Genomic DNA, 57,671 nt, shown 5'->3' on the forward strand with positions numbered 1-57,671 from the left:
TTGGTGCGGAGGAAAAATCGAAAGCGTTGGCAAAATTTTATGCATTGCGTGCCGATGAATTGAAGTGTGCTTTTTTTGATGCAGGCTTTGTTGTTGAGTCCTGTCCGATTGAAGGTATTCACTGGCAGGTTGAGCAGCATAAAAATATGGCTTCAGCTGTCTCGATTAAAATTCTTTCATTATTTAGCTAACTCTTCTGCACCGTTGATCCATTCTTTATCAGCCATTCCAAACTCATTAAAAAGCCCCATTACCATTAGGTAACGGGGCTTGATGGGGACAGTCTTTTCAACTTATACGCAGCGGTTCATATGCTCCATAAAACCGGCTGCCTGCATTTTTGCAACGACATCTTCTTTCTGTTCTGCAGTCAGCGCACGAATTGGCTGACGTGGGTCACCCACATCAATGCCATGCAACGCCATGGCGGCTTTACCTGCTGCAACACCACCGTATTGAACCAGAACACGAATCAGCGCGATAACCTTGTTCATCAAAGTGCTGACTGTTTCCTGATCACCACGGTTAAAGGCATCAATAATATCGAGATACAAAGGAGCAGCGTAATTGTAAGTACTGCCAACAGCGCCAATGGCACCAACAGCCAGACCACCTGGCAGGAACTCATCAACACCAAAAGGAATATCAAATTTGCCTTCGCACACACGAACACAACGCTGGAATTCATAAAGGTCAACATGGTTGAACTTGATACCCGCCAGATTTGGAATCACCTTATCGGCTTTTTCAAGGAACTGTTCCATGTCGTGCATTACACCAGACATACCGGAATGGTAGTAATAGAAGGCCTTGCTCGGTGCGGCAGCAGCAATCTTGGCACAGTAATCTACCAGGTCATCGACAGAGCCTGGCTTGAAAAAACACGGAGCGATAACCGATGTAGCAAAAATATCCAGAGTTTCTGCATGGCGTGTTAATTCAAGCGTATCTGCAATAGACAAAGCACCGGTATGAAGAGTAATGCTCAGTTGTCCTTTTGACGCAGCTACCCAGCGTTCAGCAACCGCTTTACGCTCTTCAACAGAGCAGTTAACCCCTTCTCCAGTGGTACCGCAGACATAAACACCACGGACGCCCTGCTTAATCAGAAGTGTAGCAATCTGATCAATCACAGGCAGGTTCACATCACCATTGGCATCAAAAGGGGTATGAGGTGCGGCAATCAGGCCTTCAAGCTTATTCATTATGGTTTCCATTTCTCTTTACAGCATTGAAATGTTCAACATCAATTAAACGACGTTGAATTAATATTTATAAAGACGCTAGTCGACCAGCAACTTTGGCTACAATCTTTTTCACGGGAACGCTGTCATCACCACACTGCAGACCCACCAGGTGAGGTTCCCCGGGAAGAAATACAGCAAACCAGCCAGCCTTTAATACAAACTGAGTCTGAATATTTCCCTGATACAGAATCGCATCACCTTCGGCATCATATGCCTTGGTTACTTCCAGCAGGCTTTCTTCATTATGTCCAATGACCTCTTCACCAGAGATCATCAAATGAACGTCAATGTACTCTTTATGGGATTCAAAGAAGCAATCCGACTCCAGTTTGCTGTTGTATGCATTGCAATTGAGGAATAACGTCTTCTCATCAATCACAATCTGGCCAGGTTCAAAGGTTTCAGAAGTAACAGGTGCCATTGCTTCCAGCGCGCCATAGAGCCAGGGTAAACCGCGGTACTTCTCTTTATTGCTGATATGATCAAAAATCATGAAATCACTCTCCAACGGTCGATATAAAAAACTCGTAATTCTTTTTTATTGAGCGGCACATTCTTGAGAAGCCTGTTCTTGCTCGGCCCAGAGTGCCGCACCTTTCAGGCCCGCTTCATGGCCCAGTTGAGCCAGCTGGAGATCAACCTGAAACAAGGGTGGTTGCTGCTCCATAAAATGATGAACTCTTTCCAGATAACCTTCAGCAAGACCAACACTGCCACCAATCACGGCAACTTCTATATCCAATAGCGCTCTCAAATTCCCCAGAAGCTCTGCTATGGCTTGAGCGGAACGATCAATAACCATCCGGGCATCCTGCTCACCCTGGTGGTAACGTTCAAAAACGGCTTTTGCATCCAGGTCGGTTTTATAAAGATCACTGGCTAACTGGCCAATTGCGGTGCCTGAGGCTAATGCTTCAACACACCCTGAACGCCCACACCCGCACGTCGGGCCATTAACATCCAGCGTCATATGTCCAGCATGCCCCGCCAGACCACTCATACCTGTCAGTAATTCCCCATTAATGATCAGACCTGCCCCAACCCCAGTAGAAACGGTGATGAACGCCATATTTCTGCAATTCTTTTCAGCTAACTGGCAATATTCTCCCCAGGCTGCTGCCTGGGCATCATTCAAGAGTTTGACCGGTAGACCACTGATATTTTCGAGAACAGATTGCAGAGGAAAGTCATTCAGCCCTCCCAGATTGTCAGGATTAACGGCAGTTAACCGCCCCTGATTGATAATGCCGGTAGATGCCACAACAATGGAGGTAGCCTTTGAAAGTAACGGAGTGATCAACTGCTCAAGAGCAACAATGAGATCACTGGCTGCTCCACTTTTTGGAGTACTGGCTCGCCGCCCATCGATAAGATTACTGTCGCTTATTAAGGATGCAGAAAGCTTGGTGCCACCAATATCAATCGCAATAATCATGACTACCCTTCACTACTTTTCTACAATCAGAGAGGCTTCATCAATGGCATCGCAGAACCATTGGCAAATATGCTCAACACGAGTAATGGCTGAACCCACGGTAACGCAGTAGGCACCTTCACTGATTGCCTTGCTGGCTAGCTCTGGCTGATTAAAACGACCTTCAGCGACCACTTGATAACCACGCTCAGCCAGATCACGAATCAATTGATAATCAGGTTCTTTGGGAACAGGACCACCGGTATACCCGGACATCGTTGTTCCAATCAGCTCCACTCCCATTTCGGCAGCCAGAATTCCATCTTCGAGCGTGGCGCAGTCAGCCATGGCTATACATCCGGAGCGATGGATGGCTGCTACCAACTCTGATGTAGCAACCGGACGCTTTCTTTGAGTCGCGTCATAGGCAATAACCTTTGCTCCGGCCTCAGCCAGCGCATAAACATCCTCCAGAAATGGCGTAATCCGAACTTCACTGTCTGGTAAGTCACGCTTCACAATACCTACAACAGGAATATCAAGTACTTTGGCAACCTCTGCTACATTGATAACACCCTGTATCCTTACCGCAGCGGCTCCTCCCTCTCGACAAGCCAGAGCCATTCGGGTAATGGCTTCAGGCGTGTCCATAGGACCGTTATCAACGGGCTGGCATGAAGCGATCAATTGATGATCCAGCTGCTTCAGAATGTATTTTTTATCCATTTTGGTTACCAATGCACAATACTTGCTACTAACTCAGAGACTGAAAAATGGTCTTCAAGGCACAGTTATCTTTAAGAAAATGAACATGAAGTAATATTTCGCTCTAAATATATCCATGAAGTAATACTACAGCAAGCAATTTTATTGTGCATGATTTTTTCAACGATTTTTCTGTATTTTTACAAAGGTAAGTCACCTTCAAGTCATAGCAATTTATCTGAAAAATATGTTATCTGGTTCACAAAAAAGTAGGAATGACTGACCGCTTTACGTTACATTCTGCAATATTATTTCAGGCCATTGAGGTGCCGTTGACAGGATTCTGTCAACGGCACCTCAATTCACTCCATGATCCGGGAACTACTGTCCACTGGGTGTTGCTTACTGCCTCTCTGGTAATTCCGAGTCTGTGTGATGTGTCGCAAAAACTTTGTTTACTATGGATAGGGAGAATTTTGATGTCTTCACCCACAATAAAAGCTTCAGCGGGAGAGAACGTGCTCGCCAAGCTGCGTGGCCGAAAAATGCACTTATCCCCTGCCCTGATGAAAGTGGCTGAATATGTGATCAATGAGCCCCATAAAGTCATCCACCAGACACTGGTCGATCTGGCAGATAACTCCGGGTCCAGTGAAGCCAGTGTCGTGCGCTTTTGCCGTGATGCCGGTTATAGCAGCTTTGCCGCGTTTAAAATTGATCTGTCCATCAGCCTGTTGAAAGAGTCGCCACAAGTTGATGATAACGAAGATGACTGCGTGAAAAGCAGTCTGGCAAGAACCGTTAGCTCCCTTAATGATACCGCGACACTACTGGACAGGGAGTTACTCGATAAAACGGTAGAGTTAATCGGTCAGGCAGATAACATCTACTTTTTTGGTGTTGGAGCATCAGCAACCATCGCCACCTATGGTGAATACCGCATGATGCGCCTTGGCATGAAAACCCGGGCTCTGAATGATATGCACAGCGCTGTCATGACAGCATCCTGTATGAGAAAGAATGATGCTGTTGTCCTGATTTCCGGCAGCGGTAACACTCAGGATGTCATCCATACAGCCTACAAAGCCAAAAAGCAGGGGAGTGCCATTATTGCCATTACCGGCAATACTCGTAGTGAACTCGCCAATATAGCCACACTCACCTTACATACTGCCGTCCCGGAGTCAGCATTCAGTGCTGGAGCTTTTTACTCCAAAGCGGCTCAAATGTTTGTGATTGACCTGATCGCCAACGGTATCCTGGGTAAATATCCAAAACTGAAAGAAGCTGTATCTCGAACTGCAGAGTCCATTGTATTTAGTCAGTAGTACTGAAACTTAAGTTAATTCCCTCCCCCTTTATTCAGGCAGCCTGACCGACCAGGCTGTCTCCTTTCATGCTCATGACACCCCGCTAGAAAGACGTAACCCCTTGTTTATGTATAGCTTTTACTTTCATCATGTAAATATAAGTTAAAGACAACCACACTGAACTGACAACAAATCCACACTTAAGAAAAAAATCTACAATATGACAAAGATCAATGAAATTAAACTTCACTCAATGTCTAATGCCTCCACGAACTAACAAGACCCTGAGGGGAAATGGCAATGAAACAGGATTCAGATTACGGGTTACTGGCCCGACTGCGAAGCCGGTTTGATCACCTTTCTCCTGCATTGGCGAAAATTAATCGGTTTGTAACAGAACATCCGGATACCGTTATTCACCAGACCTTGATTGAGCTGGCAGAAACCTCCGGAGCCAGTGAAGCCAGTGTTGTACGTTTTTGCAGGGATTCCGGCTTTAAAAGTTTCTCTGAGTTTCGAATAGCATTATCAACCAGTCTTGTAATGGACCAGCATGAGCATGCTCTTAATAAGAGTTCTGAAGAACATATCGAGTTTGATATTGCTTCTCTCGACAATGTAGAACTCGGTCTTAAGAAAACCATGGATGCACTGAATGATACTTGCACATTACTGGATATTGACGCATTAACCAAAGCTTCAAATTCAATAATTAATGCAGGTAACCTTTACTTCTTTGGAGTTGGGGCTTCAGCAGTGATAGCCCAATACGGTCAATACCGTCTAATGAGACTTGGTTTTAATACTACCGGACTGACTAATATGCACAGCGCCATTATGACAGTGGCCTGTATGAAAAAAGATGACGTTATTTTATTGATTTCAGGTAGCGGCAATACCCGGGACTTGTTAACGACTGCACAAAAGGCATTAATACAACAAGGGGTTGTCATCGCTATTACAGGCAACCCAAAGAGTGAACTTGCGAAACTTTCCCAGGTTTGTCTCCATACCTCAGTAACAGAAAGTTTTCACAGTGCTGGAGCCTTTTCATCAAAGCTGGCACAGCTCTTTGTAATGGACGCATTGGTTAATAAAATTGTAGAGCAGAGGCCGGAATTAAGGCGAAACTTTGCGCAGACAGCAGAATCAATTGTTTTCAGCCAATGAAAAATATCAAGACTGATTGTAAAAACAATCAATCTGTTTAGAGAACATAAACCTGTTTTGAAGCTACCGTGTTTCAAAAACATTTCGAAAACATTTTGTCTGTGAAGGGGGAATTCACTGACAAAAAATCGGAATGTAAAAACCATGCTGAAACTTTTAAAAAGTTCCGCATAAAAACTGTAGAAAACACACTGAACACACCTGGAGTGAACCAAAATGAAATTCACCAAACTTGCAATGGGTATTGCTCTGGCCATGGCCGCCTCTACTTCTTTTGCAGCCAACTATATTGATGTGGGTGTTGAAGAAAACGAAATCACAATGGATGACGCCCCAGGCCAGAATGGTGATTTTTACCAGACATATGTCGGTTTTAATTTTGAGCCAATCGAAGGATCTCCTTTCCATATCATGGGAACCATGAGCAACCTTCAAGCTGATGCATCTAAAAACCGTGAAGGCTGGAACCGCCTGCGCCGTCAGCTCTATGTAGGTTATAAGTGGAACTTTGGCAACCTGACTTTTGCGCCAATGGCAGGTATTCGTCACCATACCTATGATCATGAAGCCAAAAGACGCGATACTGAAGTGCGTTTCTTCCCAGGCCTGAACTATAAGGTGAGTGACACTACTGATATCTTCTTCGGTGGTTACACATCCCTTATCCCTACACGAAACGTCGATCGTAGTGGTGAAACCTCCGACTACAAAGAATACACCGACTACAAACACGAACTGGAAGTGGGCGTTAAGCAGAAGCTGAGCTGGGGCGACTACTTTAAAGTGGGCGTATTCAATGAATTGGATACGTTTGAAGATCGTATCGGTGCTGGTAAAACAGAAATGGATCAGTGGATGATTCGTCTGGCCTACGGTAGCCAGGTAACTGACGCTCTGTTCCTGGAAGGTATTGCCCGATTCGACGTTCAACGCGATAACGAATATGCAGACGGTATCGTTCGTGATGAGAAGCGGAACCGTTACGGCGTAAACTTTAACTACAAGCTGGATCAGGACTGGAATATCCACGGTATGGCGTATTACCAGACTGAAGACAATAAGGACAGGTTGACAGGTGCTGATGCGCAATACACCAATGAGAAATTTGTTTACTCACTGATGGTACGTCGCAGCTTCTGATAGCAATTCGTTAATCTGATGAAAATCAAGGATGCCTTTAAGCCTTGCTTTAAACAAAAGGCATTCTTGATCCTCCTCTGAAAGGTTAAACACTATTTTTCTTCTATTACAGTGTAAAGGTTCTTGTGAACATCATGAAAAAATCATCACTGGCTAAAGTAACAGCGCTGGCTGCACTGGTGTCTGCATCATCCATGGCAATGGCTTCACAACAATGGCCAGACCTGCCTGAAGGCATTAAAAATGGTGTTGGCGTTCAAGTTGGTAGTGTCGTTTATGTTGGACTTGGCTCTGCTGGTGACTCTTTCTATTCGCTGGATGTAGAAGCGAAAAACCCTCAATGGAAACAGCTGGCCAACTTCAAAGGCTCTGTTCCTGACCAGGCAGCTGCCGCTGCTGCAGACGGCAAAATTTATGTATTGGGTGGCTCCGGCAAGGTTCAGGCTTCAGATAAAGCACCCGTCGTTCTCGATACCGTTCATGCTTATGACATCAAGAAAAACCAATGGTCTGAAGTCAAAACCAAAACCCCTGTTGGAATGCTCGGAGCCTCTGCTTACGCTCTGAATGATCAGGAAATTGTGATCCTCGGAGGTTACAACAAGAACAAGTTTGATACTTATCTATCCGATATTTTAAGCATCGACCAGAAGAAAGACCCAGAGAAGTGGCAAAAAGTCGTTGATGACTTCATGGGCATGACACCTGAAGAGTATCAGTGGAACAAGAAAATCCAGGTGTATAACGTTGCTAAAAACAGCTGGAGCGTGAGAGGTGAAAGCCCATATCTTCCTAACTGTGGCGCTGCTCTGGTTGGTGAAGGCAATGAAATTACCCTGGTCAGCGGTGAAGTAAAACCCGGCCTGCGCACCCCAATGGTGAAGTCGGTCACCATCGAAGGCAAGAGCGCTCAATGGGAAGAGCTCGCACAGCTGCCGACCCCTATTGGAGCAGAACTTCAGGAAGGTGTTGCCGGAGCCTATGCGGGTAACAGCAACGGTGCCCTTCTGGTTGCCGGAGGAGCCAACTTCCACGGCGCTCGTGCCCAGTCTATTCGTGGCCAATGGTTTGCACACGAAGGCTTCCCAAAAGCATGGAACTCTGAAATCTATGCTTATGAAGATGGCGGCTGGAAACAGACGAATACCAAACTACCTGAAGGTTTAGCTTATGGAGCATCCTTTACGACCAGTAAAGGTGTACTAATGGTCGGCGGTGAAGGCTCTGATGGTCAAGGCCGCAGTGATGTTTATATGCTCAGCTACAATGGCTCTGATGTAAAAATCACTAACTGATGACAACATGCCCGGTGCGTTAGCCGGGCATACAACCTGTTTTTAATTGAGAGGAGTTTGCATGGAAAAAAATGGTAACTGAAAATGTTACCCCCCTGAATTGTTCTGGTTTGTGTTAATCAATATTCTGTGTGTTTGGTTTTTTAAAAGACCAAACTTATGGGCTAATTTTTAATTAGCCCTTTTTTTATTTAAAGCTAGGCTTCCTTATTTTATCGCATTAATTATTGTCGATAGGTTTGACCAACCACCAAAATTAAAGAAAAAAATCAAAACCAACTGTTAAAGTTTATGAATCCGCAATAGTAATTATCGTGATAAACTGTACAAAAAATCACACCATAACAATTAAAGCAATTTAATTATTCAATTAATTAAAAAATACAGGCTTAAAAGCGAGAACCAATAACCAGTTTTAATTAAATGTCCGAACACCCCACCTATTGCAGTATTTTTTTGACAATAATCAAATATACGAAAAAAAATTTCATTAAAATAACCCCGAATGAAATTTCCGGATTCATTGGTAATGAGCCACTGAACCAGTGCTAATAAATAGGGGCATAGTCGTGTACAAAAAAGCAATACTGGCGGTTTGTGTGGCGGCAGTTCTGCCGCTAATGGTCGGCTGCGACAACGATGATGACAACACTGCCGTTCAACCACCAAAGCCCCCCATTGACGTGCCTTTACCACCCACGGGCACACCTGGTGAAGTAGGCCCCAGTGATGCACTGCAGACTTTCACCAGCATCGAACTATCTGAACAAAACAATACAATTGCCGATCATGATGAACTCGATCCAGGTGCCGGCTCCATGAGCTTGTCATTTTTCTTTAAAGCACCTGCAACCATGGGGGTTAATCAGGTTGTCCACAAAGGAAACGATATCGGATCTAATCTCGGTTATAACGTCTTTATTCAAGACGATATTATTTACTTCCGCAGTAATATTGCTGGAGCAAGGTCCGATAAAAAGCTGGCACTTGCCGATGTAAACTTTGACCGCAAAGGTTGGAACCATCTGGTTGGCGTGATTAATCAGGAAGGTGACCGTGGAGAGATGGAACTCTGGGTTAACGGGGTAAAGGCAACCCTTCACCATGAAGGTGCTGATTTTGCTAAAGGTACGCTGAATACGACCAGTTCGGTTAACGTGGTACAAAATTCTCGCGGGCAGCAGGTGGATGACCTACGCTTCTTTAACCGGGTGCTGACGGAAGCTGAAGTTCAATCTTTCGTAAATGAAGCCAACCAGCCGCCTACTGCCGGTATTGTTTCTGCATCACTGGGTGGTAAGAAGCACCTGTTTTACGCAGATGTCAGCGACCCTGAAGGCGAGGAACTGAGCTATCGCTGGGAGATGGGTGACGGCACGGTTTATAACGATTTCAGTTTTGAGCATGAATACCAGTACGGTGGCCGGTATACCGTTAAACTGACCGTTACTGACCCGTGGCGGGCACAAGCCGTTTCAGAACGGTTCTATGACATTGAGGGAGAGCCTTCTCCTTATCAGAAGAATATCGTGTTTAACCATGGTGAAGGAGCCTACGCCTGCTACCGTATCCCGATGATTATCAAGTCCGGTAATGGTGATCTACTAGCATTTGTGGAAGGACGTACCAACAGTTGCTACGACTATGGCAACATTGATGTTGTCATGAAACGAAGTTCCGATAACGGAAAAACCTGGGGAGAAACACAGCAGATTGCTGACTTTGGCGATCAGGCGGCCCAAAACATGTCGGCCGTTTATGATGAGTTCTATCCACAGGTGGATGCTGATGGAAATCCGATTCTGGATGAGCATGGCAATCAGAAAATGGGACAGATTGTTCTGGTCTGGAACAATGCCAATGGTAACGAGCACGATGTAGCTTCAGAAAATGCAGAGCGCCGTGCCATGGTCATCACCAGTCTGGATCATGGTAAAACATGGTCTGCAGAAAGGGATATTACCGACGCAGTGCGGGTACCGGATCAAAACATGCATATTCCACCAACAGGACATGCAATCCAATTAACCACACCAGCGGCCGAGACTGATGGAGTTCATGGTCGCCTGTTCTTTGCCGGACAGTACAGTCCTGAAAACCAGTCTTCTGGTGTTTATAACCAGAATTATGCGTTCTGGAGTGATGATCACGGCGAAACCTGGACTCGTGGCACACAAATTCTGGGAGAAAACCTGAACGAAGTGCAAGCCGTTGAGTTGGCTAATGGACACATTATGTTCAACAGCCGTAACTACCGCCCTACTGCCAATCATCGTCGCGCGGTCACCATTACGGAAGACTATGGCATCAGCTATGGCCCAACAATAGACGACGATGAACTTATTACTCCAACCGTGGCCTCTACCATCCTACGTTATACACGGGAAGACACTCACGATAAGAACCGCCTGTTATTCGCCAATCCAGCCAGTATAACCGCACGTGAGCACATGACCGTTCGAATGAGTTATGACGAAGGTGACACCTGGACGGTCTCCAAACAGATCACCGATGGCTTCTCCGCCTATTCAGATCTGGTAATTCAGGAAAATATGGATATCGGCCTGCTCTGGGAAGAAAACAATGGAAGCATCTACGATATCTATTATTCCAGCTTCACTCTGGACTGGCTGACCGATGGTGCAGATACCCTGAAGAAATAACCTTCTGACACCTACCGCAACATGACAGCAGCTTCCTATTCAGGAAGCTGCTCCTTCCAATCCCTCATATTAATCATCCAATACAACTGAAAACCCAGCATCAAAATGTGAACTACACGACATTTTTAATCATCAGACAGACACTACCCACTCATGCAGTAAATTTTTGACACTAATCAAAATAAGGAAGAAATATTTCATTAAAATACCTTCAATATGAAATCTCAGTGTTCACTGACCATGAACTGCTGAATAATTAATAATCATGAGGGGCGCAAACGTGTATAAAAAGACAATACTGGCGGCGTGTATTGCAGCAGTTCTGCCTTTAATGGTCGGTTGTGACAATGATGATGATAATGTAACCAACCCACCGACACCCATCCCACCTCCAGTCGAGAGTGTTGACCTTGCCTTTAATGCAGAGTCGGATAGCTCGCCTATTGCCCAGGGCTGGTCAGGCAATCTCAGTGGCCCGGCTTATGGCGAGCTGGTAGAAGAAACTCTTGCAGACGGCACAACTGTTTTAGCCTGGTATGTAAACGGCCTTGAAGGCATTGCCGAATGGAAAGCAACGCCTGAAGGTGAATTTAATGCCATGGCCAGCCAGAATGGCTGGACAATGGCTTTCACCATGAGAGTGGAGTCCGGTAGTTATCTTACTAACTATTATGGTAATGGCGTAAAACGGTTCCTGCCCGTACTCAAACTTGATGGCAACAACCTGGTGGTTGAGCTGGAAGGGGACCAAGCCTATACACTGGTAGAAGGCGACCTCGAAGCCGCGATGGGCTATCACAATTATGTGATCAGCTTTGACCCTGCAACTGGCAAGGCAACTTACCAGTTTGATGACAAGATTATCACCTCTGACTGGCAGGGATCTGAGAGTGCACATAATGTTGTAGCCTGGGGTAATGGCTCAAGCAGCACATCCGGAGCCAGTGAGGCCTTCTACCAGAGCTTTACTTTCGACATTCCCGGTTACGAATTCACACCAAGCTTCAAGTTATTTAAAGCGGGCAGCGAACAGGGTGAAGACGCCACCAATGCCTACCGGATTCCAGCACTGCAATCCGCAGTGGGAGACTATGTCTTTGCTTTTGCTGAAGGACGCCCTGGCGGTGCAGATCCTGGCCAGGCAGGTGAAATCGTTATGTCCGCCAAATTCTCCACTGACGGTGGTGAGAACTGGTCAGAGGTTGAAAATATTTCAAAGAGCCTCGAACCTGGAGAAATGTACGACTTCTCTGACCCCCGCCCCATTTACAACGAGCAAACCGGTGAACTGACCATTGTTTACACCCAGTGGCCAACACATTGTGCCCAGAACGGCGACTGCATTCAGCCCGACGGTGAAAACAAGCTGTTCTTCCAGAAATTTAATATGAACAGCAAGACCTGGGAGGCTCCTGTCGATATTACTGCGCAGGTTCGTGAGCGGGCCTGGGATGCCAGAGGCTGGAGTGGCAAAGCGGCCTGGTCTTTTGACATAACGGATGCGCTCCAAACCCCAGCCGCCGGAAACTGGTCACTGGTTACCGATCGTAAAGCCATTCAGGGTCAGATTACCGATTACCTGGTGACTGGCGAGGCAATACTTCTACCTACGGTTACCGTCACCGAAGCTAACAACCTTGTAGTCAATCTTAATGGTACTGGTGGGGGAGATTTTACACTGCTGGAAGACGTAGGTCCGGCGGAATTCCACACCTCTGAGATCCGATATGACCCTGTCACAAAAACCGCCAGTTATCTTTTCGATGGAGAGGTCATTGCCAGCAACTGGAGTGGTGCGCCAAATAGTGCCAAAAAAGTTGTCTTTGGTAACGATCTAACTAACGACGAAGGACGTGCAACTTATAAATCGGCTAATTTCACAATTGGTGAAACAACAGTTATTGATTACTCTGCAAGCGCTACACCTGCGGCTGAAGCGACTCCTGTAGCACAGGGGTGGACTGCTGAACTCGCTGAGAAAGGCAGGGGTATCCTTGGCTGGAAGAGCACCAACGCTGGCCCGGGTAACGGCATTCAGCTGAAATGGCAAACCATCGACCAGGGCAATCACAATGGCCGTATGATTCTTCCTTCGATTATTCTGGATGGCTTCGGCGAACTCGATGTGCAGTCAGTGTACTCTGACGACAACGGCGAAACCTGGAAGTCTGGTGCCCGTGCCCTGATGCCTTACGACATGAGCGGCAACAATATCCAACAGGTTCAGCCTTCCGAAAGTGACCTTGTAGAGTTGACCGATGGACGACTGTTGCTTACTACCCGTAATGACGGTCATGGTAACTATGGTGGTGTATTTTATGGACCCCGCATTCAGTTTATCAGTAATAATGGCGGTGAAACCTGGGTCTATGATGCCAACTCTACGCTGCCTAAAAACATTGATGAAGTGGATGCCAGCCTGATTCGTTACAGCGGTTCACCAACTGACGATAACACCATGCTGCTCTTCTCTGCTCCCATTGGTAATACTCCCGGAGACAAGAAGAGAACCAACCTGGGTATCTGGAGCAGTACGGATGAAGGTGCAACCTGGAATGGACCTAAACAGGTTTGGACCGGTGATTCCTGGTACTCCGATATGACCATGATGCCAGATGGCAAAGTGGGTATTCTGGTGGAAACCGGTGGTTACTCAATCAGCCTGTTGAAAAAGGATATCAGTGAACTGCTTCCTGAAGCCCAGCCTCAGCCATAAACGTCGTTAATTGTCCCGAAACGGGCAGAGCCAAGGCTCTGCCCGGCTATAAAGAGTGTCCCCCTGCCTCCCTACACCATTTTTCGCAGTTATATGGCCTGACTCCCACCGTATTCGTGGGAACGCATAGATGCACCGGCACAATATAAGGCAAGAAAACTGTGAACTGCACAACACATTTCAACATCAAACGAGCATCACCAACCTTTGTAGTAAATTTTTGACACCAATCAAAGATTAGAAGTTTTTTTTCACTATCATGTCTCCAATATGAAATATCAGGGTTCACTGACCATGAACTGCTGAATTATTGATAATCATGAGGGATGTAAACGTGTATAAAAAGACAATACTGGCGGTTTGTGTAGCAGCGGTTCTGCCTTTAATGGTGGGTTGCGATAACGATGATGATAATACCGTTGTTCAGCCTCCCATTGAGCTACCAAAGCCACCAACAGGTACACCCGGTGAAGTTGGCCCTGGGGACGCACTGCATTCATTCACCAGCGCCGTATTGTTTGAGCAGGATAATCAGATTGCTGATCATGACGATCTGGATCCTGGTACAGGCTCTATGTCACTCTCATTTTTCTTCAAAGCACCTGCTACCAGTGGTACCCATCAGGTTGTTCGTAAAGGCAATCTTACAGGGGGAGATACTGGTTATAACGTATTTATTGCAAATGACTTTATCTACTTCCGCAGCAACATTGCTGGAGTAAAATCTGATGCAAAACTCAGTATCAGCGATTTGAGCCCTGATAGTTGGCATCATTTTGTGGGTGTCATCAATCAGGATAGCGACACTGGCAAGATGGAACTCTGGGTTGATGGTGTGAAAGCTACCGAACACCACGAAGGTCCGAGCTTCACTCCCGCTGAACTGAACACACCTGACGCGGTTATCGTTACACAAAATGATGGTGGGCAAGTTATTGATGACCTCCGTTTCTTTAACCGGGTGCTGACGCAAGCAGAAGTTGACTCTTTTGTGAATGAATCGAACCAGCCTCCGGAAGCAGCCATTATTTCCTCATCACTGGGCGGTAAAAAGTTCCTGTTCTATGGCGACGTCAGCGATCCTGAAGGTGAGGAAATGACATACCGCTGGGATATGGGCGATGGCACCATCTACAACAGCTTCAGCTTTGAACACGAATACCAGTATGGTGGCAGATACACCGTCAAACTGGCCGTATCTGACCCATGGCGGGCAGAAACAATTGTAGAGCAATCTTTTGAAGTTGAAGGGGAACCTTCACCTTATTATGAAAGTGTCGCTTATCGCCATGGTGAAGGTGCATATGCCTGCTACCGGATCCCTACCATTGTCAAATCTGGCAATGGCGACTTGCTTGCTTTTGCTGAAGGACGAACCAGCAGCTGTGCCGACCACGGTAACATCGACGTGGTCATGAGACGCAGTACCGACAATGGTAAAACCTGGGGTGCCATTGAGCAGATTGCCGACTTTGGCGATAAAGCTGCCCAGAATATGTCCGCTGTTTACGATGAGTTTTATCCACAGGTGGATACCGACAACAACCCGATTCTGGATGAACATGGTAACCAGAAGATGGGACAGATGGTTCTGGTCTGGAATAACGCCGATGGCAACGAGCACCAAGTAGCTTCTGAACTTGCTGAACGCCGAGCCATGCTTATCACCAGTCTGGATCATGGTGAAACCTGGTCTGCTGAGCGGGACATTACTGATGCCGTTCGTATCCCAGATCAAACCATGCACATTCCTCCGACTGGCCATGCCATTCAGCTGACCACACCTCAAGCTGAAACTGATGGTGTCCATGGTCGCCTGTTCTTTGCTGGACAGTACAGCCCCGAAGGCCAGACATCTGGTGTTTATAACCAGAACTACGCTTTCTGGAGTGACGATCATGGTGAAACCTGGGTTCGTGGTACGCAAATTCTCGGAGAGAATCTGAACGAAGTGCAGGCAGTTGAGCTGGCCAATGGCCATATCATGTTCAACAGCCGTAACTACCGGCCTACTGCCAATAAGCGTCGCGCGGTCACCATTACTGAAGATTATGGCGTAAGTTATGGGCCAACAGTGGATGATGATGAACTGATCACGCCAACGGTTGCATCAACAATTCTTCGTTACACTCGGGAAGATATGCACGACAAAAACCGTTTACTGTTTGCCAACCCAGCCAGCACCAGCGGTCGTCAGAATATGACCGTTCGGATGAGTTATGACGAAGGCGAGAACTGGACAGTATCAAGAAACATTACCACAGGGCCTTCTGCTTATTCTGACCTGGTTATTCAGGAAGACATGAATATTGGCCTGCTCTGGGAGGACAATGTGGATGAAATTCGTTACTCCAGCTTTGACCTTGAATGGTTGACGGAAGGCAAGGACACCCTTGATCTGAGTAAATTCAAAAAATAAACCCCTGATATCAAAGTACAGCAGCCTCTATTTTGGGGCTGCTTTTTCCCTGCTCCAAGGGAGATTGACTCGATTTACATCCAGTACCTGCTTCCAGTTCAAACAAAACAATAAATAGATCCACCGCAAAGTTTCCAAACGTTATCAATTTAAAAGGCTAACTCATGAGATTCAGTCAGAAGCTGCTTTTGCCGGTCTGTTCGGCCATGCTAATGGCAGGGGGCCTCGCCTCAGCAAGTACATTAATCACAAGTACCGGTTTTGAAAACACCGACAATTTCAATGCTGATACCGCGGGCAATACCGGGGGCGTAAATACAGTAACACCCGACGGTTCCATCTGGAAAAGCGGTGTTGTCAATAGCCAGTACAACGGTATATGGGCCGGCCAAAACAAAACATCCGGTGGAGAGCTGTCAGCCGTTCTCGGTAATGACGGCCAGTATTTGACGGTCGATGCAACGGGTAGCGACGGTGTTGGCACTCTTAATTTCTGGTACTCCTCTTATACAGGCAGCACCAATGCAACCATTGAGATTCAATGGACTTCCGATGCACTTGATGGCAGTGAAACCTGGATAACGGCTGACAGCTTTACTGTAGTCAGCCTCGATAATGCCTGGCACTTAAGGAGGAGCGATATTCAGCAGCCTGGGGATATTAAGCTGCGATGGCTGATCAATGGCACGGGAGGCGTGAGCATTGATGATGTGGACGTTACTCGGTTTGTTGATCCGGTCATTGCCCGAACCAGCTTTGAATCCAGCGATGGTTTTGCACTAACCGGAGGGTCCAATACTGCCGGCTTTAATGTTACGAGTACGTCGGATAACGCCCAGTGGTCCAGTGGCGTACCAGGCAATGCCCACAACGGTATTTGGGCAGGTCAGGCTAATACCGGTACATGGTCTGCAGTCATTGGCAGGGAAGGACAATACCTACAAGCTGACCCTGCTGGCGCAGAAGGTGTCGATAAAGTTCGCTTCTCTCATATTTCTTACACTGGATCCAACAGTACGATCTCTTTGCAGTGGACCGCAGATGTTCTTGACGGTAGTGAACAATGGACAACTGCAGGCAGTTATCAGGAAACAGGGTTAGGTACTGAATGGGCAACAAAGGAATATACCGTTAATCAAAGCGGTGATATTAAACTTCGATGGCTGGTCAGTGGTGCTGGTGGCAGTAGTATCGATGATGTAGAGATCACCCGTAAAAGACCCGATCTTATTAAGGTCGCAGCGGTTGGGGACAGTATTACGCGCGGTATGGGTATTGCCGATACCAACAGCTCCTACCCATCTCAACTTCAGGAACTGCTGGGGGACCAGTATGAAGTTGGTAACTTTGGGCACAGTGGAGCGAGAGTTTCCACCATTTCCAGCAAGCCTTATACCGAAACTCAGGACTACCAGAATGCCCTCGCATTTGGTGCTGATATCATCTTTATTGCACTGGGCATCAACGACTGCTCACCAGGACAGTGGAATGTTAACAAGCCTGTATTCGCAAGAGATTACAAGGCTATCATCGACTCCTTGAGAGCTTCTGGTGACAACCCGGAGATCTACATTGGCAGTCTTATGCCTGTGGTTCATCCCTACGGAAAATATCTTGAAATTCATGAACAACTACCAGAATGTCGCCAGTATGTAGAGCAGGTAGCCAACGATAACAACCTGCCCTTCATTGACCTCTACACACCGTTAAATTCCGAAGAAAATGTCTATCCGGATGGTCTCCACCCCGATGCTACCGGTGCTGGCATCATTGCTGAAACCGTTCACAAAGCCATTACTCAGGAATACGGCGGTCTTCAGATGCCATGGCTGTTTGGCGACAATATGGTCATTCAGCGTGACAAACCCATTGACGTTTTTGGTATCGCTAATCCTGAAGAAATTGTAACCGTTGAACTGGATGGAGCTACCTCCACAGCCACCGCCGATGAGAATGGGCAATGGAGTGTCAGCCTTGCAGAGAAACCAGCTGGCGGACCATTTCAGCTGAAAATCTCCAGCAACAGCGGTCGATCCGTTCATTATGAGAACGTCATGATCGGTGAAGTCTGGGTTGCCGCCGGTCAATCCAACATGGCTTGGGAGATGCGTCAGGATAGAGACTGGAATCAGGAAAAAGGGTCAACCAACGATTACCCCAATATCCGTATTCTGAACCGTGTGGGTAACCCATGGCCAAACAATGTCGTCTTTAATGCCGGTGAACTGCAACGACTTACGGTTGATAACTATTACAGTGGCAGCTGGCAGAATGGTTCTGAACAAACTGTCGCCCCTGTTTCGGCCGTTGCTTATTACTTTGCCAGAGAGGTTCACAAGGAAACCGGTATTACTGTCGGTATCATCGAAAATGCAATTGGTGGCGCTTCCATGGAAGCCTACATGCCCAGAACAGCCCTGAACACTCCAGATTTGAATCTGGTTATGAAGGACTGGCTGAATGCTGATATTGCACCTGAGTGGCATCGCGGGCGTGCAGCGAAGAACCTGCAGACCTGGGTTAACAGTGACCAGTCAACCCCAATGCCTCACCACCCCTATGAGCCAACTTTCCTTTATGATGCGGAAGTAGCTGACCTGATGGACTTTAATTTCCGAGGTGTGCTCTGGTATCAGGGTGAGACCAATGCGACTGATGACAATGAGACAGCCTGGGATATTGATTATAACCAGAAACTCTTTGAAGGACTGATTCAGTCTTGGCGTCAGGAAGCTGGTGAGGCAGACCTCCCCTTCTATTATGTGCAGCTGCCCAACCTGAACCGTAACTGGGCACCGTTCCGGGATATGCAACGCCGTGTTCTGACCGACAGCGGTCTGGATAACCTTGGCATGGCGGTCACACTGGACCTTGGCCATAACACCGATGTACACCCGACCAATAAGATCGAAGTGGGTAAACGATTAAGCCTCTGGGCGAGAAATTCACTTTATGGTGAATCTTCACTCACATACTCAGGCCCTATCTTTAATGGTGATTTTATTGACCATGGCGCCACTCTGGAAATTGGCTTTGATCATGTAGGAAATGGTCTGACGACCAACAGTTGCGGCCCACTGGTGGGCTTTGAAGTCGCGGGCAGCGACGGCATCTGGAAAACAGCCACTGCGACCTTCTCTAAAGACAGAGTCGTTGTCTCCAGTGACGACGTTGCTGATCCTCAAGCCGTTCGTTACGCCTGGGCAAATAACCCCATTTTCAATCTATATAACCATTCCGGTGATTTCAATGGCGATGACTACCAGTTGCTCCCGGCATCACCATTCCAGGCTGGAAACCTGAACTTCAATTAATTATTCAACGTCTGTGGTCATATTTAACAGCCATGACCACAGGCTACCTATTGCCATTATGTATGCCTGATCAGGAGGCATTAATTGAAAACTATAATTCGCACATTGGGGGCTATGTCGCTGCTGGCAACAGCAATAGCGTCGATAGCAGCATCAGCCCAAACCCTCGACATGTACGTCATGACCGGGCAATCAAACTCTCTGGGTACGACCAACCTGGAAACCCCTTTTGAACCGGGTAGCCACGAGGCAGACGGCCAGACTTACTTTTATTACCGAAACGTGGATACCACATCTGGGAACCAATACCCCGCTGATATTGGTGAGTCCGGAGGGATGCTGACCGGTCTGCAAATTCAGGCCATCAATGGCATCAACTACTGGGGTCCTGAGTATGGCTTTGCCCGACAACTGCATGACTCCCGTAAAGAAGACAGTCCCCCGGTTTACTTTGTAAAGGCATCGCGTGGCGGTGGCGGCAATGCATTCTGGATGGGTGAAGGCTCACCGGATAGCAGTGACAGCCAGATGTACCGCTACTTTATGGAAACGGTGGGTGATGCTCTGGATGCTGCTACGGCTCAAGGGTACACCGTCAATGTTAAGGGCATGATCTACATTCAGGGGGAGAGCAACAACACAACCGATGCGAATAACACATCGGAACGTTTATCAACCTTGGCTGCTGAGGCTCAGCGCTTTATCAACCAAAAGATTCCCGGGGCTGCGAATAACATGCAACTGCTGATCGGCCAGACAGCAGTACCCTACTCAAACGGTAATCGCACGACCACCATGGAACAGCAGGTAAAACTGACGACGTTGACTGAGAACGCATTTTATATCGGCACATCGGATTTACCGCTGAAAAGTGACAATCTCCATTTCGGCAAAGACTCAAAACTGACTATTGGCCAACGACTGGCCAACGTATCACTGACACAGGAACAGCTGGGTTCTTCCCCTGAAGCCTGCGCCTATTTCGATATGGAGTCCTCCGAAGCACCGCTGGCGGCAACAATCAGCAAACTGGTAGCCGACTCAGAAAGTCCAGTCAGCACTATTACCGGCCAGTCAGGCTCTGGTTGGGAAACAGAAAGCACGGTTACCATCGCTGACAATAAATCTCCTCTATTTGGTACTGAAACCTTCAGTATTAACTTCTGGTTTAATAAAAACAGAGATGAGCGTTTTTATTTTTTGACGAATAAAGGAGCAACCAGTTTCAGTAACAATGCGGGCTGGGCAATCTGGGTTGAAGATAACTCAAAGCTCGGTGTTCAGCTAAATGATACTTCCGGTGCTTCTCAGCGTTACTACAGCGACGCTAATAGCGTTCAAAACGGTGGCTGGCATATGGCAACGCTGGTCGTTGACCGTGATGCCAACCTTATGTCCGCTTACCTGAATGGCGTTCGCTTTGCTGCTGCCTCAATCACTGATCAGGACTTTACATCAACAGAAGATTGGGTAATGACCCACCAGGCATCGGGCTATGACGAATACGCCGTCATGGGGCACGCCATGAACGCTAATGATGTAATGAACCAGTTTTACGGATCAAAGCATTACGAACAAAAGGCATCAGTTCGTTATATCTTCAGTGATCACTTTGACCAATACACTGCATCCGGTACCGGGCTTTATGCTTTCGATGAGTTTTCACCCCGATGGACAGTGAACTCAATGGATGGTCAGGTGGATTCCGGTGATGAATCAGCCATCTATTCATCCAGTCGCAGCCAGGATGCACAGGGTACGAATAGCAATGCATGGATCAGCCGAAGTCCGGGAGCCACACTGACATCAAAAAGCATTGAGGCAACCAGCAATAAGGCGCACTCCCTGAAATTCATGGCATTAAGTGGCACGGACAGCAGCGGCAACGCCAATGAGATCGGGCTGACCGTCCAGGTTCTGGCAGGCAGTGAGCAGAGCAATGCAAGGGTCATTGCTGAAAAGTCTGTAACAGCTCTGCCCGGACTCACCCAGATAAACCCTGAAGCCTGGTTTTCAACCCCATTCTCTACACCAACATTAAGCGACGATGATTATTTATTTATTCGCATACGCTATGACAGTGGCAGCCAGTGGCTTCATCTGGATCACGTCATGCTCGCTGAGAAAGTTGAGTAATCCTTCAAACAATTATTGCCAGTAAATATTCAATGGACTATTGAACATGAAAAATATAGATAAAATCAAAGCTGCAGGCATAGCGATTGTGCTGGCCATGACTCTGTCAGGCTGTGATAGCGACGACGAATCGGTTGTGGTAACCCCTCCTCCCGTTGTTGAGCCAGAGCCGGATCCAGATCCGCTTCCAGGGAATGGCGCCCCCCACTGCACAGTATTAATGTCACAAAGTATGTAATCCACCCAGAGTAAGCCTGACTCACCACTCTTCGTCAGGCTTACTCCTGCCTACATATCAACCTGTTCACCCTGCCTGAAAAATCAATCATTTAAATAAATAACACCGATATGGTGAAATTTTTTTTTACATATGACATACATCAATGTAGTTTTACTTTACCAGTGCCAGAATCCCTCCCACAGCAAGATATAACAACATTTAAATGGCAGCCGCGAAAGCGGGCTATGGGGAGTAAACCGGCTATGAGCCTGATCGACTACGCAGTGATAATCCTTTACCTGGCAGGAATGCTCGGCATAGGCGTCTATTTTTCCAAAACCAGCGGTGAAAGTACCGACAGTTTTTTCAGGGCGGGAGGACGTATACCTGGCTGGGCCGCCGGTATGAGTATCTGGGCTACCACCTTGAGTTCAATCACCTTCCTGGCAATACCAGGTAACGCTTATAAAGGTAACTGGGTATTTGCCTTTGGTATGATCGTTGTAGCCTGCTGCATGCCGCTGTTGATCAAATACGTTATACCTTTCTTTAGAAAAATTGATGCTACCACCGCTTACGAATATCTGGAAAAGCGATTTGATAGCCGTATGCGAGTATTTGGCAGCATCGTGTTTATTCTGTTCCACATTGCCCGCATGGCCATTGTTATCTATCTGCCTACCCTGGCATTAACAGCCATGACAGGCCTGAACCCATACATCATCGCTGTAGCGATTGGCGTACTCTGTGTTATCTACACGTTTCTGGGCGGTATGGAAGGTGTTATCTGGAGTGACGTTATTCAAGGCTTCGTTCTTCTTGGTGGTATCCTGTTCGCCATCATCGTTGGCTTGACGGGGATTGAGGGCGGTATTGGTGAAGTGATTTCAACCGGCATATCCGACGGCAAATTTTTTACCAGTGCCGACTGGAGCTGGAGCTTCACTGAAGTCACCATTCCGACCATGCTGGTAGGTGCCATCTTCATCAACATGTACCAGTACATTGGCAGCCAGGATGTGGTACAGCGCTACAATACCACTAAAAGCGTAGAAGAAACCGGTAAGTCATTGATGACCAATGCATGGTTAGGCCTGCTGACTATACCCCTGTTCTATGGCATGGGCACCATCCTCTACACCTTTTACGCTCAACAGCCGGAACTCCTTGCTGAAGGCATTAAATCTGATGGTGTATTCCCACAGTTTATTGTGAATCAGTTACCCGTGGGTATTACCGGACTCGTGTTTGGTGCTATTTTTGCCGCCTCTCAATCTACCGTATCCAGTAGCCTTAACAGCCTTTCGGCCTGTTATACCATGGACATTATCAAGCGCTTCCGTCCAAGCCATCCAGAAGCCTACTATGTCAAGACCGCTAAAATGGTCATTCTGACAGCAGGCATTCTCTCTTCCGCCGCAGCGCTTTACATGGTCAATACCAACCAGGATGAACTCTTGAAAACCTTCCAGTCAGTCATGGGTCTGTTTGGTGCTCCTATTGCTGGCGTGTTCCTGCTGGGCATGTTCACCACCAAAGGTAATGCGACAGGCGCCTTCTGGGGTACATTGATTTCATCCATCGCCATGTACTTCATCCAGCAATCCAGCCTGACCTTCCTCTATTTCGGTATCATCGGTGTACTGGGAAGCCTTGGCCTGGGTTATCTGATCAGTATCATGGTTGATGGTAAGAAGGAAATTAAAGACCTGACGGTTCACACCCAAAGTCGTCATGAAGAAACCCTGAGCCCTGAGTTCAGCAGCTAACCGGAACAATACTGGAAATGAGTCCCTGATAAGAACAGGGCCTCATTTCCGGCTTTTAACGTTTGACCTAACCAGATATCACGTTTTTATATTGAAAATCAGCAGTCTGTTGAAACACGGGACTATTGATGGATATCAAGGAAAGCACATCAGTGGCTATTTATAGTGCAAAGCCCACGCTCCTTACGATATCTTTAATATTCCTAAATGGAAGACGGTCATCACCTTATTTGATATATTCCTGAACGAAAATCAAACAAAATCTGTTATAACTATTGAATAAATGCTCTGGTGAGCTAACTGCATATTGAGAAAACCCTGTGATGTCATTGACCGACAAAATCAGTAACTATGGAAGTTTTTTGACTCACAAACCGACTTCTTTCAAATTCCTGAACACCCGAATTCTCGTCACCATTTGTCAGATTATCCTGATCATTTTTCTTACTCACCAGCTCGCCCTCATCACCTGGCAAATAATGCCTGAGAAAAACAGTGATACAGTGAGTCCTGCTTTCCTACAATCAATGGGCTCTATGCCGCAAAAGAATGCTAGTTCAGACCCACTTGCACAATTAGACTCACTCTACTTATTTGGCCAGCCACCAAAAGCCCAGCAAATTGCAGCGCCAGCACCCGAGGCTGTCCCTGTTTCACGCCTCGCCGTTAAAATAACGGGGCTGGTTGCCAGCACTATTCCAGAAAACTCACTGGCCATCATCCGATCGGGCTCAACAGACAACACTTATCGTCCCGGGGATACACTGAAGGGAACTCAAGCACGGATTGAGAGTATCTATCCGGACCGAGTCATCATTCGCAACGGTGTACGATTCGAATCACTGTTAATGTACCCGGATGAAGCACAGAAAAAACCACAGGCGTTGAGCACTATTTCAAACCAGCGTCCACAGCAACAGAAAATCAGTGTTTCTAATGATCTGCGTAAGCGCCTTCAGGAGAAACCTTCCTCATGGACAGAAATTGTCAGCATCTCACCAGTACGTGAAGATGGTGAAATACGAGGCTACCGGATCAACCCATCCAGGCATCCAAAAGAGTTTGAACAGCTTGGACTGAAGCCAAATGACATGGCTGTTGCGATTAATGGCTACGACCTGACCAACACCAGTGAAGCACTGAAAATTATCTCTCAATTACCCACTCTGGATCAGGTATCCCTGACCATCGAAAGGGATGGCCAGCGTTTTGAAGTCGATTTATCGTCCTGACCAATTTGTTAAAGGTGTCGCTATGTATTCATCATCGGTGTGCGCAGGGGAAATCCGTGCACTGATAGCCCCTTCTCTCGCAAGAAGGGTTAAAGTCCTGGGACTGCTGCTGGCGCTGCCTTTTTCTTCTGCTGTAATCGCGAACAACTCAAACGTCGCCCATCAATACGACAATGGTTATTCATCAAATATTTCTCATTACTCTGCCAGCTTTGAAAAGGCTGATATTAAGGAGTTTGTTCGTACTGTCAGTGCAAACCTGAATCGCCCAATCATCATAGATCCGGCGGTGAGAGGAGAAATTACGGTCAGGGCTTATGACCAGCTTGACCAGAGCCAATACTACCAGCTCTTTTTATCAGTACTGGCTGTCCATGGCTTTGCTGCTATTGAAACCAGCAATGGCATGCTCAAAGTTATCCCTGATAAAGATGCCAGAACCTCCTCCATTCCTGTCGTAGCAGGGAGCAAGTTAGGTAGCCAAAGCGCTCATGGCGCCGATGAGATGGTGACCTGGGTCTTGCCCGTCAGTCATGTTCCGGTTCGGGAGTTATCACCAATATTACGCCAATTGGTTAATAGTTCAGGCAGTGTCGTTCATTACGATCCATCAAACATCCTTATCCTCAGTGGTCGAGCAGCAAACCTGGAACGTATTGCTGAAGTCGTTCGACGGGTAGATCAGGCGGGAATACGCAATGTCGAGATTGTTCAATTACGTCATGCTTCTGCCAGTGAGATGGAACGAATTCTGTTGTCTGTCTACGCAGGACAGGGACAAAAGCCAGCAGGCATGCCCCCCCTGGTTGTCAGTAATGAAGCCACCAATCAGATTATTCTTTCCGCTGACCGACAACTCCTTCAGCGAATGAAAAGTCTTGTTCTGCAAATGGATGCAGAGCGCAAATCAAACGGTAACATCAACGTTTTCTATCTCCATTACGCCAAGGCAGAAGACCTTAAAAAGGTATTGGATGGCGTTGGCAAAATGCTCATGTCTTCAAGCAAAGCCAGCAAGAGTGGCGCATCAGGCGACTACAGCATTGAAGTTCATGAACAAACCAATGCCCTGGTCGTCACCGCAAGACCCGACATGATGCAGGCCATGAAATCCGTCATTGAGCGCCTGGATATTCGCCGTGCACAGGTTATGGTGGAAGCCATTATTGTTGAAGTAGCCGATGGTGACGGTATCAATCTGTCCTTTCAGTTGGCCAATGAAAATGGCACCAGCATGATGCAGTTTCAGGATGGCTCCAGTGTCCCTATTGGTGAAATCCTGATGGGTATGAAAGAGGCTGAAGGTGAAAAAGGCTCTACCATTATTAATGATGATGGAACGACGATAAACCCGGACACCAATGGTGATTACACCGCTCTCGCTGCAGCCCTTGCTAAAGTATCCGGTGCGGCATTCAGCGTTACCTCCGGTGACTGGACTGCGCTATTACAGGCCGTCACCACGTCCAGCCAGTCCAACGTACTGGCAACCCCCAGTCTGTTAACCCTCGACAATGAAGAAGCTTCTTTTATTGTAGGCGACGAAGTACCTACATTAACCGGCTCAACACCCAGTTCTGGAAACGATAATCCTTATCAGACCATTGAGCGTAAGGAAGTGGGGATTAAACTGACGGTCACCCCACAGATCAATGCCGGGGATGCCGTCAAACTAACCATTGAGCAGGAAGTCTCCAATGTCAATGGCCGGACCCCTGTCGATGTCACCTTTTCAACCCGCAAGGTAAAAACCTCGGTAATGGTGAAAACCGGAGATACCGTTGTCATCGGTGGCCTGCTGGATGAGAACGTCCAGGAGAGTGTTTCAAAAGTACCACTGCTGGGTGATATTCCAATTTTGGGCCACCTGTTCCGCTCCACCTCCAGTAAGAAGGTCAAAAAGAACCTGATGGTCTTCCTACGTCCAACCATTATTCGTGATGACCTGACCATGAATGCCATCAGTGGTCAGAAGTATGAGCTGATGCGAGCATACCAGCTGGACAAGCAGGCTCAGGGTATTTCACTGATGCCCGGATTTGATACGCCGGTTCTTCCAGCACAACCTACAGCCCGTGAATTCCTGGATGAGTTGCGACGCCAGATGGACGAAGAATCCGCACAATCCACCAGCACAGCACAATCAAAAGAAAACTCCGTTCAGGCTTCAGCAAAACTGGTCCGCCGCACCGGTGGGGAAAGATAATGACGGAAGCTGCTCTGGACATGGAAACAGCCTTGAGCCAAAAAAAGACGCTCAATAAAACGGTGACTACAGAGCCAGAAGTGCTTGATGTTGTGGACAAAAGAACGTTGCCGTTTTCCTTTGCCCGTCGCTTTAACCTGTTGCTCTCTCAAAATAATGAGGGGATAAATCAGGTCTGGTATAAAGGTCTGCCTGAGCCTTCAGCCCTGCAGGAAGTAAGACGTTTTGCTAGCACACCGGTTCATCTGAAAGCACTGGAAGATGCTGAGTTCGAACAAAAACTGGCTGAACATTACCAGCAGGACTCCTCAGCAGCACGACAGTTAATGAACGACATCGGAAATGATGAGGGCCTTCAGGCACTGGCTGAAGAGTTGCCAGAAGATGAAGACCTGCTGGAAGCGGATGATGGCGCGCCCATCATCCGACTGATCAATGCCATGTTGGGTGAAGCGATAAAGGAAGGCGCCTCCGACATTCACATCGAAACATTTGAGCGCAACTTGACCGTCCGTTTTCGAATCGACGGTGTTCTTCGGGAAATTCTTCGCCCTCAGCGCAAACTGGCCGCCGTACTGGTTTCCAGAGTTAAGGTCATGGCCAAGCTGGATATTGCCGAAAAGCGGGTTCCTCAGGATGGCCGAATTTCTCTGCGAATGGGTGGGCGATCAGTAGACGTCAGGGTATCAACACTACCTTCCCGTCATGGTGAACGCATTGTTATGCGCCTTCTGGACCGTAACAGTGTGCAGCTGGATCTGACCAGTCTGGGAATGAGTGAACACCTCTGCGACCAGTTCCGGGAACAGCTATATAAACCGCATGGAATCCTTCTGGTTACCGGCCCGACGGGTTCCGGTAAGAGTACAACCCTGTATGCCGGCCTCAGCACTATCAATAACACTGAACGAAATATTCTGACAGTAGAAGACCCCGTTGAATACGACCTTGAGGGCGTTGGCCAGACTCAGGTTAACCCGAAAGTTGATATGACCTTTGCCCGGGGACTGCGCGCTATTCTGCGACAGGACCCCGATGTAGTGATGATTGGTGAAATCCGCGATCTGGAAACGGCAGAAATTGCCGTTCAGGCATCTCTGACGGGACACCTGGTACTAAGCACACTGCACACCAATACGGCAGTCGGTGCCGTTACCCGACTCAGGGATATGGGAGTAGAACCTTTTCTACTGGCTTCCAGCCTGCTGGGCGTTCTTGCCCAGCGCCTGGTCAGAACACTTTGCCCGGATTGTCGCGAAAAGCGCCCTGCCACTGAGCTAGAAATCAATGTAATGAAACTCCCCAGTGACCACCAACTTTGGCATACACCGGGCTGCCCGGAATGTCATCATACGGGTTATCGTGGACGTACCGGTATTCATGAACTGTTCCTGGTGAATGATCAGGTTCGTCGATTGATTCATGACGGCGCCGGTGAGCAATCCATTGAACAGGAAATCCGCCAGTCCTCAAAAAGCATTCAGTCCGATGGCTTTCAGAAAATTCTCAGTGGCATCACCAGTCTTGAAGAAGTGATGCGGGTCACCAGGGAGTAATCGAGTGAGTGTATTTGCTTATGAAGCCCTGGATACCAAAGGGAAAAAAAGTAAAGGTGTGATGGAAGCGGATTCGCCCCGTCAGGTGCGACAGAAGCTTCGGGTCTCCGGCCTTAATGCCATTAATGTCAGTGAAACATCCAGTAAAGAAACGACGGATACCCAGAAAAATACGGGAACATCGTTACGTGGATTCACCCTGCTGCAAAAGCAAGCCAGTGATGCAGAAGTAGCCCTGTTAACCCGCCAGTTGGCTACTCTGGTTGCAGCCGGTATCCCTCTGGAAGAATGTCTCCAGGCATTGATCCGGCAATTGCGCAAACCTCACCTGAAATCGATAGTAACAACAGTTCGCTCAAAAATACTGGAAGGCCAGACTCTGGCAGACAGCCTGGCCTGTTACCCGAGAACCTTTGACCGACTCTATCGGGCAATGGTCGCTGCAGGTGAAAAGTCTGGACATCTGGATGGCGTACTGGAAAGACTGGCGGATTTCACAGAACACCGGCAGAAAATCAAAGGCCAGCTGATTCAGGCGATGATCTATCCGGCTATTCTGACACTGGTAGCCATTGGCGTCGTCGCCGCGTTATTGACCACCGTCGTTCCCACAGTCGTTGAACAATTTGCCCATATGGGTCAGCAGCTTCCCGGTATGACCCTTGCCCTGATCAGTATCAGTGACTTCGTTCGTGCGTATGGACCAGCGCTTGTCATTGCATTGCTTGCAACCCTGGTCATCCGTCAACTGATACTTAAACAAAGCCGGGCCTGCCGACTGGTTCATGACCGCTGGCTGCTCAAGCTGCCAATCATTGGCAGTGTTCTCAGCGGTGTCGATTGTGCCCGCTTTGCCAGAACCCTTAGCATCCTGACCAGCAGTACAGTACCACTGCTGGAAGGCATGGCGATTGCGTCAAAGGTGCTGGTGAATCAACACATGCAGGAGTCATTATTAAAAGCGGCAGAACGTGTAAGAGAAGGCACATCCCTCTGGCAATCTCTGGAACAGACTGAGCTTTTCTCACCCATGATGCTTTACATCATTGCCAGCGGTGAGAAGTCTGGAGAGCTGACTGGCATGCTTGGCAGGGCTGCTGACAATCAAGATCAACAGTTTGAATCCCAGGTGAATATCGCATTGGGTATTTTCGGCCCATTGCTGATTGTGACGATGGCAGGTGTCGTACTGTTTATCGTGATGGCCATTTTGACCCCAATGCTGGATCTGAATTCGCTGGTAGGTGGATGATGCTTACTCGCAGACCTCGTTCCTACAATTCTCCGAGGGAACGAATAGAAACTTTGTGGTAAAAAACAGAATTAGATCATTAGGAAACGCCCAATGAAACTTATTAACAAAAGACAGAAACAGTCAGGTTTTACCCTGCTGGAAATCATGGTGGTTATTGTCATTCTTGGCGTATTGGCCAGTATGGTTGCTCCAAATATTATCGGAAATAAGGATAAGGCAGACCTGCAGAAAGCCGTGAGCGATATAGTCGCTTTGGAAAATGCCCTGGATATGTACAAGCTGGAAAACAATTTCTACCCGTCTACCCAGCAAGGGCTCGAATCTCTGGTCAATAGACCTTCGGGCAGCCCTGAACCAAAAGCCTATCGTGACAACGGCTACATTCGTCGCTTGCCTAAAGACCCATGGGGTAATGACTACCTGATGCTCAGTCCTGGTGAAAATGGACCTGTCGATATCTTTTCAGCCGGTCCGGATGGACAGCCTGGAACCGATGATGATACCGGTAACTGGAACCTGGATAGTTAACCACATTTAATGATGGCCAGATCTGCTCATCCTGATGGTTTGTCACTCCCTGAAATAAAAGATTTCACCACGGAGGTACAAAGAAACAGAGTAAAAGCTTTGTCTTTTCTCCGTTGTTCTGTGTCTCCGTGGCAACCATCTTTGCCAGAAGACACAACAACTCCATCCCCGTTCCCACGCTCTGCGTGGGAATGCATACCTGGCATGCCACATAGTAAGGAGCCTTCTGCCTGCACCCGTTCTTCATCTCCACACAAAGCCCGGCAAACAACAGCAATTCAAGGTTTCACACTGCTGGAAATCATGCTGGTTATGGTACTTCTCGGGTTAGCCATATCTGCGATCCTTCCATCACTGATACCTGATGACAGCGGTGCTCTTATGCAAAAAGAAGCCCGACGGCTGGTTATGCTGACGCAGAGCCTTCAGGAACAGGCACTGATTAGTGGCCAGGATATGGGCTTGCAACAGACACATGATGGATATCGGTTTCTGGTTTATCAACAAGGTAAGTGGCAGCCTGTCACTGACAACCGGACGCTCTCACCGGTAGCGTTAAGTAGTGCCCTGAGATTGGCCATTTTTCCCGGGGAGTCAGTATGGCGAGATACTCTGGAGCTGGAAAAGGATAAAGGGTTTACCTTTGACTTTTCTGATGAAGAGGCATCACCTGACTCCAACGACGAATCCAAAGCTGAACCAGACCTGTTCTTCTGGGCTTCGGGAGATATTTCACCAGCAGAGTTAAGAATTTTTTCTACGGCAGAAAACAGTTCCAACAGCATATTCTCAGTCAACATAGAAGAACACGGTGCCATTGCGCTTGTGGAAGGGGCTGAACGATGATGCCTTCCTATCAGATAAACGAATACGGCTTCACATTGCTGGAAGTACTGCTGGCACTGGCACTGTTGGCCATTGCCGGGATGTCGGTACTGTCCATGAGTGGCGAAAGTGTGCGCAACACCCCGATACTGGAACAACGCACCCTGGCTCGTCTGATCGCCGACAACCAGATGACTGAGCTTCATCTGCAAAAGCAGTGGCCAACACTCAGCTGGCAGCGGGAAGAGCACGAGCTGGCAGGACAACAGTGGTTTACCCGTTTTCGAAGTGTCAAAACGGCTGATGATGACTTCCGGGCCATTGATGTTGAAGTACGCATGCAAGAGGATGAGAAAAGTCCTGTTCTGGCAACGTTGAGAAGTTATATGGTCAGGCAGTGATGATGGAACGAGTTAAAGATTTCACCACAAAGACACAAAGACACAAAGAAGAGTCTTTCTTTTCCTTTGTGTTCTTTGTGCCTTTGTGGTTCAAAAAAAATCCTTTGTTCTATCTGGGAAAAAGGATGCCAGATAAGTGCTCATATCAACAAAAGGGTTTTACCCTGCTGGAAATGCTGGCGGCCATCGCTATTTTCAGCATTATCAGCCTCAGTGCCTGGCAAATTTTTCAGGGTGTCATGACGGCCCACGATGTAGTACTTAATAAAAACGATCGCCTGCGACAGCTGCAGTACACACTGCTGTTGATTGATCAGGATCTACAACAAATTGCAGACCGGGGTACCCGGGTAGACAACAGTGTTACCAGACAAAGCCTGTTCAGTGACTCACAGATGCTCGATAGTGATGATGAAGGTCTGGCTCTGGTCCGGTATGGCTGGCACAACCCGGATCAGCGTTTGCCAAGACCGGAATTACAGCGTGTCTTTTACCGGCTCAGAGATAACCAGCTTGAGCGTCAGTATCACCATGTACTGGATCCAGCATCCATCAATGTTGAGCCTGTCACTCAAGTCCTGTTGACCAATATTGACTCCCTGAAGTTCCGCTTTTTTATGAATGGTCAATGGCTCGACTCTTTACCCGGTGGTGCCTCCCAGCCTGATAGTGAAACCCTGCCAGAAGGTTTAGCCATAGAATTCAACATGAACGACATAGGACGTATAGAGAGACGCTATATACTGCCCTCCTCATGGCAGCCGGCCTCATGATGCCTTTCGGGAAACATTCACCACTAAAAAGCAGTACCGCTGGTAATGATCGTCATGGCCAGCAAGGTATTGCCCTGCTCAGTGTTTTATTGATGCTGACTTTGCTGATATTGCTGGCCAATGAACTGACCCTATCTTTCAGAACACAATTGACACGTACTCAATCGTTCCAGCAGAGAGAGCAGGCTCGCTGGTATGCACTTTCCGGCGAAAGTCTTGCGATCAAAACCCTGAAACAAAACTTTAAAGACGATCCCGATGTTACCCACCTTGGCCAATACTGGGCTTCGAGCAATGTTATTCTGCCCGTTGAAGGTGGACATATTGCAGGCCAATTGAAAGACGCCCAGTCCTGCTTCAATATTAATGCCCTGGCAAAAGCACCATCAGAAACGTCACCCGCTCCAGAAAAAACACCAGAAGGTGAAGTTTTCTCCGCACTGCTGCAATATCTTGATGTGCCACTCTGGGAGTCAGAGCAAATAACTAATGCCACCCGGAACTGGGTGAGTAGTGACAATGTCAGCAGTGGTGACACGGACATGGATTATCTAGCGCGCCCCCTGCCCTACCTCAGTGGTAAGGGCCTGATGCGGGATGTCAGTGAATGGCGGGCGGTAGGCGGTGTTTCACAAGCGATCGCCATAAAAGTAATGCCCTATCTCTGCTCACTCCCAACACCAGAGCTGGCCATCAATATCAATACAATTTCTGTCGATCACCCTGAACTGCTGGCGGCACTGTATATTGACCAGCTACCGGTTGACCATGCCCTCTCCATTCTGGAAAACCGCCCCCGGGAGGGTTGGGACACCGTCGCGGACTTTACCAGCCAACCTTTACTGGCCAACTTCAGCAGTACCGGCGTGACAAAACGGCTGAGCATCGTCAGTAACTATTTTGAAATGAATGCAACAGCCATTTACGGCGAAAACGAAGTCAGATTAAAAAGCCTCCTGGCTCGTTCCAATGGCAGCTCCTCAAAAGAGAACCAATTAGCGGTCATTCGCCGTAAATTTGGAGGAATGTAATGAACTCTCATCTGTTATTGAGACTACCCGATCAGCCGGATCAGCCGGTTCACTGGCTGCTCCAGTCTCAGGGAAAACAGGCCGCCCCTGAACAAGCCAGTAGCAATACCATCGCCAGTGGCTCCTGGCCAACGGTTGCTGTCTTCATCGAACAATATGCCGACTCCGAAATAACCAGTGATGATGCCACCAGGCACGCATTTTCTGAAAGCGCTGTCACCGTTTTGGTTCCCACTGCCAGAGTTACTGTTCACTCACTACCGGTACAAGGGCGACTGACGCCTGCTATTCGTCAATCGTTACCATGGCGTCTTGAAGATGAAATCAGTGAAGATGTAGAAAGTCTGCATTTTGCCGTTCTGGGACAGGACAAGGATTGGGTTCATCTTGGCGTTACCCGCCAATCGGACATGATGTTGTGGCAAAACTGGCTTGCCCGGGCTGGTGTACATACCAAACACTGGATTCCAGATGCACTGCTGTTACCTGTAATGGATGATCATTGCTGTCTGTTAGAATTCGACGGCCTGGTACTTGCTCGATATGGACAGTGGCAAATAGCCGCTTGTGAACATCAATGGTTACCGCTGTTTCTGGATGGGTTACGAAAAGACAGGCCTGATCTTGAGGTTACTCAGGCCAATGGCACATCAGACTTTCCTCTGAATGAGCCATCACGCTCCACGGAAGATAACCTATCCCCCCTGAGCTTTCTAATACCTGAAGCCAGCAACACCCGAATCAACCTTTTACAGGGTCAGTGGCAACCCGCTTCGCCCTGGCGGCAACGCCTGCTTCCCTGGCGATCCATCGCTATTATGGGCTGCGTGCTGCTTTCATTGCTGACCATTAACTCAGTATTGAGTACTCAGAAGCTTGAACAGGAAACCCAAAACCTTCAACAACAGGCTCATGGCATCTATCAGCAACTCTTCCCCGGTGAACGGGTTGTCAGGCTGCAATCCCAGATTCGACAGAAACTGGCCGCACTTCAGCAACCAGAAGACAATGCACAAAGCATGCTGACCATGCTGGCACAGATCACGCCGGTTCTGAATGCTTTTCCAGAATTGCAGGCCAGTTCAATGGACTATGACGACTCACGAAAAAGTCTGCGTATACAGGCCAAAGCCAGCGACTTCGAGCTTTTTACCCGTTTTAGGGAGCGGTTTGAAACAGACCTTGGCAAGGGTGGAACCAAGGAACTGAATATAGCTATTGAGGCGCTTGAAAGAACGGGAGATAAAGTCACAGGCATGCTGGTCATATCGGGAGGAGTGTCCTGATGAGCGTTCTTACAAATACCTTCAGTGAGCTGAAACCTTTCTGGCAGAGCATCAACAACCGCTGGCAACAGCTTTCCCAAAGAGAACAATGGCTGACATCCGCGGCATTGGTCACTCTCTTTATCTGGGTAATCTGGCGGGGACTTGTCGCTCCCCTTTCTGAGCAGCAGGCTCTGGCGGAGAAAAAACTTGCTGCCAGCCGTGCTCAGCTATCAATGGTACATCAGCAGGCCCAGCAGATTCTCAGCCTGAAAGCAGCAGGTGCAACAGCACGAAACATCAGCAACGCACCTATGGATCAAGTGGTTCACCAACTGGCCGGTAAATATCAGCTGGTGATCCAACGGGTACAAAACCGGGGTGAAATGCTGGATATTGATCTGGCTAACACCCGTTTTGATACTCTGATGGACTGGTTGACGATGCTCGAACAGCAACATCGGATAAAGGTCAAAAACATACAGCTGGAGTCCACTGATACCAGTGGATCTGTAGAAGTTCAGCGACTACAACTTGAACGCGGTTGAGCAGAATATGAAACGAAGAAAAATCGGTAAGGTCGTACTTCTCTCAACCATTGGCCTGGTCAGTTACAGTGGCTTTCTGATTGCCAATATGCCAGCAGAAAAACTCTGGCAGTATCTACCAACGGATCAGTTACCCGTTCAGCTAGCCGGTATAAACGGTACTCCCTGGAAGGGTTCTGCAGAAAGCATAACGTTGGCCCTATCAAGAACACCTCTGGTACTGCCCTCTATTCGCTGGCAGATTGACACGGGCTCATTGCTACAAGGTGATCTGAAAATAGCCATAGAGCTGGGGGGGGCTGCCTCTCCCATTGAAGGAGAGGGTATCGTCACTCTTGACCAGCAAACTCTGACCCTGGAAAACCTGGAGCTGGACACCACTGCACAGTGGCTGGTCAGTGCTACCGGAGGCAAGGTGCCTGGCGAACTCACTGGCAATGTTTTTCTACAACTGGATGAACTGGTTATGAATAACAGCGGCTGTACCCAGCTAAGGGGGGATGCAGAATGGACCAGCAGCCGCTTATCTTCACCCTTTGGCCAGTTTGATCTGGGGAGTTCTACTGCAGAGTTAAGCTGCCAAAACAAAAACCTGATCGCCAAAGTCAGTCAGAAATCTCCCATCATTAACAGCTACGGTGATTTTCAAATCGGTACCAGTGGGCGTTATACCTTTACCGGAAAAATGACACCCAACTCCTCCTTACCAGACAATATGAAGCAAGGCTTCAGTCTATTGGGTAGGGCAGATAGTAACGGTGCTTACCCTTTGAGGTTCAGAGGAATCGTTAAGTAAAAATTGTTGTATAAAAAAAACCGGCCTATCGGCCGGTTTTGAACACACCTCAGGAGTTTGGGGATTACTTCAGAGGAAAACTGTAGGCGATATCAAACTTGGTGTCGTTAATCTTACCCTCATTATACTTGTGGCCCTTGTCATTGTAGAAAGCCTGCTTCAGGTTAAAACTCAGCCCCTTCAATGTCCCATGACGGAAAAGATAGGAAGCAGTAAAGGCATGTTCGTCTTCAGAGGTATCACCAATGATGTCGGTCTCACCATCGCGGGAGTTATCACTAAAGTATGTACCGTAGTGATAACCGTAGGTCAGTTTTAATCCCTTCAACCACTTATTGCGGCTATAACGGAAGTCCAGAGTATTCTCAACAGCCCAGACCTGACCGTTTGGTCTTCTCATACTGCCGTAGTTACCTGCAGTATCATTTTTCAGAATACCTTTTACGTTACCAAAACCGTAGCTGAAGCCACCGTCACCAATCCGGGTATGGTGGAAGGCAATAGTCCATGGAGACAGAGTCCAGGCAACCGTGTAGTTCATCAGCTCGGTCTGGTCTGGCTGATTTTCCAACTTCGCAGGGTACCCTTCTGTCTTTTCCCACTCCCAGACTGATCCGTACTGATGATTACGGTAGTACTGCGCACGGAACATCAGGTTGTCACGCTTGTTAAACTTCAGTGTATAGTCAGTACGGGCATGGTAACGACGCAGATACTCCTGGGCATCAGCGGCAGCAAGGGTCAGGTTCAAACCACCAATCTTCTGGGTCAGACCGATGGAATGTACAAAATCAATCTTTCGTTTTTCAATAGCTTCCGGACTGCTGTAATTGATATGACTGGCGTAGTTAGGCATTGCCATAACATCCTGCACACCAGAGTCGTCGTTAGACATCACACCATTTACGAAAACGTAATCCAGGCGGGTATTACCCCAGCGGCCATCCAATTCAAAACCGGTATAGGAAGTAGGAATTACATCATCTTCATCACTGGAAGATATCAAGCCACCATTATAGAAACCCAGCCCAGTATTAAAGTTAAGCCGCTCATCGCCTTCACCGGCTTTCATTTTAAAATTGATCTGTGTGATACCAGACGCACCGGAAAAACCATCGCAACGGTACTGAGGGCTGTTACCCGTTGTGTAGTAACAATCCGTCTGCTTCAGGATCTTCATGCCATAATTATAAAGGCTATAACCGGTCGCTGTTTCACTGTAAAGCTCGCTTCGGCTCAAAGCAGAAAGGTCCAGACCAAAAGTGTCGCCGATATAACCGGAAATAAAATTGACCCCCATGGTCAGCTGGGCTTCACCATTATTTTCGTAATCTTCAAGCGTATCGCCATTACCATCTTTGGTATAAAACTTTTCCCGAAACTTACTGTTCATTCCCAGAAAAACATCAGAACTGGCCCCGGAGAAGAACTCATCTCCCATCTGCTCCCAGTCAGCTGCCAGAGCCTGACAGGAAAGAGTGCCCCCTATCAATAACACCCCAAAACCGGTTACTGCCTTCCTCATTACCACCTTACTCCTGATGACCCTGAATTCTGCCTGCTGCTCAACGGCTTTTAAAAGCTTGTCGTAATCATTCTGCTCGAGAGTATTCTCAAAGATATGAAAGTCATATGAAAGAGCACACTATTGACTTCGGTCAACGGGGTAAGGGATTTGTCAGACATTTGTCAAAAATAGATAGTTTTTGTTCAAAAAACAGGCAAAATCCTCATCAGAATGGATCAAAATACTAAGCAACCTCACAAACGTAATCAAAAAGAGGCGTAAAAATAAGCTAAAACAGATCCAAATAGACAATATTCATTCAAAACCCTTCAATTTCTTTACATTTATTAATCTGGATCAACACTTTTTCTTTCAAATCCTATCAGTATTTCCTGCGATAGTGTCGACACCGGCCAGTGCCTCGCACAGAAAACACACATTAAAAGGCTCGGTCTACGTACGGCGATGGGTATATCAATCAGGCAGTAAATATCATGAGAACAATGAACGCAGGCAGAAAAACCCTACTGGCACTGGCAATTTCTTCAGCCATGGCCGGCATGGCAGGTAATGTTGTTGCCGCAGAGCTTCCTCCAATCGTTGACCCTGATGCTGAAGTCATCATTGATGCCGCTGATAGCGTAATAAACGAAGCTGGTAGTGCTATCATTTTCACAGGAGCAAAAGGCGGACAAAATATAACCAACCACGGTATTTTGAAAGGCTCTGATCATGCTATTCATGTTCAAGCTGGAGCAGGTGGAAAGTCTGTTTTCAACCACGGAACTATGGAAGCAGTTAATGGTGCAGCCATCAAAGTAGAGGATGGCGGAAGCATCAGCTATATCACAAACTATGGAAAAATTATTGGTGGTATTGTCACCCATAATGATGGAACACAGGAACAGATAGCAGTTGACCTTCGCGGAGCTACCAGTGATCACGTTGACGCCTTGAAAATTGGAGAGAAAGGCGCTGGAGGTGAAATCATTGGTAACATTTATATGAATAACAAAGAAGGAGAGCTGAATACCAGTGGCAAGAAAAACAGTTATGTTGCCTTCTACGGGGTAGCAGGTGATAAAGCTATCTACGATGGCAAGCTCATTGCCAATGTTGCCGAAGTCAACGTTCAGTCCAGTGGCTATATGCTGCTTAGAGCGCAGGATGAAACTATCGTTTTTGATGTGATTGACTACGGAGAATCACAGGACAGCCTAAATAACGGCAAATTTGAAATGAAGAAGGACTCAACTCTGGAAATGGAGATTGATGGCTCTCTGGCTGAAAATGAAGCCGTTCTTCAAGTCAATGGTGATGTTAACTTCCAAGGCAATAACGTGATTAAGGTTTCTGGTGATATTGAACAGATCGCCGGAACTCACACTCTGATCTCAGCGGATCAAATCAACGGTGCAGATACCAATCTCACTGTAGAAAACACCTGGCTGACGAATGTAGAAATTATTGATAGTGATAAAGACAGCATCAAAGTTGAGCTTACTTACGAGGAAGAGCTGGATCCAAATGAGCTGGCTGCTGAAGCTGGTGCTTTTGGTGCAGATACGACAGAGCAGGGCGTCATCGGTGCATTTGCTCAGGTACTGGTAAATAACACAGAAACAACCAAAGATGCGATCACATTCAGCAGTGATCCTTATGCTGAGCTGGCTAACCTCCTCAACGTCAGTGGTGCTGCAGCAGCTCAGCTCTCTGGTGAGCTGACACCAGATCGAAGCGGTGCAACCCTGCATGCAGCTCAACGAGTGCAGAGCAAGCAGTTTGACGCTATCAACAATCGCTTGAACAGCCTTCGTGCCGACCAGTTCCATGCAGTAAATGCCGCAAGCAGTGGACTCTGGATGCGTGTTCACGGGAATGATGCCAAGAAAAACGTCGACGGACGTATTGATGGTTACGATGTTCAGGGCATGGGATTCAGCTTCGGTATTGATGGTGATCTGACTGAAAATCTGGTTACTGGCTTCTCCTTCAGCCAGAGCTATCAGGATATCGATACCATCGTTTATGACACAAACCATGAAGTAAATACCTATCAGTTCTCAGCCTATGGTTTATGGAACCAGGACAATTACTTTACAACTGGCTCTGTGAATGCTGGTGTCGACTATTACGACAGTTATCGTACAATTGGCGAGGGTACCTCTGGAGTCACCGAGTATCGAGCAAACAGCGAATACAAAGCTTTCCATTACGGTCTGCGCGTAACTGCTGGTATGGATCTGGGCTACGACAACCTGCTGCTTCAGCCAATCATTGCTGGTGAGCTGAACAATGTGTCCATCGAAGCTTACGATGAGTCCGGTTCTGTTGCCTCTCTTGCTTATGACAGACAGAGCGTCACGCAGGTGAAGCTCGGTGCGGGTTTCAATATGAGCACCACTTATGAAGTAGGCCCCGGCATTCTGGCGCCTCATTTCACCGCCATGGGCTGGTATGACTTTAATGCCGATAACCACGACATTTCTGGCTCTATCATTCTGGACCCATCGGTTGCTGGTGAAATCACTACTGCCACCGGCTCTACTGAAATTCAGCTCAACCTGGCAGCTGGTTTTGACTACACCATCGACGGTGGCCTGAGCCTTGGCCTGGGTCTGCAACATGACTTCGTAGATGACGGCCATGACACCCAGCTTCAGGCACGTATGAACTACGCCTTCTAATTCAACATCCCCGTTGATACTCCTGAGCCCCTGACCACAGGTCAGGGGCTTTTTTTACCTTTTGAACCATGGAGACCACAAAGCTCACAAAGAAAAGATCCTTTTTAACTCTTTGTGCTCTTCGTAACCTTTGTGGTTTAAAGCCAAATTCGAAAGACTACCGAAAGATTTTATCAATACAAAGATTACATTTTTAACCCAAATCAATTTTCGATTTTACAAAACAACATAAAATCCTCAGTCAGCATTCAGCGTATACTGGCATGGGCAGGAACATCATTATGAGTAAATCCCGGGTTTCACGCAGACACTTCCTTAAGGGGCTGGCCGCCAGTGGTGCAGCAGTGGCATTAACCGGCTGTAATACCAGTCAGCCGACAAAAGCCGTGTCGGAAAAAACCAACATCCTGATCATTACTGCAGACCAGCTTTCCAAGAAAGGCGTTGGCGCTTACGGCAACCCGGTAGCACCAACCGATCATATCGATAAGATCATCAATGCGGGCACCCGCTTTGAGCAGGTTCATACGCCTTACCCACTCTGCTCTCCAGCCCGAGCCTGTTTCTGGACTGGCCACCTGCCTCAGGTTACCGGTGTCACCGGTAATGACAGTGCCAATATTCCAACCGAACTGACCACACTGGGCGATATCTTCAGCAAAGCCGGTTACAACTGCGTGCACTATGGCAAACGCCATGACTTTGGCGCGTTGAGAGGTTTTGATGCAACCCCGGAAACGCAGCTGCCACTCACCGCACCGGAAGCCTTCCCGGTGGATTACGACTCTCGGGAGGATCTGTTTGCCCTGCAGAAAGCACTGGAGTTTTTCCAGGACCCAGGCGAAGAACCTTTTCTGCTGGCCGTTGAATTTAACAACCCCCACAATATCTGCAGCTGGGTCGGTGCCTTTGAAGGCCCCCATGGCGACATTCCCGGCATTGGGGAATTGCCTGAATTACCCGATAACTTTGAAGTACTGGACTGGGAGAGTCTGCCAGCAGGTGTCACCTATCAGTGCTGTAACCATTTCCGCGTAAAACAGGCTTCTCACTGGACCGATAAGAATTATCAACAGTACCTGAAGGCCTACTACCACTACACCGGGATGGGCGACACCTGCATTGGCCAGGTAATGAAAGCCCTGGAAAAATCCGGCAAAGCTGACAATACCCTGGTGGTATTCTTCAGTGACCATGGTGACGCCATGGGCAGCCACCGTCTGGTCACTAAACACGCCTTCTTCTATGAAGAAACCAGTAATGTGCCTTTTGCTCTCGCAGGCCCAGGTATTCCAAAAGGAAAGTCCGTCGATGCCCTTGGCTCTCTGTGCGACCTGGTTCCCACCCTGTGTGACTATGCCGGCCTGCAGGCTCCGGAAGGTATTTATGGCCGCAGCCTGATGCCACTGGTACAAGGTGACGAGCTCGCTGACTGGCGCCAGGAAGTGGTGAGCCAGTGGTTCAGTGAACGCAATGAAACCACCGACATGCCCGCTCGCATGCTGCGCACCAAAGACTACAAGTACACCGTTTATCGCGAAAACAACGACGAGCAGCTGTTTGATCTGAAAAAAGACCCGGGTGAAAACTACAGCCTGGTCAATGATCCAGCCTATTCAGAGGTCCTCGCCGATATGCGTGAGCGCTTCAAGAACTACGTAGCCGCCACTAACGATAATTTCTATCAGCAGTCGGTCACCGTGGATCCCCAGTGGCGCAGCCATAAGCCGAGCTATCCGAACCACACCGGTGGCAGTGCCATGGACGCTATCATCGAAAAACGCAAAGCCATTAACGAAGCCAAGGCTGCCAAAGACCTTCAGGGAGCCTGATTGCAGTGAATCCACAGTTCATGAAAGTAATACCGTTTGCTAAAAAACGACAGCTGCTAACCGCGGCTGTCAGTGCAGCCCTTTTGCTGAGCGGCTGTTCTTCATTAGAAACCAGAACAGCCCAGGGCGTCAGCGACCACCAGCCTGGTGGAGCGATGTACTTTTTCGAGAATGGGTTGCCAGAAACCATCTCAACCGACAGCAACTCAACCATCCAGCTATCCGGGAAGCACTACCGCGATGGAGCGCACTCCCTTCAGTGGAATTTCAACAATGGTAGTCAACTGACTTTTGATCAACCTGTTGGCTTCAAACATTTCAAGGCGAATGGCTCCGACCAGTCACGACATTCCTTTCTGGTCTGGATCTACAGCGAAGCGCCAGTTAATGATCACCTGACGTTCCAGTTTGGTGAAGATGACCAGGTGAAAACACAGTTCAAAATGAAGCTGGACTTTACCGGCTGGCGTCATGCCATTGTTCCCTTTGGGGAGATGGAAGGAAACCCCACTGAAATGATGAATCGTCTGACGCTGATTGCACCAGAGAGCATCACCAGCGGCAGCCTGTATATTGACCAGATGATGCTGAGCATCCCTGTTGATCCCCGCTGGCCAACCCGTGATAACCAGCTCCCCTTTGTCAACCTGGCGGCTGACAGCGCTCCAAACAGCCACTGGCTGAGCCTGTACCGTTTTGATCAACTGGCGAAAAAAGCCGCAGTTTCCAACTCAGCATCCACGGAAGCAGTGATATCCGAAAGGTTTAATACCCTGCTGATGGATGAGGTTCGTCCATTAACGGATAAAAAGCTGGAAGCCATTCGAGACCAGTATTACGGCTACCAGATCAAACGTGAACATGGTCAGGCCACTGGTATCCCCCTGGACAACACCAACCGCCTGAAAATTTTCCTCGATAAAGGCGTGAATAAGGGCTTACTGGATGACCAGGCCAGTGATCTGCTGTTCAAGAATGCCGACTTGAAGCCTTACGGTGAGCTGATGATGGACATCGCTTCCGCCTGGCACGGCACCGACAATGAAGTCACCAGGGAAGAACTGGCCACCATGTTCATTAACCTGGCCGACTACTTTGATGATCAGGGTTTTGCCTATGGCAGTTCCCTGGGTACCGTTCATCACTTTGGCTACTCCCTGCGCCCCCTGTTCAAGGCTCACTTCCTGATGCAGGACGTACTGAATGAGCGAAACCGCCTTGAGCGTACCCAGCAGATGCTGTCCTGGTTTGCCGGTGCCGGTCGTATCTTCGAGCCAGCGGACCAGATTGACAGCTTTAACATTGATGTTATGAACACCCAGCTGCAGGGAATCCTGGCGAGCATCCTGCTGATCAGCGACAGCAATGAACAGGCCCGCTGGTTAAGCCAGTTAAGCCAATGGCTCTCGACATCACTGGTAACTTCTCCCGGAACAGCGGGTGGCTTCAAGGAAGATGGCTCCATGTTCCATCACTCCCAGCACTACCCGGCTTATGGCAAGGGGGGCTTAAGAGGCCTGACGCCAGTCGTTTACATGCTGAGTGGTACAGACTACGCAATCAGCCAGAAAGCTCATGCCCTGTTGCGTAACGCCACACTGATGACTGCTGTCTATGCCAACCAGAACAGGACACTGATGTCCATTGCTGGCCGTCACCCAACCGGCAAAGAGTCCATGGAAACCGATCCTTTCCTCTATATGGCACTGTCAGGCACACCGGATGGCGGGCAGACCATTGATCAGGAAATGGCCGCAACCTGGCTGAGACTGACGGACTCCCCTGCCCCCGCACTTGTGGATAAGTTTACTAGCATGGGTATCTCGGCAAACCAGCCAGCTGTGGGTAACTGGTCAATGAACTACGCAGGCCTTGCCCTCCACCGCCGTGATGGCTGGGTGGCAGGAGCCCGTGGTTTCAGCCGTTATCTGGTCAGTCATGAAACCTATGCCAATGCCAACCGCTATGGCCGTTACATCAACTACGGCATTCTGGAAATCCTGCCAGAAAATCCTGACAACCGGGCCTTCAGTCACGATGGCTGGAACTGGGCTCGCTGGCCGGGAACCACTGCCGTTCAGTTGCCTGTCGATCAGTTGAATGCCGATCTGTTGAATGTGGACACCTTCAGTGGTCTGGAAGAGATGCTGTTATCGACTCAGAGCTTTAACGGTGCTTTATCCATGAACGACAATGGACTTTTTGCCACCATTGTTGAAGGACATCCGAAATACGATGGCAGCTTCAGCGCCAATAAATCCGTATTCTTCTTTGATGACCGGATTGTTGCCCTGGGCAGTGGCATCAAAACGGCCGATGACCAGCACAACACGGAAACAACACTGTTCCAGCATGCCGTAAGGTCTGATGCCAAAGCCACCACCATCAATGGCAATAAGCTTGCTTCAGGCGACAGAAAGCAATTGGCCACCAGCAGCACACTGTTGATGGATCCAAACAGCAACGCTTATTTCCTGCCGGAAGGTCAGTCACTTCTGATTGAGCAGCAACAGCAGGAATCCCGTCACCAGAAAAACAGCAAAGTCACCCATGGTGAGTTTGCCACAGCTGTGTTAAGCCATGGTAAAGCACCTGAAAATGCCGGTTATGAGTACGCAGTGCTGGTGAATACCACTGTGGAAAAAGCAGCACAGTTCAAAAACAGCCTGTCTTCTGAACTGAAACCTTACCAGGTTATCCGGAAAGACAGTCAGGCCCATGTGGTAGAAGACCAGGCTTCAGGCATGACCGGTTACGCCCTGTTCAGTGCAGGTGTCGTAGATGCCGGCGTTGTAGCCTCGGTGGATACGCCGGTTCTGCTGATGACCGAAGGCGATGAAAACAAGCTGTCGCTTACCCTGGTTGACCCAGACCTTCGCCTTTACCAGGGCAGGGATGAAAGCCAGTACGATGAGCAGGGTGTGCAAAAGGAGGTCAGCATTTACTCACGGTCATGGCGCAAAGCACCTTCGATTCCTCACACTCTGACACTGGAGCTTAAAGGCCAGTGGCAGCCGTCTTCCCTTCCTGATGATGTCGTGATCAAGGGATACCAGAACGGAAATACCCTGCTTGCCATTACGACAGAGCAGGCAAGAAATATTGAGTTTGAGTTAAAGAAATAACACAACCTTTGGGCTGGCTTTCTCTCTCTGCAGCAAAGCCAGCCGCCTTTTCAGGACGTCATCGTGAACAAACAGCTTAAAACGGTATTCAGGACGGCCAGCGCTCTGCTGGTCGCCATGCCCCTTATCCTTGTTTCCTCTTTCAAAGCTAACGCCAATACTCTGCCAATTCCTGGTATCAGCAAAGGTGAACTGCTTTATGAAAGCAGAATGGACTCTTCAGAATCGGTCAAAGACTGGGTCATGGAAGGTCCGGGCGAAATTGCCTTTGAAGATGGCTGGATGAGAATGTGGTCACCCAACGAAGAGTGGCAACATGTTTTCTGGGCTCCCGAACACTTTCCTGAAAGCTTTGTTGCCCAGTGGGAAATGCAGAACCTGAATATTGAAGCAGGCCTGACCATTGTCTTTTTTGCCGCCACCGGCCCCAATGGTGAAGATGTCATGGATCCGTCCCTGCCAGAGCGGGATGGTACCTTTAAGTTCTACAACAATGATGTACTGAACAACTATCACATCTCTTATTATGCCCATAATCCAGAAGCAGCAAGGCTTGGTGTAACCCGGCTGCGCAAAAACACTGGCAAACACCTCGTATCAGAAGGCCCGACGGGCATCAAACACGACTCTACCGATATTCACAAAATCACTCTGGTAAAAAACAGAGACCATATTGTCTTTTACGTGGATGACCGGGAAATCATTAACTGGGTTGATGATGGCTCCGTCAATGGCAAAGTTTATGGCGCTGGCCGTATTGCCCTGAGACAGATGGAATGGAGTGTATTCCGCTACCGTAATTTCAAAGTCTGGTCTGTTGATGAGAACAACGAGGGCGTAACCAAGCCATGAGTAAAAGAACGATCAGAAAAGCACTATTGATTGGCTGCAGCGCATTCGTAGTGACTGCGGGCTCCGCTCAGGCACAATTATCTGAAAAGCGGCCTGAAAACCTGACGCTGGCAGAGAACCTCTATTCTGACCAGTTTGAAAAGTCTCTGGATCAGTGGGTGATCGAACAGATTCCCGGCAGTAAAACCACCCAGCTCAATGGTCAGATGGACATTGATGATGCTGGCGGTACCACGGTCTGGTTTAAGGAAAAACTGCAGGCACCGGTAATGGTGGAATTTGATGCCACCATGGTCATGGCTGGCGGTCCTAACGACCGTGGCAGCGACCTGAACTTTTTCTGGATGGCATCAGACCCTTCATCACCTGATGACTTCTTTGCTAAAAGCGAAGAGCGCAGCGGTTACATGCGCAAATACGATGGTATGAGCCTGTACTACGTTGGCTATGGCGCCAATGATAATACGACAACCCGTATGCGCCGTTATCCGGGCGATGGCTCCCGTCCTCTTATGCCAGAGTACGATCTCAGTGGTGAGCCTTACCTGAACAAGATCAATACGCCCATGAAAATCCGGCTGGTGCACGATGGTGTCCGCTGGAAAATGTGGCGTGATGAAGTGCTGGTGTATGACATCAAGGATGAGCACCCCTTCCTGGATGGCTACTTTGGTTTCCGTACCTGGAAGAGTCATATGCAGATTGACAACTTCAAGGTCTACCGGGTGAAGCCCGCTCTGGAGAAGAAAGTATTACCTCCGGCAAAAGAGCTTGCTGCCTACAAAGAGCAGATCGTTGGCTTCAAAACCTTTGCCAACAACAACAAGAAGCGGATGTCCTGGAAACAGGGGCCAACCATGCTGGGCGTTAACGCTGCCTACCTGGCTACAGGTGACCTGTCACTGTTTGATCAATCACTTCGCATGAGCGATGAGCTGCTGGCACGTCGAAACGACCCGGAAAAAGGTGAAGTGGTTTATACCGCGGGTAAACGGGCACTGGTCTGGCCAACCATCAGTAAGCAATACATTGCCAAAGGACGCAAGCAAGCATTCACCAATACCATTATGACCGCCATGATTCTCCAGCCCATTGCGGAGAATGCGCGAATCATTATGGAAACCCCAGCCCTGTGGGAAAAGAAGGTCCCCTTTGGCGAACAGTATCTGGCCGGCTCTGGCAAAACTTATGGGGATAAAGCTGCATTCTATCTTCAGGAAATCGAGAACACTCTGGACGATTTTATTTTTCCGGACTGGTACGACGCCAAGACCAATCTGCTGAGAACCCCAGACACTAAAGAGATGAGAGATATTGAACCAGATCTGGCAGGTCGCTATCCAGCTTACAACCGATCACTGGCCATGATGCAGGTTCTGGACGATCTTGCCCGTACACGGCAGTTGATGGGAGACACCTCTGACAAAGCCGCTTTCTATCAGTCCATGGTACAAAGCCAGCTGGACTTCTTCTTTGAAGATATTCAGACCTATACCCAGAATGGCAAGAACTACTATTACTGGTATTACGCACCCGCGGACCGCGACAGCCGACAGGAAGACAGCAGCCATGGACGACTGGACCTGCAGATTCTTACCAAACTCTACAACGATGGTGACAACCCTTACGGTCTGACCCGCGAGAAGATGCAGCCATTTGTGGATACCTTTCTCGATATTATGCTGACCAGTAATGACAAAGAGGTCACTGCATTTATCAAAGGCAGCATCGCGGACTTTCGTGAAAGTGGTTCGACCTCCAAAGCCAGAAAGAACAAAGGGGCTGGACCTTATATCGTCCTTGGCTGGGCTGGTGATGAGGTAATGGATGTTGCCGAAAAAACACTGACCGAAAAGCTGTCCCTGAGCTGGACCCCCTGGCTCTGGTATTACCGAAACGTTAACGCCAATTTGCAGGGATAACTCATTTAATATTCTAACCAATTCACTCCGGCTATGAACCGAAGCCGGAGCTGCCACTCTGGACATCTCCAGTTATGAAACTCAACATACTCTCTCTGGCCATTAGCTCTACGCTGATGATCAGCCTGTGTGGCCACCATGCAATGGCCTCCGGGCACATGGCCGAGTCAACCCAAAAAGCCGGAAACCTGTCTTCTACCTGGCAGGCCTGGGTTGATTCCCGGGCGCCAGACTCAGACTTGATGGCCACTGATTTCAGCGGTTCTTCACAGCCTGTGGTTACCAACTTTTCTTATGCTGGATACCGTCAAAGTGAGCAGCCACTGCCAACCTTGAACAAGGCATTCAGCTGCAGCTCCGGAGCCACTATTGACCCCGCCACCGGATACACCATTTTTGATATCACCCAGTACGGAGCTATTCCCAATGATGGTAAAAGCGATAAAGCTGCGGTTCGTGATGCCATTGCCGTTGCCGAAAAAGCCATTCAGAAAGGCAGTGTAAAAGGTGTCGTACTCCTGTTCCCTAAAGGCCGTTACCGGATGAATGAATCCTCGGATATGGCCCTTATTGATCCTGACAGTAAGGAGTCACTGGCCAGCCAGAGCATTGCCGTAACGGAGAGCCACTTTATTCTGAGAGGCTGTGGCAGCGAAACCGAACTGTATATGGATCAGCCACATCTGCCGATGGATCCGAAGAAGCTCTACTCTATTCCAAGACTTTTTTCCCTGGGAGAGGGCCACCGCGAAAAGGTTGGTACCATTACACAACCGATAAAAGGTGGTACCAGCAAACAGCTTCAGGTTTCTGACACAAAAGACCTTAAGGTGGGAGACTGGATCGAGGTCTTTGCCAAAGTCTCCAGCCCGGATCGTATTCAGGAACATATGGGGCCGTACCGTGTTGAGCCCAGCATGAAGAAACTGAAGCAGGGTCTGGAGCTTCGGGAGATTCACCAGGTTACGGCGATCAATGGCACTACACTGACACTGGCAGCTCCCGTGCAGGTGGATATCCACCCCGACGATAAATGGACAGTCTACCGCAGTGAACGGACTGAAGAGATCGGTGTAGAAGACCTGGCTTTCCGGGGTAACTGGAAAGAGAAGTTCAAACATCATAAGTCTGCTATACACGACAGCGGTTGGGGTTTTATCACGATCAGGAAATCCGCCAACAGCTGGGTGAAAGATGTCACCTTTACGGACTTTAATCAGGGGCTGCAGCTGACGGATACCGTGAACTCTACGGTGATGGATATCAGCTTCCATGGGAACCCAGGTCACCTTTCCCTGCAGTTCCAGCGCTCTTTTAACAATCTGAGTATGAATGTGCGGGATGAGGCCGATACCTGGCACTCACCGGGCTTTTCTCACTACTCCTCTTCCAACGTTCACCTGAACACCTGGTATTCAAGCACTTCCTCTCCAGACCTCCATGCAGCCCAACCACGGATCAACTTGTTTGACCGCACTGAGGGCGGCTGGATTTATGGTCGCTGGGGTGGCGCTACGGTAAACCAGCCCAACCACCTGATTGGTCTGGTGTTCTGGAATCCAAAAAATAGCGCTGTCGCCTACAGCAGTGATGAGCCTTATGAGTTTATGCGCCCTTCCGCATTTGGTCGCATGATTATGCCAGTGGTTGTGGGCATGCATGGTAAACCCGTTCATTTTGCCAGTCAGCAGGACTATTACCGGTACATTAACCGAAAAGAACCACAACTCTATAAAAAGGCCCTGCCCGATGAGCCACAGGCTTATGTAGAGTCCAACGGGCAGCCAGTATTACCGGGCTCGCTGTTTCTGGCGCAGTTGGAATATCGCCTGGGAGAAATACCCAACTGGTTGATGGAACAATAATCTCTTTTCCCCCAGCCACTGTCTGGGGGATTCTATCGCATGAAAATATACGGTTATTATCTACTCATACGGATTATTGCAGCTCCAGATTAATAATATGCAGAAAATACTCCATACCTACTGGAATAATATTGTCATTAAAATCGTACTTTGGTGTATGTAAAGCGGCAGAGTTTCCATTGCCAATAAAAGCAAATACACCGGGTACCTGCTCCAGATAGAATGAAAAGTCTTCAGAGGGGGTCACCGGCTTTATATCCCCATTCCATTGATCCCCAACCGTCAGCCTGGCAGCAGTTTCTGCAATTTTGAATTTCAGTGAATCATTAACAACGGCTGGATAGCCGTACTTAATATTCACTTCTGCCTCACAGCCATAAACTTCTGCCGTTTTCTGAGCCACCTCTTCAAGTCTTTTAAAGAGCATAGAGTGTACGTCGTTATCGTACGCGCGACAGGTACCACTCATCACCACTTCAGCAGGGATGACATTCCGCACTGCAGGGTCTCCGGCATTAATATGCGCAATGGACAACACGGCAGCCTCAACCGGCGATACATTCCGACTGATGATCGACTGCATATTGGTGATAACAGCACCCAGGGTAACGGTTGGATCCGTCGTCTGGTGAGGCATGGCCCCATGACCACCAGTACCTCGGATAATGACTGTCCATGAGCCGCCACACGCCATCAGTGGTCCTGGTCGGCTGGCAATGGATCCCAGCTCAAGCCCTGGCCAGTTGTGAATTCCATAGACACAGTCAATCTCAGGAAATTGCTCAAACAGTCCGCCTTTTACCACTTCACGAGCTCCACCATACCGCTCTTCAGCAGGCTGAAAGAGCATATGGACCTTGCCACTGAAATCGCGATGATGTGAAAGGTAGGAGGCAACCCCAAGCATGATGGCGGTATGCCCATCATGCCCACACCCGTGCATTACGCCTGGATTTTCTGAAGCGTATGACAGGCCAGTATCCTCTTCAAGAAGCAGGGCATCCATATCGCAGCGCAACAAAATTTCTCGTCCCGGATGCATGCCTTCAATGGTGGCTACCAGCCCCGTCTTACCAAAACCGTCAGTAATAACAGCAGCCGTCTCTTTCAAAGCACCAGTAATCAATTCGGCAGTACGAACTTCTTGAAACCCAGTTTCTGGATACCGGTGAATGGCATGGCGATATTCAACCATGCCCCTGGATATCTCAGCGATAAGATCCCTGTTTATGATCATCAGAAGAATACCGTTTTCAAACGAATGGCGTTGGAATGGCTGCGCCTCAGCAAGGAATGCGAGCGCAGCCAAGAGGAAAGAAGCCAGGAGGCTTCTTGCATTAAAGGGTGAGCAGGAGGGACATTCCAGTAGATACTACCAGAGCAACCACCATTACCGGAGCAGTACGTTTGACGATATCAAAAGGACTGACGCCAGCAATACCGGCAACACCGATAATAACGCCCGCAATAGGCGACATTGAGCGTGCAATACCAGAACCCAGCTGCATTGGCAGCAGCATGGCAATAGGACCAACACCCACTTTGGCAGCAATATCCGGAACCAGGGCAGCAAAGCTGAAGAACGGTGCATTACCTGAGCCCATCAGAATGGAGAACAGGGCGATAACAACCACCATAATGACAACCAGCACAGCCACAGGAATGGATGCTGAGGTTGCCGCATTAATGGCGGTATCCAGAATACCAATGGTTTTCAGGCCATGGGCAAATACCTGGCCAGCCACAATCAGGGTAATAACACGGGCAAACGCATTACCCATGCCATCAAAGTACACCAGCAAAGAGCCCAGAGTCTCTTTAGCGCCCTTGCGAATGACTTCGCAAAGCAATGCGATGGTCACAGAAAGAAACATCGCGGTGGCGATATCGATTTTGACCGAAGAAATAACCATCTTGCTGAAGGTGAAAATCAGGACCAGTGGCACCAGGGGCAGCAGGCAGTACCAGATAGGTGCTTCTTTATCTTTAACGTCTACTTCAACATCCTGTGAGTACTCAGCGCCATGCCCCTTGGCGTCATAATAACGCTGAACAAAGAAATGCATAATGGCAATGGCAATCGCAGTTACACCACCCACCAGGAACTGGTAGTTCATAAAGTATTCGGTAACATCCATGCCAGAGTTGGTAGCGGCCATGACCGAGTTACCAGAGGCAGGTCCCAGGTCCAGACATGCAGAAGTCGCAATAACAGCGACTGCTGAAACCTTACTCACACCCAGCTTTGTCAGCACCGGATACAGCGTAACCATCAGCAGCAGGCCAAGTCCTGCAGCACTGGGAATAAAGACATTAAGTAACTGACCTGCCAGATAACCCAGCGCAAGCACCATGTAGGGGGACTGAAACTTCTGCAGTGGTTTCAGCGTCACCTGCACAAGTACCTGAGATGCGCCAATATGATCCATGTACTTTGCAAAACCCGCAACCGCCATGATGTAGAGGCCAAGCCCGGCAACAGTCGAACTCATTTTCACTTTGATAAAGGTAAACAGGTCCAGCAGGATAGAGCCACTGCTTTGAGATTCAGCCAGAGGGACACCGGTTCCGCCGACAATGGCACCAATCAATAGCAGAAGACCACCAAAGAAGAGTACGGCCTGTGGATTGTATTTCCTGAAAATCAGGAACCCTGTTATAAAAATAACGGCCAGACTGAACATCGTCGTCATAGATTATCCCCCCATTACTATGAATGTTTTATCGCTTATCCCTCTGCTATCGCGCAGGAATCATGGAAAGCAGACAATAAAAAAGCCCGGCTTTTGACGTCAAAAGCCGTCGCAGAATCAGATACAGGAAACGCTTATCGGAAAGAGCGAATCATCAGCCACTCATCGCCATTTATTCTTCAAAATTGCCGGCAACAAGCAGCTCGTTGTTGTGCATCATCACGTTTCCTTTAGCGATGACGCTGTTTAGCGTGAAATCGTCATTAAACAGACAGATATCCGCATCTTGACCAACCTCAATGCGTCCTTTGCTGATACCCAGAGAGCTGGCGACATTGGCCGTCATCATGGCAATGGCCTGTTCCGGGCAAATCCCCTGATCAATCATCAGCGGTAATAAAAGAAGGTTACTGTCAACAGCTGCAGCAGTGAGACCACTGATCTCCCCCCGCTCATTGAATTTTGGCAGGCTGCCGTTACCATCCGAACTGATGGTAATCTGGCTGGCGGACACACCGGATTCAAGGGCCAGCTTCACAGCCTGTTCAGGTGGGGTAAAACGACTTCCGCCGGATGTGATGTCGATAAAGCCGCCCTTATGAGCAAACTTGATCGCCTCACCAAAAAGGTTTTCTGTACGGGCAACATGTGTCGGAGAGATGTGCTGAACAGGCATCCCCATTGCCATCAGTTCATCAACCTGTGCAAAGGGCTGTGGCAATCCCCCCATATGGATATGAAGCACCCCTTTTTTACCGGCCAGCAGACTGGCAATACGAATATCAGAAACGATTCTTGCCAGTTCCTGAGTGGTTGGAAAAGAGCTTCGATGGTCGGCCAGAGCGATCTTGACACCGAGAATGGCCGGAATAAACGTCAGGTCATCACGGATTGATCCGGTAATTGTTTTGGTTGGCACCTCGTAGGAACCCGTGTGCATGTAAGCAGTGATACCTTCCGCTGTCAGGGCCGCAGCCTTGGCGTACAAATCTTTTGGTGAGCGTGAGATGCCATCAGTACCCAGTACACCAACGGTTGTGGTTGTCCCGGCCTTAATCAGTTTGGTCAGCGTTACCTGGGGTGTACGACTGCTGAAGCCTGCCTCACCACCGCCCCCGGTAAGATGTATATGCTGGTCAATCAAGCCCGGAGTAATGGGTTTTCCCTTACAGTCGATGACCTTTATATTATCAAGACCGCTAATGTTCAGTTCCGTTTCTATTGCCAGAATCTTCCCTTGGCCAAGCAAGATATCTGACTTACCCACATACTCGGGCTTATAGAGATTTGTATTTTTCAGAATAGTAAACATAACTTTTCTTGGCTTGATAAAGAGTCAAAACCACTATTGATAATCAAAAGTAGAGGTAAGAATTCGTGGTCAAATAGAAAACGGGATTGAGCATACCCTTACATTTTATAAAAGTATTTTGTTTTCCATTGCTAATTGTGAATAATGTTATTCATCGGAAACATAGGTGTAATTGATTCAATGTCTTCTCTGGAATTCAAATGGCTGGATGATTTTATAAGTCTTAAAGAGCTGGGTAACTTTTCGGCAGCAGCTACCGCAAGACACGTGACTCAATCCGCTTTCAGCCGACGTATCCAGGCATTAGAACTCTGGGTAGGTGTACCTTTATTTGACAGAACTTCTTACCCAATAAAGCTGACGGAGGACGGCGAAAAGTTTGTTCCCTATGTTGAAAAGATGCTGCAACTCATACGGGAAACCAATAATGATTTTTCTCAGGCATCCCTTAGGACGGATAACTCTGTTCGGGTGGTCTGTCTGCACTCCTTCGCACTGAATCTTCTGCCAAACCTGTTTAACAAGGCAGGTAAGATGCTTGAGGGGCTGAATTTTTCGCTGACCCCTTCCATACAGGGGATCGACAACCATTTTCAGGCATTGCTGGATAATGCCTGTGACGCTATATTTGTCTATGACACCCAAGGCATGCGCCCTTCATACATCCTTGAAGATAAGGTGGAGCGCATGCTCGTCTCTACCACCCGAATCATTCCCGTTATAGCTCCGGAGCTCAGGAAAAACATCTCCCACTACCAGCCTATGCCCTATCTTGCCTATTCAAAGCAGACCTTCTTATACGGTGTCGTTAATTCAGTGGTAGAAGAAAACAAATTCAGATTTGAACAGGTTTTTGAAACGACCCTGAGTGAATCCCTGATTAAAATGGCAATAAATGGTGCGGGTATTGCCTGGGCACCAACTCATGCCATTAAAGAAGAGCTGGAGAAAGGAATATTGATTCCCGCTTTCCCAAGAGAAAAAAAGTTTGAAATACCTCTTGATATTGTTTGTTATCGATCAAGAGAATCAAAAAGAGAGGCTGTCAATCTTTTCTGGTCAACAATAAAAACAATATCCCAATAATAAAAATAGTGACAGATATCAAAGACAGTGATTATTTTTTTAAACATAAAAGCCGTCTTTGATTCAAGTCAAAGAATGAGAGTTCTTCTTTTAACGTTACCCTTTTTCTTTTTTATTAACACGCAAAGGGCGAATCACTGGATCGATCAGCTCTTCAGCCCATGCCTCCATTTGCTGTTTTTTTCGGGAAAACATCGCTTTATTTTCTTCAACCAGATTATTCTTTTCACTAGGGTCCATTTTCAAGTCATACAGATGATCTCCGTACTTCCTGGAATGCATCACTTTTAAATCGCCCTGACGCATCGCCAGAGTGCCTTGATCAAAACCTCGCCAGAATAGTACTTCATGTGGCAAATCGCTGTTTTTGCCTGTGATATACGGAATCAGATTAACACCGTCCAATGGGCGCTCTTCGGAAATCGGTGCATCAGCCAGACTGGCCAATGTCGCCATAATATCCAGAGAACTGACCGGATGATGATAATCAACACCGGAAGGGATCACTCCCGGCCAGCTGACGGCAAACGGCACATGAATTCCTCCTTCAAAGTACTCACCTTTACTCCCTCTTAACGGTGCATTGTTTGAAGCATTTTTCCGCGAGCCACCATTATCTGACAGGAAAAACACCAGGGTATTGTCGTCAATATCCAGCTGTTCAAGCGTATCAAGCACCCGGCCAACACCGTCGTCCACCGCTGTTATCATGGCTGCATAGGTACGACGATTTTTATCCCTGATGTGTCGATTCCGTTTCAGATACTCACTTGTCGCCTGTAATGGCGTATGAGGCGCATTGTAGGCCAGGTACAGGAAAAACGGGTTATCCTGCTCCCGTTCAATAAAGCTGACCGCTTCGTTGGACAGCTCATCAGTCAGGTACTCATCAATATCAATACGCTGATGGTTCTGCATGATCTTTGTTCGATACCAAGCATTCTCTTTCACAGCTTCATCAATCGAGTCGACAGTCAGCTCTTCAGGAAAGTAGCGATGCCCGCCCGATAAAAAACCATAAAAATAGTCAAAACCCCGTTTATTGGGATGAAATACCGGGTGTGCTCCCATATGCCACTTACCAATGATGGCCGAGGTATAACCTACCGGCTGCAGTACTTCAGAGATCATTTTCTCCGATACCGGCAGGCCCGCACGGGGATCAGCTGGGTCAATCACCGGGTTACGGCCAAAACCAAAACGGTCCTGGTAGCGTCCGGTCAATAACCCGGCACGGCTGGGACCACACACCGAAAAAGTGACATAGCCATTGGTGAACCGGGTGCCTTCGTCGGCGATCCGGTCAATATTCGGAGTAGCAATATCCTGACTGCCATTAAACCCGACATCCGCATAGCCCTGATCGTCCGTCAGAATGACAATAAAGTTTGGCGGTTTCAGGGAAGCGGATGACGGGAGGTTTGATGGTTCGGCAGCTGACGTCAGGACGGAGCAGCTCATCACTGCTGCCAGCAAGTGTTTTTTGAGTATGGCCATAAACTGTTCTATTGCCAGACAGGTTGATGCCCCCTTTCGGAAGCACCAACCTGCAACACAATGGACTATCCCTGAGTCAGTTTGAACTGAACAGGAATACCGTCTTTCGCCGTAACGACCAATTGCGTACGACTGCCCTTGACCACCGCCTTAACGTTATCCATCTCAGTTGCTGTCTTCCAGGCTCCCTTTACGGTCAGGTTAACCTTGACTGGCGCACTGTGCGTTTCGCGGGTCAGGTTAATATCAGTTGATGCAACACTGATATCCAGACCACTGCCATTCTCCTTCAACAAGGTAATGGAAGGTGTGCCAATCGCCACAACATAGTCATCGTTAGGACGCGCCGAACTGAAGGCAACATAGCTGGACACTCCCGTAGCCTTATCAAAGGTTTTGTGGAGGTTCCGCTTCTGCTCGTGCTTATAGGGCAGCTCACCGCTATCGGCCTGTTTGGCCAGCGACGCCATTTTCTCAGGCGTAGCATCCAGAACCACCATGTACTCGTAGCCGGCTTCATCCGGATTTGCACCGTGGTCTACCCATGCCACCGAGAAATCACCTTCGGTTGGCTTTTTGTTCTCGTTGTGGCGGGATTTCTGATGCTGCCGACGAACTTCCACCTTGCTGTCGCTGACAATCAGATAACCGTTACCATGACCATCCATCAGCCAGTCACCCTGCCCCAGGGTTGCCTGGAATGGAAAATCTTTCACCAGTCGTCCATTTACCCAGAGCTCATGGACACGATCATTGATCGCGTGTTGGAACAGTGTCGTTTCAGTTGAATGATCTTCCGTATCATTGCTGATATCACTGCCCGCCATGACCAGACGGTTATCAATGGCCGTCACAGACTTGAGCATTTCGAAACTGCTGTCGATGTTCTTCAGGTCCTGAACCGGGCCAAGCTTGAAGCCCATGGCACCATAGCGGTTGTCCAGATTACCACTGCCACTGAAGGTCTCTTCCGAGCGCAGCATCAGCGTGTGCTTCTTAGGGCTATCCAGCTTCTCCAGCGGCAGATGGATGGTGGTAGCACCCGGCATACGGTTCCAGTCCCATCCATTCTCATCAAACCCTTTATCCGCACGGCTCAGCTCAGGCTGATCACCCATCGGGATAATCTGGGCGCTGCCATGGCTCTGGTAACGACCATAACGGTTGGCATTGTGGTAAATCTCGGATGACCAGACGTATTTATTGAAGGCCTTGAGAGTGACCATCTTGTCCGCAAAACGGTGAACACCAAAAGCACCATAGTTATAACTCCAATGTCCCTGGGGCATGGCTTCCGGCATCACCTTTTCACCAAACAGGGAAACGCTGGCGGTTTCGTCCAGCTCAGCCAGACGCAGA

General features: G+C 48.3%; 41 protein-coding genes (2 of these 41 cut by a window edge). 31 read left to right on the plus strand and 10 right to left on the minus strand.

The window, feature by feature from the left end:
* Positions 1–191: the 3' portion of an SGNH/GDSL hydrolase family protein gene (locus GV64_RS22435; protein WP_020581828.1), read on the plus strand. 433 nt of this gene lie to the left of the window's left edge; only the last 191 of its 624 coding nucleotides appear in the window; its start codon lies off the left edge, out of view; it ends in the stop codon at positions 189–191.
* 102 nt (positions 192–293) lie between these two features.
* Here GV64_RS22435 and GV64_RS22440 read toward each other — a convergent pair whose 3' ends face one another.
* The 4 genes from GV64_RS22440 to GV64_RS22455 all read right to left on the minus strand — a co-directional run bounded on the left by GV64_RS22440 (position 294) and on the right by GV64_RS22455 (position 3,387).
* The gene (locus GV64_RS22440; RefSeq protein ID WP_020581829.1) at positions 294–1,205 is read right to left on the minus strand and encodes a dihydrodipicolinate synthase family protein; all 912 of its coding nucleotides are present in this window, start codon (positions 1,203–1,205) and stop codon (positions 294–296) included.
* A gap of 67 nt (positions 1,206–1,272) precedes the next feature.
* Positions 1,273–1,740, minus strand: a complete 468-nt coding sequence (locus tag GV64_RS22445; RefSeq protein ID WP_020581830.1) for a YhcH/YjgK/YiaL family protein — start codon at positions 1,738–1,740, stop codon at positions 1,273–1,275.
* Between the two features lie 45 nt (positions 1,741–1,785).
* The gene (locus GV64_RS22450; RefSeq protein ID WP_020581831.1) at positions 1,786–2,682 is read right to left on the minus strand and encodes an N-acetylmannosamine kinase; all 897 of its coding nucleotides are present in this window, start codon (positions 2,680–2,682) and stop codon (positions 1,786–1,788) included.
* A 12-nt stretch (positions 2,683–2,694) separates the two neighbouring features.
* Positions 2,695–3,387, minus strand: a complete 693-nt coding sequence (locus tag GV64_RS22455; RefSeq protein WP_020581832.1) for an N-acetylmannosamine-6-phosphate 2-epimerase — start codon at positions 3,385–3,387, stop codon at positions 2,695–2,697.
* A 458-nt stretch (positions 3,388–3,845) separates the two neighbouring features.
* On the opposite strand from GV64_RS22455, the gene GV64_RS22460 reads away from it, so the two are divergent.
* From GV64_RS22460 to GV64_RS22570, 23 genes are all read left to right on the plus strand, one after another.
* Positions 3,846–4,694: a MurR/RpiR family transcriptional regulator gene (locus tag GV64_RS22460; protein ID WP_020581833.1), complete on the plus strand. Its 849-nt coding sequence runs from the start codon at positions 3,846–3,848 to the stop codon at positions 4,692–4,694.
* A 282-nt stretch (positions 4,695–4,976) separates the two neighbouring features.
* The gene (locus GV64_RS22465; RefSeq protein WP_020581834.1) at positions 4,977–5,846 is read left to right on the plus strand and encodes a MurR/RpiR family transcriptional regulator; all 870 of its coding nucleotides are present in this window, start codon (positions 4,977–4,979) and stop codon (positions 5,844–5,846) included.
* A 216-nt stretch (positions 5,847–6,062) separates the two neighbouring features.
* Positions 6,063–6,986 carry a hypothetical protein gene (locus GV64_RS22470; RefSeq protein WP_020581835.1) on the plus strand — a complete coding sequence of 308 codons (924 nt, stop codon included), beginning with the start codon at positions 6,063–6,065 and terminating at the stop codon, positions 6,984–6,986.
* Positions 6,987–7,120: 134 nt separating this feature from the next.
* Positions 7,121–8,281 (plus strand): N-acetylneuraminate epimerase, encoded by a 1,161-nt coding sequence (locus tag GV64_RS22475; RefSeq protein ID WP_020581836.1) that lies wholly within the window; start codon positions 7,121–7,123, stop codon positions 8,279–8,281.
* Positions 8,282–8,850: 569 nt separating this feature from the next.
* Entirely contained in the window at positions 8,851–10,944 is a 2,094-nt protein-coding gene (locus tag GV64_RS22480; RefSeq protein WP_026258163.1) for an exo-alpha-sialidase, read from the plus strand.
* Positions 10,945–11,224: 280 nt separating this feature from the next.
* Positions 11,225–13,660, plus strand: a complete 2,436-nt coding sequence (locus tag GV64_RS22485) for an exo-alpha-sialidase (protein ID WP_020581838.1) — start codon at positions 11,225–11,227, stop codon at positions 13,658–13,660.
* Positions 13,661–13,994: 334 nt separating this feature from the next.
* Positions 13,995–16,079, plus strand: coding sequence for an exo-alpha-sialidase (locus tag GV64_RS22490; protein ID WP_236632981.1), 2,085 nt, complete (start codon positions 13,995–13,997; stop codon positions 16,077–16,079).
* A gap of 164 nt (positions 16,080–16,243) precedes the next feature.
* Positions 16,244–19,393, plus strand: coding sequence for a GDSL-type esterase/lipase family protein (locus GV64_RS24060; protein WP_020581840.1), 3,150 nt, complete (start codon positions 16,244–16,246; stop codon positions 19,391–19,393).
* Between the two features lie 84 nt (positions 19,394–19,477).
* On the plus strand, positions 19,478–21,529 hold the full coding sequence (locus GV64_RS22500) for a sialate O-acetylesterase (RefSeq protein WP_081622078.1): 2,052 nt from the start codon (positions 19,478–19,480) through the stop codon (positions 21,527–21,529).
* A gap of 46 nt (positions 21,530–21,575) precedes the next feature.
* Entirely contained in the window at positions 21,576–21,767 is a 192-nt protein-coding gene (locus GV64_RS22505) for a hypothetical protein (RefSeq protein ID WP_020581843.1), read from the plus strand.
* Between the two features lie 245 nt (positions 21,768–22,012).
* Positions 22,013–23,518: a sodium:solute symporter gene (locus GV64_RS22510; protein WP_020581844.1), complete on the plus strand. Its 1,506-nt coding sequence runs from the start codon at positions 22,013–22,015 to the stop codon at positions 23,516–23,518.
* Positions 23,519–23,841: 323 nt separating this feature from the next.
* Positions 23,842–24,750 (plus strand): type II secretion system protein GspC, encoded by a 909-nt coding sequence (gene gspC, locus GV64_RS22515; protein ID WP_081622079.1) that lies wholly within the window; start codon positions 23,842–23,844, stop codon positions 24,748–24,750.
* Positions 24,751–24,772: 22 nt separating this feature from the next.
* Positions 24,773–26,956, plus strand: coding sequence for a type II secretion system secretin GspD (gspD, locus tag GV64_RS22520; protein ID WP_157236959.1), 2,184 nt, complete (start codon positions 24,773–24,775; stop codon positions 26,954–26,956).
* Positions 26,956–28,512, plus strand: a complete 1,557-nt coding sequence (gene gspE / locus GV64_RS22525) for a type II secretion system ATPase GspE (protein WP_020581848.1) — start codon at positions 26,956–26,958, stop codon at positions 28,510–28,512. The genes gspD and gspE overlap by 1 nt, the downstream gene beginning before the upstream one ends.
* Before the next feature lie 4 nt (positions 28,513–28,516).
* Positions 28,517–29,764: a type II secretion system inner membrane protein GspF gene (gene gspF / locus GV64_RS22530; RefSeq protein ID WP_020581849.1), complete on the plus strand. Its 1,248-nt coding sequence runs from the start codon at positions 28,517–28,519 to the stop codon at positions 29,762–29,764.
* A 93-nt stretch (positions 29,765–29,857) separates the two neighbouring features.
* Complete coding sequence (gspG, locus tag GV64_RS22535) at positions 29,858–30,295, plus strand: type II secretion system major pseudopilin GspG (RefSeq protein ID WP_020581850.1); 438 nt, start codon at positions 29,858–29,860, stop codon at positions 30,293–30,295.
* A gap of 204 nt (positions 30,296–30,499) precedes the next feature.
* Positions 30,500–31,141: a type II secretion system minor pseudopilin GspH gene (gspH, locus tag GV64_RS22540; protein WP_020581851.1), complete on the plus strand. Its 642-nt coding sequence runs from the start codon at positions 30,500–30,502 to the stop codon at positions 31,139–31,141.
* Positions 31,138–31,521, plus strand: a complete 384-nt coding sequence (gene gspI / locus GV64_RS22545) for a type II secretion system minor pseudopilin GspI (RefSeq protein WP_020581852.1) — start codon at positions 31,138–31,140, stop codon at positions 31,519–31,521. Before gspH ends, gspI begins: the two co-directional genes overlap by 4 nt.
* A 125-nt stretch (positions 31,522–31,646) precedes the next feature.
* The gene (gene gspJ / locus GV64_RS22550) at positions 31,647–32,294 is read left to right on the plus strand and encodes a type II secretion system minor pseudopilin GspJ (protein WP_157236961.1); all 648 of its coding nucleotides are present in this window, start codon (positions 31,647–31,649) and stop codon (positions 32,292–32,294) included.
* On the plus strand, positions 32,291–33,325 hold the full coding sequence (gspK, locus tag GV64_RS22555) for a type II secretion system minor pseudopilin GspK (RefSeq protein WP_020581854.1): 1,035 nt from the start codon (positions 32,291–32,293) through the stop codon (positions 33,323–33,325). The genes gspJ and gspK overlap by 4 nt, the downstream gene beginning before the upstream one ends.
* Positions 33,325–34,611 (plus strand): type II secretion system protein GspL, encoded by a 1,287-nt coding sequence (gene gspL, locus GV64_RS22560; protein WP_020581855.1) that lies wholly within the window; start codon positions 33,325–33,327, stop codon positions 34,609–34,611. The genes gspK and gspL overlap by 1 nt, the downstream gene beginning before the upstream one ends.
* Complete coding sequence (gene gspM, locus GV64_RS22565; protein WP_020581856.1) at positions 34,611–35,138, plus strand: type II secretion system protein GspM; 528 nt, start codon at positions 34,611–34,613, stop codon at positions 35,136–35,138. The genes gspL and gspM overlap by 1 nt, the downstream gene beginning before the upstream one ends.
* A 7-nt stretch (positions 35,139–35,145) precedes the next feature.
* The gene (locus GV64_RS22570; RefSeq protein ID WP_152554163.1) at positions 35,146–35,934 is read left to right on the plus strand and encodes a type II secretion system protein N; all 789 of its coding nucleotides are present in this window, start codon (positions 35,146–35,148) and stop codon (positions 35,932–35,934) included.
* Between the two features lie 64 nt (positions 35,935–35,998).
* On the opposite strand, the gene GV64_RS22575 is transcribed toward GV64_RS22570, so the two are convergent.
* Positions 35,999–37,459 carry an OprD family outer membrane porin gene (locus GV64_RS22575; RefSeq protein WP_020581858.1) on the minus strand — a complete coding sequence of 487 codons (1,461 nt, stop codon included), beginning with the start codon at positions 37,457–37,459 and terminating at the stop codon, positions 35,999–36,001.
* A gap of 476 nt (positions 37,460–37,935) precedes the next feature.
* Between GV64_RS22575 and GV64_RS22580 the strand changes: the two genes are divergently transcribed.
* From GV64_RS22580 to GV64_RS22605, 6 genes are all read left to right on the plus strand, one after another.
* On the plus strand, positions 37,936–40,128 hold the full coding sequence (locus tag GV64_RS22580; RefSeq protein WP_020581859.1) for an autotransporter family protein: 2,193 nt from the start codon (positions 37,936–37,938) through the stop codon (positions 40,126–40,128).
* Positions 40,129–40,409: 281 nt separating this feature from the next.
* Entirely contained in the window at positions 40,410–41,960 is a 1,551-nt protein-coding gene (locus GV64_RS22585; RefSeq protein ID WP_020581860.1) for a sulfatase-like hydrolase/transferase, read from the plus strand.
* A gap of 5 nt (positions 41,961–41,965) precedes the next feature.
* Positions 41,966–45,085 carry a chondroitinase family polysaccharide lyase gene (locus tag GV64_RS22590; protein WP_236632982.1) on the plus strand — a complete coding sequence of 1,040 codons (3,120 nt, stop codon included), beginning with the start codon at positions 41,966–41,968 and terminating at the stop codon, positions 45,083–45,085.
* 63 nt (positions 45,086–45,148) lie between these two features.
* A complete protein-coding gene (locus tag GV64_RS22595) occupies positions 45,149–45,937 on the plus strand; it encodes a DUF1961 family protein (protein WP_020581862.1) in 789 nt (262 codons plus the stop codon).
* Entirely contained in the window at positions 45,934–47,859 is a 1,926-nt protein-coding gene (locus GV64_RS24065) for a DUF6250 domain-containing protein (RefSeq protein ID WP_020581863.1), read from the plus strand. The genes GV64_RS22595 and GV64_RS24065 overlap by 4 nt, the downstream gene beginning before the upstream one ends.
* A gap of 74 nt (positions 47,860–47,933) precedes the next feature.
* Positions 47,934–49,724, plus strand: coding sequence for a DUF4955 domain-containing protein (locus GV64_RS22605; RefSeq protein ID WP_020581864.1), 1,791 nt, complete (start codon positions 47,934–47,936; stop codon positions 49,722–49,724).
* A 73-nt stretch (positions 49,725–49,797) separates the two neighbouring features.
* On the opposite strand, the gene GV64_RS22610 is transcribed toward GV64_RS22605, so the two are convergent.
* The 3 genes from GV64_RS22610 to iadA all read right to left on the minus strand — a co-directional run bounded on the left by GV64_RS22610 (position 49,798) and on the right by iadA (position 53,729).
* Positions 49,798–50,961: a M20 metallopeptidase family protein gene (locus tag GV64_RS22610; protein WP_026258166.1), complete on the minus strand. Its 1,164-nt coding sequence runs from the start codon at positions 50,959–50,961 to the stop codon at positions 49,798–49,800.
* Positions 50,962–51,061: 100 nt separating this feature from the next.
* The gene (gene dcuC / locus GV64_RS22615; protein ID WP_026258167.1) at positions 51,062–52,417 is read right to left on the minus strand and encodes a C4-dicarboxylate transporter DcuC; all 1,356 of its coding nucleotides are present in this window, start codon (positions 52,415–52,417) and stop codon (positions 51,062–51,064) included.
* A gap of 172 nt (positions 52,418–52,589) precedes the next feature.
* Positions 52,590–53,729 carry a beta-aspartyl-peptidase gene (gene iadA / locus GV64_RS22620; RefSeq protein ID WP_020581867.1) on the minus strand — a complete coding sequence of 380 codons (1,140 nt, stop codon included), beginning with the start codon at positions 53,727–53,729 and terminating at the stop codon, positions 52,590–52,592.
* A gap of 180 nt (positions 53,730–53,909) precedes the next feature.
* Here iadA and GV64_RS22625 point away from each other — a divergent pair, with 180 nt between their 5' ends.
* Positions 53,910–54,815 (plus strand): LysR family transcriptional regulator, encoded by a 906-nt coding sequence (locus GV64_RS22625; protein WP_034844474.1) that lies wholly within the window; start codon positions 53,910–53,912, stop codon positions 54,813–54,815.
* 96 nt (positions 54,816–54,911) lie between these two features.
* On the opposite strand, the gene GV64_RS22630 is transcribed toward GV64_RS22625, so the two are convergent.
* Entirely contained in the window at positions 54,912–56,312 is a 1,401-nt protein-coding gene (locus GV64_RS22630) for a sulfatase-like hydrolase/transferase (RefSeq protein WP_020581869.1), read from the minus strand.
* A 65-nt stretch (positions 56,313–56,377) separates the two neighbouring features.
* Positions 56,378–57,671, minus strand: partial view of a chondroitinase family polysaccharide lyase gene (locus GV64_RS22635; protein WP_081622082.1) — the final stretch only. 1,718 nt of this gene lie beyond the right edge of the window; only the last 1,294 of its 3,012 coding nucleotides appear in the window; its start codon lies beyond the right edge, outside the window; it ends in the stop codon at positions 56,378–56,380.

Origin of the sequence: Endozoicomonas elysicola (assembly GCF_000710775.1) — a bacterium.
GTDB lineage: Bacteria > Pseudomonadota > Gammaproteobacteria > Pseudomonadales > Endozoicomonadaceae > Endozoicomonas > Endozoicomonas elysicola.

What these genes read in the sequence shown, in the direction of transcription:
- GV64_RS22440 (WP_020581829.1), bottom strand. Translation starts at nt 1,205, where the DNA reads ATGAATAAGCTTGAAGGCCTGATTGCCGCACCTCATACCCCTTTTGAT.
- GV64_RS22445 (WP_020581830.1), bottom strand. Translation starts at nt 1,740, where the DNA reads ATGATTTTTGATCATATCAGCAATAAAGAGAAGTACCGCGGTTTACCC.
- GV64_RS22450 (WP_020581831.1), bottom strand. Translation starts at nt 2,682, where the DNA reads ATGATTATTGCGATTGATATTGGTGGCACCAAGCTTTCTGCATCCTTA.
- GV64_RS22455 (WP_020581832.1), bottom strand. Translation starts at nt 3,387, where the DNA reads ATGGATAAAAAATACATTCTGAAGCAGCTGGATCATCAATTGATCGCT.
- GV64_RS22460 (WP_020581833.1), top strand. Translation starts at nt 3,846, where the DNA reads ATGTCTTCACCCACAATAAAAGCTTCAGCGGGAGAGAACGTGCTCGCC.
- GV64_RS22465 (WP_020581834.1), top strand. Translation starts at nt 4,977, where the DNA reads ATGAAACAGGATTCAGATTACGGGTTACTGGCCCGACTGCGAAGCCGG.
- GV64_RS22470 (WP_020581835.1), top strand. Translation starts at nt 6,063, where the DNA reads ATGAAATTCACCAAACTTGCAATGGGTATTGCTCTGGCCATGGCCGCC.
- GV64_RS22475 (WP_020581836.1), top strand. Translation starts at nt 7,121, where the DNA reads ATGAAAAAATCATCACTGGCTAAAGTAACAGCGCTGGCTGCACTGGTG.
- GV64_RS24060 (WP_020581840.1), top strand. Translation starts at nt 16,244, where the DNA reads ATGAGATTCAGTCAGAAGCTGCTTTTGCCGGTCTGTTCGGCCATGCTA.
- GV64_RS22505 (WP_020581843.1), top strand. Translation starts at nt 21,576, where the DNA reads ATGAAAAATATAGATAAAATCAAAGCTGCAGGCATAGCGATTGTGCTG.
- GV64_RS22510 (WP_020581844.1), top strand. Translation starts at nt 22,013, where the DNA reads ATGAGCCTGATCGACTACGCAGTGATAATCCTTTACCTGGCAGGAATG.
- gspC (WP_081622079.1), top strand. Translation starts at nt 23,842, where the DNA reads ATGTCATTGACCGACAAAATCAGTAACTATGGAAGTTTTTTGACTCAC.
- gspD (WP_157236959.1), top strand. Translation starts at nt 24,773, where the DNA reads ATGTATTCATCATCGGTGTGCGCAGGGGAAATCCGTGCACTGATAGCC.
- gspE (WP_020581848.1), top strand. Translation starts at nt 26,956, where the DNA reads ATGACGGAAGCTGCTCTGGACATGGAAACAGCCTTGAGCCAAAAAAAG.
- gspG (WP_020581850.1), top strand. Translation starts at nt 29,858, where the DNA reads ATGAAACTTATTAACAAAAGACAGAAACAGTCAGGTTTTACCCTGCTG.
- gspH (WP_020581851.1), top strand. Translation starts at nt 30,500, where the DNA reads ATGCCACATAGTAAGGAGCCTTCTGCCTGCACCCGTTCTTCATCTCCA.
- gspI (WP_020581852.1), top strand. Translation starts at nt 31,138, where the DNA reads ATGATGCCTTCCTATCAGATAAACGAATACGGCTTCACATTGCTGGAA.
- gspJ (WP_157236961.1), top strand. Translation starts at nt 31,647, where the DNA reads ATGCCAGATAAGTGCTCATATCAACAAAAGGGTTTTACCCTGCTGGAA.
- gspK (WP_020581854.1), top strand. Translation starts at nt 32,291, where the DNA reads ATGATGCCTTTCGGGAAACATTCACCACTAAAAAGCAGTACCGCTGGT.
- gspL (WP_020581855.1), top strand. Translation starts at nt 33,325, where the DNA reads ATGAACTCTCATCTGTTATTGAGACTACCCGATCAGCCGGATCAGCCG.
- gspM (WP_020581856.1), top strand. Translation starts at nt 34,611, where the DNA reads ATGAGCGTTCTTACAAATACCTTCAGTGAGCTGAAACCTTTCTGGCAG.
- GV64_RS22570 (WP_152554163.1), top strand. Translation starts at nt 35,146, where the DNA reads ATGAAACGAAGAAAAATCGGTAAGGTCGTACTTCTCTCAACCATTGGC.
- GV64_RS22575 (WP_020581858.1), bottom strand. Translation starts at nt 37,459, where the DNA reads ATGAGGAAGGCAGTAACCGGTTTTGGGGTGTTATTGATAGGGGGCACT.
- GV64_RS22580 (WP_020581859.1), top strand. Translation starts at nt 37,936, where the DNA reads ATGAGAACAATGAACGCAGGCAGAAAAACCCTACTGGCACTGGCAATT.
- GV64_RS22585 (WP_020581860.1), top strand. Translation starts at nt 40,410, where the DNA reads ATGAGTAAATCCCGGGTTTCACGCAGACACTTCCTTAAGGGGCTGGCC.
- GV64_RS24065 (WP_020581863.1), top strand. Translation starts at nt 45,934, where the DNA reads ATGAGTAAAAGAACGATCAGAAAAGCACTATTGATTGGCTGCAGCGCA.
- GV64_RS22605 (WP_020581864.1), top strand. Translation starts at nt 47,934, where the DNA reads ATGAAACTCAACATACTCTCTCTGGCCATTAGCTCTACGCTGATGATC.
- GV64_RS22610 (WP_026258166.1), bottom strand. Translation starts at nt 50,961, where the DNA reads ATGATCATAAACAGGGATCTTATCGCTGAGATATCCAGGGGCATGGTT.
- dcuC (WP_026258167.1), bottom strand. Translation starts at nt 52,417, where the DNA reads ATGACGACGATGTTCAGTCTGGCCGTTATTTTTATAACAGGGTTCCTG.
- iadA (WP_020581867.1), bottom strand. Translation starts at nt 53,729, where the DNA reads ATGTTTACTATTCTGAAAAATACAAATCTCTATAAGCCCGAGTATGTG.
- GV64_RS22625 (WP_034844474.1), top strand. Translation starts at nt 53,910, where the DNA reads ATGTCTTCTCTGGAATTCAAATGGCTGGATGATTTTATAAGTCTTAAA.
- GV64_RS22630 (WP_020581869.1), bottom strand. Translation starts at nt 56,312, where the DNA reads ATGGCCATACTCAAAAAACACTTGCTGGCAGCAGTGATGAGCTGCTCC.